The 57,671-nt window shown below is 51.1% G+C and carries 43 protein-coding genes, 1 other RNA gene and 1 riboswitch (2 of these 45 only partly in view); of the genes, 26 read left to right on the top strand and 18 right to left on the bottom strand.

The features are described from left to right. The 6 genes from KDM87_RS10175 to KDM87_RS10150 form a co-directional block, all read left to right on the top strand. A protein-coding gene (locus KDM87_RS10175) for a CmpA/NrtA family ABC transporter substrate-binding protein (protein WP_212678966.1) crosses the window boundary here: on the top strand, positions 1 to 1,139 show its 3' portion. 145 nt of this gene lie to the left of the window's left edge; the window shows 1,139 of its 1,284 coding nt (coding positions 146-1,284); its start codon lies beyond the left edge, outside the window; it ends in the stop codon at positions 1,137 to 1,139. A 22-nt stretch (positions 1,140 to 1,161) separates the two neighbouring features. Further along, positions 1,162 to 2,115 carry a nitrate ABC transporter permease gene (gene ntrB, locus KDM87_RS10170; protein WP_212678965.1) on the top strand — a complete coding sequence of 318 codons (954 nt, stop codon included), beginning with the start codon at positions 1,162 to 1,164 and terminating at the stop codon, positions 2,113 to 2,115. 2 nt (positions 2,116 to 2,117) lie between these two features. Continuing rightward, on the top strand, positions 2,118 to 2,963 hold the full coding sequence (locus KDM87_RS10165) for an ABC transporter ATP-binding protein (protein ID WP_230407692.1): 846 nt from the start codon (positions 2,118 to 2,120) through the stop codon (positions 2,961 to 2,963). Positions 2,964 to 2,995: 32 nt separating this feature from the next. After that, a complete protein-coding gene (gene nirB, locus KDM87_RS10160) occupies positions 2,996 to 5,425 on the top strand; it encodes a nitrite reductase large subunit NirB (protein ID WP_212678964.1) in 2,430 nt (809 codons plus the stop codon). Positions 5,426 to 5,465: 40 nt separating this feature from the next. After that, positions 5,466 to 5,795, top strand: a complete 330-nt coding sequence (nirD, locus tag KDM87_RS10155) for a nitrite reductase small subunit NirD (protein ID WP_212678963.1) — start codon at positions 5,466 to 5,468, stop codon at positions 5,793 to 5,795. A gap of 131 nt (positions 5,796 to 5,926) precedes the next feature. After that, positions 5,927 to 8,698 carry a nitrate reductase gene (locus tag KDM87_RS10150; protein ID WP_212678962.1) on the top strand — a complete coding sequence of 924 codons (2,772 nt, stop codon included), beginning with the start codon at positions 5,927 to 5,929 and terminating at the stop codon, positions 8,696 to 8,698. A gap of 58 nt (positions 8,699 to 8,756) precedes the next feature. Here the strand turns inward: KDM87_RS10150 and KDM87_RS10145 are convergent, their stop codons facing one another. Together KDM87_RS10145 and KDM87_RS10140 are read right to left on the bottom strand one after the other, a co-directional pair. Further along, complete coding sequence (locus KDM87_RS10145; RefSeq protein ID WP_329604920.1) at positions 8,757 to 9,776, bottom strand: LacI family DNA-binding transcriptional regulator; 1,020 nt, start codon at positions 9,774 to 9,776, stop codon at positions 8,757 to 8,759. A gap of 229 nt (positions 9,777 to 10,005) precedes the next feature. Continuing rightward, on the bottom strand, positions 10,006 to 11,577 hold the full coding sequence (locus tag KDM87_RS10140) for a tryptophan halogenase family protein (protein ID WP_212678960.1): 1,572 nt from the start codon (positions 11,575 to 11,577) through the stop codon (positions 10,006 to 10,008). 236 nt (positions 11,578 to 11,813) lie between these two features. Between KDM87_RS10140 and KDM87_RS10135 the strand changes: the two genes are divergently transcribed. Both KDM87_RS10135 and KDM87_RS10130 read left to right on the top strand, forming a co-directional pair. Next, positions 11,814 to 14,219 carry a TonB-dependent receptor gene (locus tag KDM87_RS10135; protein WP_230407691.1) on the top strand — a complete coding sequence of 802 codons (2,406 nt, stop codon included), beginning with the start codon at positions 11,814 to 11,816 and terminating at the stop codon, positions 14,217 to 14,219. A gap of 210 nt (positions 14,220 to 14,429) precedes the next feature. Then, positions 14,430 to 15,596 (top strand): MFS transporter, encoded by a 1,167-nt coding sequence (locus tag KDM87_RS10130; protein WP_212678959.1) that lies wholly within the window; start codon positions 14,430 to 14,432, stop codon positions 15,594 to 15,596. Positions 15,597 to 15,767: 171 nt separating this feature from the next. Here KDM87_RS10130 and KDM87_RS10125 read toward each other — a convergent pair whose 3' ends face one another. Further along, positions 15,768 to 17,090, bottom strand: a complete 1,323-nt coding sequence (locus KDM87_RS10125) for a GH1 family beta-glucosidase (RefSeq protein ID WP_212678958.1) — start codon at positions 17,088 to 17,090, stop codon at positions 15,768 to 15,770. Between the two features lie 670 nt (positions 17,091 to 17,760). Here KDM87_RS10125 and KDM87_RS10120 point away from each other — a divergent pair. Then, a complete protein-coding gene (locus tag KDM87_RS10120) occupies positions 17,761 to 19,068 on the top strand; it encodes an MFS transporter (protein ID WP_212678957.1) in 1,308 nt (435 codons plus the stop codon). Positions 19,069 to 19,245: 177 nt separating this feature from the next. Here the strand turns inward: KDM87_RS10120 and KDM87_RS10115 are convergent, their stop codons facing one another. The 5 genes from KDM87_RS10115 to ompA all read right to left on the bottom strand — a co-directional run bounded on the left by KDM87_RS10115 (position 19,246) and on the right by ompA (position 23,537). After that, positions 19,246 to 20,454: a cation:proton antiporter gene (locus KDM87_RS10115; protein WP_230407690.1), complete on the bottom strand. Its 1,209-nt coding sequence runs from the start codon at positions 20,452 to 20,454 to the stop codon at positions 19,246 to 19,248. 311 nt (positions 20,455 to 20,765) lie between these two features. Further along, positions 20,766 to 21,125: a transfer-messenger RNA gene (gene ssrA, locus KDM87_RS10110) on the bottom strand. A gap of 44 nt (positions 21,126 to 21,169) precedes the next feature. Further along, complete coding sequence (locus KDM87_RS10105) at positions 21,170 to 21,847, bottom strand: HAD family hydrolase (RefSeq protein WP_212678956.1); 678 nt, start codon at positions 21,845 to 21,847, stop codon at positions 21,170 to 21,172. 56 nt (positions 21,848 to 21,903) lie between these two features. Continuing rightward, positions 21,904 to 22,608 carry a bifunctional 2-polyprenyl-6-hydroxyphenol methylase/3-demethylubiquinol 3-O-methyltransferase UbiG gene (gene ubiG / locus KDM87_RS10100; RefSeq protein WP_212678955.1) on the bottom strand — a complete coding sequence of 235 codons (705 nt, stop codon included), beginning with the start codon at positions 22,606 to 22,608 and terminating at the stop codon, positions 21,904 to 21,906. Between the two features lie 275 nt (positions 22,609 to 22,883). Next, positions 22,884 to 23,537 (bottom strand): outer membrane protein OmpA, encoded by a 654-nt coding sequence (gene ompA, locus KDM87_RS10095; protein WP_212678954.1) that lies wholly within the window; start codon positions 23,535 to 23,537, stop codon positions 22,884 to 22,886. Positions 23,538 to 24,196: 659 nt separating this feature from the next. Between ompA and gyrA the strand changes: the two genes are divergently transcribed. The 14 genes from gyrA (at position 24,197) to cysM (ending at position 40,587) form a co-directional block, all read left to right on the top strand. Then, the gene (gyrA, locus tag KDM87_RS10090; protein ID WP_212678953.1) at positions 24,197 to 26,839 is read left to right on the top strand and encodes a DNA gyrase subunit A; all 2,643 of its coding nucleotides are present in this window, start codon (positions 24,197 to 24,199) and stop codon (positions 26,837 to 26,839) included. Positions 26,840 to 26,843: 4 nt separating this feature from the next. Next, entirely contained in the window at positions 26,844 to 27,944 is a 1,101-nt protein-coding gene (gene serC, locus KDM87_RS10085; RefSeq protein WP_212678952.1) for a 3-phosphoserine/phosphohydroxythreonine transaminase, read from the top strand. A gap of 198 nt (positions 27,945 to 28,142) precedes the next feature. Continuing rightward, positions 28,143 to 29,216: a prephenate dehydratase gene (pheA, locus tag KDM87_RS10080; protein WP_212678951.1), complete on the top strand. Its 1,074-nt coding sequence runs from the start codon at positions 28,143 to 28,145 to the stop codon at positions 29,214 to 29,216. A 7-nt stretch (positions 29,217 to 29,223) separates the two neighbouring features. Next, positions 29,224 to 30,141, top strand: coding sequence for a prephenate dehydrogenase (locus tag KDM87_RS10075; RefSeq protein ID WP_212678950.1), 918 nt, complete (start codon positions 29,224 to 29,226; stop codon positions 30,139 to 30,141). 162 nt (positions 30,142 to 30,303) lie between these two features. Next, on the top strand, positions 30,304 to 31,641 hold the full coding sequence (gene aroA, locus KDM87_RS10070) for a 3-phosphoshikimate 1-carboxyvinyltransferase (protein ID WP_212679254.1): 1,338 nt from the start codon (positions 30,304 to 30,306) through the stop codon (positions 31,639 to 31,641). Between the two features lie 75 nt (positions 31,642 to 31,716). Further along, on the top strand, positions 31,717 to 32,397 hold the full coding sequence (cmk, locus tag KDM87_RS10065) for a (d)CMP kinase (RefSeq protein WP_212678949.1): 681 nt from the start codon (positions 31,717 to 31,719) through the stop codon (positions 32,395 to 32,397). A gap of 138 nt (positions 32,398 to 32,535) precedes the next feature. Beyond that, positions 32,536 to 34,242: a 30S ribosomal protein S1 gene (rpsA, locus tag KDM87_RS10060; RefSeq protein WP_186883051.1), complete on the top strand. Its 1,707-nt coding sequence runs from the start codon at positions 32,536 to 32,538 to the stop codon at positions 34,240 to 34,242. Between the two features lie 30 nt (positions 34,243 to 34,272). Continuing rightward, positions 34,273 to 34,578 (top strand): integration host factor subunit beta, encoded by a 306-nt coding sequence (locus KDM87_RS10055; protein WP_186883052.1) that lies wholly within the window; start codon positions 34,273 to 34,275, stop codon positions 34,576 to 34,578. A gap of 151 nt (positions 34,579 to 34,729) precedes the next feature. Beyond that, positions 34,730 to 35,044, top strand: coding sequence for a LapA family protein (locus KDM87_RS10050; protein WP_190479294.1), 315 nt, complete (start codon positions 34,730 to 34,732; stop codon positions 35,042 to 35,044). A gap of 119 nt (positions 35,045 to 35,163) precedes the next feature. Further along, complete coding sequence (gene lapB / locus KDM87_RS10045; RefSeq protein ID WP_212678948.1) at positions 35,164 to 36,339, top strand: lipopolysaccharide assembly protein LapB; 1,176 nt, start codon at positions 35,164 to 35,166, stop codon at positions 36,337 to 36,339. Positions 36,340 to 36,432: 93 nt separating this feature from the next. Then, entirely contained in the window at positions 36,433 to 37,806 is a 1,374-nt protein-coding gene (locus KDM87_RS10040; RefSeq protein ID WP_212678947.1) for a UDP-glucose dehydrogenase family protein, read from the top strand. A gap of 11 nt (positions 37,807 to 37,817) precedes the next feature. Further along, positions 37,818 to 38,741, top strand: a complete 924-nt coding sequence (gene rfaE1, locus KDM87_RS10035) for a D-glycero-beta-D-manno-heptose-7-phosphate kinase (RefSeq protein WP_212678946.1) — start codon at positions 37,818 to 37,820, stop codon at positions 38,739 to 38,741. A 131-nt stretch (positions 38,742 to 38,872) separates the two neighbouring features. After that, positions 38,873 to 39,406: a ComEA family DNA-binding protein gene (locus tag KDM87_RS10030; protein ID WP_212678945.1), complete on the top strand. Its 534-nt coding sequence runs from the start codon at positions 38,873 to 38,875 to the stop codon at positions 39,404 to 39,406. A gap of 278 nt (positions 39,407 to 39,684) precedes the next feature. Continuing rightward, the gene (gene cysM / locus KDM87_RS10025; protein ID WP_212678944.1) at positions 39,685 to 40,587 is read left to right on the top strand and encodes a cysteine synthase CysM; all 903 of its coding nucleotides are present in this window, start codon (positions 39,685 to 39,687) and stop codon (positions 40,585 to 40,587) included. A gap of 123 nt (positions 40,588 to 40,710) precedes the next feature. Here the strand turns inward: cysM and KDM87_RS10020 are convergent, their stop codons facing one another. The 5 genes from KDM87_RS10020 to KDM87_RS10000 form a co-directional block, all read right to left on the bottom strand. Then, positions 40,711 to 41,010 (bottom strand): hypothetical protein, encoded by a 300-nt coding sequence (locus KDM87_RS10020; protein ID WP_186883059.1) that lies wholly within the window; start codon positions 41,008 to 41,010, stop codon positions 40,711 to 40,713. A 359-nt stretch (positions 41,011 to 41,369) separates the two neighbouring features. Next, positions 41,370 to 42,488 (bottom strand): lytic murein transglycosylase B, encoded by a 1,119-nt coding sequence (gene mltB / locus KDM87_RS10015; protein ID WP_212678943.1) that lies wholly within the window; start codon positions 42,486 to 42,488, stop codon positions 41,370 to 41,372. Positions 42,489 to 42,517: 29 nt separating this feature from the next. Next, a complete protein-coding gene (locus KDM87_RS10010) occupies positions 42,518 to 44,512 on the bottom strand; it encodes a transglutaminase TgpA family protein (RefSeq protein ID WP_212678942.1) in 1,995 nt (664 codons plus the stop codon). 10 nt (positions 44,513 to 44,522) lie between these two features. Further along, positions 44,523 to 45,506 (bottom strand): DUF58 domain-containing protein, encoded by a 984-nt coding sequence (locus tag KDM87_RS10005; protein WP_212678941.1) that lies wholly within the window; start codon positions 45,504 to 45,506, stop codon positions 44,523 to 44,525. 34 nt (positions 45,507 to 45,540) lie between these two features. Next, positions 45,541 to 46,461 (bottom strand): AAA family ATPase, encoded by a 921-nt coding sequence (locus KDM87_RS10000; protein ID WP_212678940.1) that lies wholly within the window; start codon positions 46,459 to 46,461, stop codon positions 45,541 to 45,543. Positions 46,462 to 46,603: 142 nt separating this feature from the next. Here KDM87_RS10000 and KDM87_RS09995 point away from each other — a divergent pair, with 142 nt between their 5' ends. Further along, positions 46,604 to 47,542: a histone deacetylase family protein gene (locus KDM87_RS09995; protein ID WP_212678939.1), complete on the top strand. Its 939-nt coding sequence runs from the start codon at positions 46,604 to 46,606 to the stop codon at positions 47,540 to 47,542. Positions 47,543 to 47,916: 374 nt separating this feature from the next. Further along, positions 47,917 to 48,003: riboswitch (cyclic di-GMP riboswitch) on the top strand. Beyond that, positions 47,977 to 50,439, top strand: a complete 2,463-nt coding sequence (locus KDM87_RS09990; RefSeq protein WP_230407689.1) for a S53 family peptidase — start codon at positions 47,977 to 47,979, stop codon at positions 50,437 to 50,439. (Overlaps the previous riboswitch by 27 nt.) Positions 50,440 to 50,510: 71 nt before the next feature. On the opposite strand, the gene KDM87_RS09985 is transcribed toward KDM87_RS09990, so the two are convergent. After that, positions 50,511 to 50,780 (bottom strand): DUF2798 domain-containing protein, encoded by a 270-nt coding sequence (locus KDM87_RS09985; RefSeq protein WP_212678938.1) that lies wholly within the window; start codon positions 50,778 to 50,780, stop codon positions 50,511 to 50,513. A gap of 151 nt (positions 50,781 to 50,931) precedes the next feature. Further along, positions 50,932 to 51,369, bottom strand: coding sequence for a hypothetical protein (locus KDM87_RS09980; protein ID WP_212678937.1), 438 nt, complete (start codon positions 51,367 to 51,369; stop codon positions 50,932 to 50,934). A 353-nt stretch (positions 51,370 to 51,722) separates the two neighbouring features. Between KDM87_RS09980 and ylqF the strand changes: the two genes are divergently transcribed. Continuing rightward, entirely contained in the window at positions 51,723 to 52,655 is a 933-nt protein-coding gene (ylqF, locus tag KDM87_RS09975) for a ribosome biogenesis GTPase YlqF (RefSeq protein WP_212678936.1), read from the top strand. Between the two features lie 61 nt (positions 52,656 to 52,716). Here ylqF and KDM87_RS09970 read toward each other — a convergent pair whose 3' ends face one another. From KDM87_RS09970 to KDM87_RS09960, 3 genes are all read right to left on the bottom strand, one after another. Beyond that, positions 52,717 to 54,294: a methyl-accepting chemotaxis protein gene (locus tag KDM87_RS09970; RefSeq protein WP_212678935.1), complete on the bottom strand. Its 1,578-nt coding sequence runs from the start codon at positions 54,292 to 54,294 to the stop codon at positions 52,717 to 52,719. 71 nt (positions 54,295 to 54,365) lie between these two features. Then, positions 54,366 to 56,513: a sensor domain-containing protein gene (locus tag KDM87_RS09965; protein WP_212678934.1), complete on the bottom strand. Its 2,148-nt coding sequence runs from the start codon at positions 56,511 to 56,513 to the stop codon at positions 54,366 to 54,368. Between the two features lie 176 nt (positions 56,514 to 56,689). Further along, a protein-coding gene (locus KDM87_RS09960) for a methyl-accepting chemotaxis protein (protein ID WP_212678933.1) crosses the window boundary here: on the bottom strand, positions 56,690 to 57,671 show its 3' portion. Its footprint extends 683 nt past the window's final position; only the last 982 of its 1,665 coding nucleotides appear in the window; its start codon lies off the right edge, out of view — the gene reads right to left on this strand; the stop codon is at positions 56,690 to 56,692.

The following is a 57,671-nucleotide window of genomic DNA, read 5'->3' as shown; positions in this document are numbered from 1 at the left end:
CGGGCTCAGATAAACCAGAAAAAACAGAAGTCCGCATCGGCTTTATTCCACTCACGGATTGCGCTTCCGTGGTGATGGCATCGGTGCTGGGCTTTGATAAAAAATATGGCATCAAGATCGTTCCGACCAAAGAATCATCCTGGGCAAGTGTGCGCGATAAGCTGGTCAATGGCGAGCTGGATGCGGCGCATGTTTTGTACGGTTTGCTGTATGGCGTGCAGATGGGCATCGGCGGCGCGAAAAAAGATATGGCTGTGCTGATGACGCTGAATAACAATGGTCAGGCGATCACCTTGTCAAAGAAACTTGCCGAACAAGGTGCAGTCGACGGTGCCGGTCTGGCCAAACTGATGGCACGTGAAAAACGTGAATACACGTTTGCCCAGACTTTCCCGACAGGCACGCACGCGATGTGGCTGTATTACTGGATGGCAGCCAATGGCATTCACCCGTTGAAAGACGCAAAAGTCATTACCGTACCGCCACCGCAGATGGTCGCGAATATGCGGGTTGGCAATATGGACGGCTATTGTGTCGGTGAACCGTGGAACCACCGCGCGATTGCCGATGGCATCGGCATTACGGCAGCGACGACGCAGGATATCTGGAAAGACCATCCGGAAAAAGTGCTCGGTACCACCGATGAGTTCACCAAAAAATATCCGAACACTGCGCGCGCGATGACGGCGGCGATACTGGAAGCGAGCCGATGGATCGATGCATCGTTGTCGAATAAAACAAAGATGGCAGAAACGATCGCCGACAAATCGTATGTAAATACCTCGGTCGATGTGATTAATCAGCGCATTTTAGGCCGCTATCAGAATGGTCTGGGTAAAACCTGGGACGACCCGAATTACATGAAATTCTTTAACGATGGTGCGGTGAATTTCCCGTATCTGTCGGATGCGATGTGGTTCATGACCCAGCATAAACGCTGGGGCTTGCTGAAGACAGATCCGGATTATCTGGCGGTGGCAAAAGCAGTGAACCGGATTGATATCTACAAAGATGCAGCAGCGATGGCGAAGGTGAATGTGCCTAAAGACGCGATGCGCAGCAGCAAACTGATGGATGGCACGGTGTGGGATGGTAAGAACCCTGCAGCGTATGCCGCCTCGTTCAAAATCAAAGCCTGACACGCGGTTTCGGGAGGAAAGTATGACGACCCTAGTACATGATGCAATCGGCGCCACAGAAAAACTGACTACTGCAGAGATCAGCAACGGCACTTCAGCAAGCGCAGTAACCGCGGTAACTGCCACATCAACGGTAGCAGCGGTAACTGCAGGCGCAGTCGCAAACACAGCAGCACCGGTAAAACAGGTGCAGCGTTCATTCCGGCCTTTGTTGCTGAAAGTATTGCCGCCCTTGTTTGGTATCGCGCTGATGGTGCTGATCTGGTCGATTATCGCGGTGAAAGACTCTTCTTTCCCCTCGCCATGGGTGACTTTGCAGGAAGCGATCAAAGTTTTTTCTGATCCGTTTTATCAGAACGGGCCGAATGATCAGGGCATAGGCTGGAATATTTATGCCTCGCTGAAACGCGTTGCGGTCGGTTTCGGGCTGGCTGCGGTTGTCGGTATCCCGCTGGGTTTTCTGATTGGACGTTTTTCATTTTTATCCGGCATGTTCAACCCTGTCATCAGCCTGCTGAAACCTGTGTCGCCACTGGCATGGTTGCCTATCGGTCTGCTGGTTTTCAAGTCGGCGCATCCGGCAGCGATCTGGTCGATTTTTATTTGCTCGATCTGGCCTATGGTGATCAACACCGCGATCGGTGTGCAACGGGTGCCGCAGGATTATATGAATGTGGCGCGGGTACTGAATTTGTCGGAATGGAAAATCGTCACCCGCATTTTATTGCCCAGTGTGTTGCCTTATATGCTGACCGGCGTGCGCCTCGCGATCGGTACTGCCTGGTTAGTGATCGTGGCGGCAGAAATGCTGACTGGCGGCGTCGGTATTGGCTTCTGGGTCTGGGATGAATGGAATAACCTGAATGTACCGCACATCATTATCGCCATCATCGTCATCGGCCTGGTTGGTCTGATACTCGAACAGATACTGGTTGCTGCTGCACGCGCATTCACCTATGAAGATACGGGAGCATGAACATGGAAACGATGAGCAATGCCGCAGATAAAAAAATCCGTGAAATCGATCAGAAGTACATAGAAATCAATCAGGTCGAGATGCGTTTCGATACGCGCAAAGGCAGCTTTCATGCGCTGCGCGAGATTAACCTGAATGTGGCGAAAGGCGAATTTGTGACGCTGATTGGTCACTCCGGCTGTGGCAAATCGACCTTGCTGAATCTGATTGCCGGCCTGACCAAAGCCAGCTCCGGCACCTTGCTGTGCGCGCACCGCGAGATCGCAGGGCCATCACCGGAGCGCGGCGTGGTGTTTCAGAATCATTCGCTGCTGCCGTGGCTGACCTGTTTTGAAAATATTTATCTGGCGGTCGAACGTGTATTCGGTGCATCAGAAAATAAGACCAAGCTGATCAAGCGCACCATGCATGCGTTATCGCTGGTCGGGTTAACGCATGCAGAGAAAAAACGTCCGAATGAAATTTCCGGCGGCATGAAGCAGCGCGTCGGCATTGCCCGCGCACTGGCCATCGAGCCGAAAGTCTTACTGATGGACGAGCCTTTCGGTGCGCTTGATGCGCTGACCCGTGCGCACTTGCAGGATGAATTGCTGAAGATCGTCGCCAAGACAGAATCCACGGTTGTCATGGTGACGCACGATGTGGATGAGGCGGTGTTGCTGTCAGATCGCATCGTCATGCTGACCAACGGCCCGGCGGCAACGATAGGTGAGATTTTGCATGTCGATCTGCCGTGTCCACGTGATCGTGTGGCGCTGTCGCAGAATCCTCAGTACGCCGCGTATCGCAGCGAAGTGCTGGAATTTTTGTATCACCGTCAGTCGCATCCGGCAAAGGATGTGGCGTAAGCCCGGCAATCAAAACAGAACAGGGACATACAATGAAAAAGCTCAAACTGGTGATGGTCGGGAATGGCATGGCGGGCGTACGCACGCTCGAAGAACTGCTGAAGATCGCCCCCGATCTGTATGACATTACGGTCTTCGGCGCCGAACCTTACGCGAATTACAACCGGATTTTATTGTCGCCGGTACTCGCTGGCGAACAAACCATCAAAGACATTATGCTCAATGATGTGGACTGGTATGAGGAAAACCATATCACACTGCATCTGGGGAAAAAAATCGTTCGCATCGATCGTGTGAAACGGCTGGTAATTGCAGACGATGGCACGCAGACCGAATACGACAGACTCTTGCTGGCAACCGGCTCCACGCCGTTCATGCTGCCGGTGCCGGGCAAAGATCTGAGTGGCGTGATTGCCTATCGAGATATCCACGACACGAATGCGATGATCGCTGCTGCCGAACAGCATACGCATGCCGTGGTGATCGGCGGCGGATTGCTCGGGCTGGAAGCGGCGAATGGCCTGAAAATGCGCGGCATGCAGGTCTCGGTCGTGCATTTGCCTGGCTGGCTGATGGAAAGGCAGCTCGACCCGGTAGCAGGCAAGATGCTGCAAAAATCACTGGAAGACCGCGGCCTGAATTTTTTACTCGAAAAAAATACCGAAGCCATACTCGGCGATGAACAAGGCCAGGTCAAGGCAATCCGTTTTACCGACGGGCTGGAAATTCCCGCGCAACTGATCGTGATGGCGGTGGGGATACGACCTAATACCGCACTGGCCGAATCTGCCGGCTTGTACTGCAATCGCGGCATCATCGTCAACGACACCATGCAAACCTATGACCCGCGTATTTATGCCGTTGGCGAATGCGTGAATCATCGAGGCACGGTATATGGTCTGGTTGCGCCTTTGTTTGAAATGGCCAAAGTCTGCGCCAATCATCTGGCGAATTTCGGCATCGGGCGTTATCAGGGATCAGTGACATCGACCAAACTTAAAGTGACCGGCATCGATCTGTTTTCTGCCGGTGAATTTATGGGCGGTAACGATACCGAAGAAATCATTTTGTCCGACCCGATAGGCGGCGTTTACAAAAAGCTGGTGCTCAAAGATGACAAGCTGATCGGCGCTTGTCTGTATGGCGATACGGTGGACGGCAGCTGGTATTTCAAACTGCTGCGCGAAGGAAAAAATATCGCAGAGATTCGCGATACGCTGATGTTTGGCGAATCGAATACCGGCGATGTCGGCCACGAAGGACATACCAAAGCAGCGGCGATGCCGGACAGCGCCGAGGTATGCGGTTGCAATGGCGTGTGCAAAGGCACCATCGTCAAAGCGATCAAAGAAAAAGGTTTATTCACGCTGGAAGATGTACGCAAACACACGAAAGCCTCGGCTTCCTGCGGTTCGTGCACCGGGCTGGTCGAGCAGATCATTATGTTCACGGTGGGCGGCGATTACTCTGCAACGCCGAAATCCAAGGCGATGTGCAGTTGCACCGACCATTCGCACGCGGCAGTAAGACAAACGATTAAAGAGCAGCATTTGCTGACGGTGGCCGCCGTGCAGCAATTCATGAACTGGCGCACGCCGAATGGTTGTGCGAGCTGTCGCCCGGCGCTGAATTACTACCTGATTTCCACCTGGCCGCGCGAAGCGATTGATGATCCGCAATCACGATTCATCAACGAACGTTCACATGCAAATATTCAGAAAGACGGCACTTATTCCGTGATTCCGCGCATGTGGGGCGGCGAAACCAATGCGTCGGAACTGCGCCGGATTGCCGACGTGGTCGATAAATACCAGATACCGACAGTCAAGGTCACCGGCGGTCAGCGTATCGATTTACTTGGTGTCAAAAAGCAGGATTTACCGGCGGTGTGGAGCGATCTTGGTATGCCGTGTGGCCTTGCGTATGCCAAAGGTTTGCGCACAGTGAAGACCTGCGTCGGCAGCGAATGGTGTCGCTTCGGCACGCAGAATTCCACTCTCATGGGACAACAACTGGAACGCGAATTAGCGCGCATGTATGCACCGCATAAGGTCAAGCTGGCGGTATCCGGCTGCCCGCGTAATTGCGCAGAGGCGGGGATTAAAGACGTTGGTGTGATCGGCGTCGATTCCGGTTGGGAGGTGTATGTCGGCGGTAATGGCGGCATTAAAACCGAAGTTGCGCAGTTCTTCGTCAAGCTGAAAACACATGAAGAAGTGATGGAATACACCGGCGCGTTTTTGCAGTTATACCGCGAAGAGGGCTGGTATCTGGAACGCACTGTGCATTACCTCGCGCGCGTCGGTCTGGATTATGTGAAGAAAATTATTCTGGAAGATGAAAGCAGACGTCAGGAGCTGTATCAGCGCTTGCTGTTTTCGCTGGAAGGCGAGAGCGATCCGTGGCATGCACCTGAAAAAGCGCAAGTCGATACGCGCCAGTTCACTGCATTGACGGTGTGATTTTTTCGTCGCTGCCAGCAAAAAATGTAAAGGAAACAGCATGTCAGAACAATGGAAAATGGTGTGCCGGGTTGAGGATATTCCTGTGCTTGGTGCGCGCGTGGTTGAGCGCCAGATCAAACCGGATGTGGCGATTTTCAGAAACAGCGAAAACAAGATTTTCGCGCTGCTGGATCAGTGTCCGCACAAAGGCGGGCCCTTATCGCAGGGGATCGTTTTCGGCGAACGCGTCGCCTGTCCTTTGCATAACTGGAATATCGAATTGCCGACCGGTTGCGCCGTGACACCGGACGAAGGTTGCACCCGACGCTTTAATTTGAAGGTCGAAGACGATCAGGTTTTTCTGGATGCGGAAGAATTACAAAGCTAGGTATCCGTATCCAGAAATACAGATACTCCCCCCTATTTTTAAATATTTATGCTTAATGTCCTTATAAATAAAGGGCGTTAAAAAATACTCCGGGGGAGTATATTTAATAGTGCAGGCAGCAAGGGGCAAGTATGACGGAAATAAAATCGACCTGTTGCTATTGTGGCGTCGGCTGCGGCGTACTGATTGCGACCGATGGTGCGCAGATCACTGGTGTTCGCGGCGACCCCGAACATCTGGCAAATGCAGGAAAATTATGCAGCAAGGGCAGTACTTTGCACTTGTCGGCACAGCCTGTGATTCAGCGGCAAGTGCGGGCGTTGTATCCTGAAATCCGCACACAAAAAAATCTTCCGCGCGTGCGTAGCGACTGGGACAGCACGCTGAATCTGATGGCAGAAAAATTTGCTGAAACCATACGTTCGCATGGGCCGGACAGCGTGGGCTTTTATATCTCAGGCCAGCTGCTGACGGAAGATTATTACGTCTTCAATAAACTCGCCAAAGGACTGATTGGCACGAATAACATCGACAGTAATTCGCGTCTGTGTATGTCGAGCGCCGTTGCCGGATACAAGCAGACGCTGGGTGCCGATGCACCGCCATGCAGTTACGAAGATATCGATCATGCCGAAGTGATTTTTATCGCCGGTTCTAACACGGCGTTTGCGCATCCGGTCTTGTACCGTCGCATCGAAGAAGCACGTAAAAATAATCCGCAGCTCAAAGTTATCGTGGCTGATCCGCGCCGCACCGATACCGCGCGCGATGCCGATCTGCATCTGGCGATTTTGCCGGGCACCGATGTGGCGCTGTTCAACGGCATGCTGCATCTGTGTTTGTGGGAAGAGTTGACCGACGCTGCGTTTATCGCTGCGCATACCGAAGGCTTTGCCGAGCTGCGGCAAACTGTGCGCGATTACACGCCAGCGATGGTGGCACAGACCTGCGGTATTAAGGAAGCTGATTTACTGCAGGCGGCACGCTGGTTTGGCGGTTCTGCGGCGACTTTGTCTTTGTATTGTCAGGGCTTGAATCAGTCTTCATCCGGTACCGCAAAAAATGCCGCGCTGATTAATTTGCATCTGGCGACGCATCAGATAGGCAAGCCGGGTGCCGGGCCGTTTTCTCTGACCGGGCAGCCGAATGCGATGGGCGGGCGTGAAGTCGGCGGCATGGCGAATCTGATGTCGGCGCATCGCGATCTGGCGAATGCGGCTGATCGCGCCGAGGTCGCACAATACTGGGGTGTGGATGAGGTGCCGGCCATGCCGGGGAAAACGGCCGTTGAATTATTTGAAGCTGTACGGGCAGGGCAGATTCGCCTGCTCTGGATCGTGTGCACCAATCCCGCGCAATCGATGCCAGAACAAAATCTGATTCGTGAGGCGCTGCAAAAAGCCGACATGGTGATTGTGCAGGAAGCCTATACAACGACGGCGACAGTGCCGTACGCCGATGTGTTGTTACCAGCGACCACCTGGGGTGAAAAATCCGGCACAGTGACGAATTCGGAACGGCGCATTTCGCGTGTCAATGCGGCACTCGCGGCACCGGCAGAAACTAAACACGACTGGCAGATTGCTGCCTTGTTTGCGCAAAAGCTGGCTTTGTTACTAAACAAAACTAAGCCGGATTTTGCCTATGAAACGCCGGAACAAATCTGGAATGAACACCGCGACAGCACGCGTGGCCGCGACCTCGATATCACGGGCTTATCGTATGCCTTGTTAGAAGAACAGGGGCCGCAGCAGTGGCCGTATCCACAAGGTGCCAGCGCGGGTAAAGCACGACTGTATGAAGATCATATTTTCGCAACGCCCAACGGCCGCGCACGCTTTGTGAATACGACGTATCAGGTGACGGCGGATAAAGTCGACCCTCGCCATCCGTTTGCCCTGACAACCGGGCGGCTGCGCGATCAATGGCATGGCATGAGCCGCACTGGCACCGTGCCGCAACTGTTTGCACACGCTGCTGAACCGGTCATCAATATGCATCCGCAGGATATGCAGCGGCGCTTTTTGAAGAATGGCGATCTGGTCCATGTCAGTAATCGTCGAGGTACGCAGATTTTCGCCGTCAGCGCGAGCGATGATCTGCGCGTCGGGCAGACTTTTATCGGCATGCATTGGGGCGAGGAGTTTCTTTCTGGTCGCGGCCACGGGCAGCATGTGGCGTATGGCGTGAATGCCCTGATGTCGCCAGCGACAGATCCTGTGTCGCGCCAGCCGGAACTCAAACATGCTGCAGTCAAAATAGTGAAAGCCGAAATGCCGTGGCGCTTTGTCGTGTTTGGCTGGATGGATGCGACACAGATATACGTGCTACAACAAGCGCTGCGCCCATACCTGCGGCAATTCACTTATGCGAGTTGCGTGCCTTTCGGTCGTGACAAAAGCGGCTTGCTGTTCCGCGCGGCCGATGATGTCGCACCTGCTGCTGAACTGCTACAGGAAATCGAAAAATTATTCGGTATTGCTGGCGCTGCCGTGTTGCGTTACGACGATCAGCGGCGCGGCACCGGGCGGCATATAGCAATTCGTGATGGGCAGTTGCAGGCAGTTGCGCTGACTGGCGATGTCTCTGCCGAAAGCTGGCTGAAACCGTATCTGATTGAACAGCAGCCGGTGGCAAAACTGGGGCGTTTGTTGCTGATGCCAGGCGCGAATACACCGCAGGGTTTTCAGGCAAAAGGCAAGGTGATCTGCAGTTGTCTGAATGTCGCAGAAAGCCAGATTGAGGATGCGCTGAGCGGCGAGTTGATACAGACTGACGCAACGCCTGCCGACGTCTTGGTTGGCCTGCAAAGCCGCTTACGCTGCGGCACCAGTTGCGGCTCATGCGTACCAGAAATTCGCCGCATGATTGCATTAAAAAAATCGGAAGTGCTTAGCGTATAAAAAAACACCGCGTGACGATGCTGCGTCAGGCGGTGTTTTGACAACAGAGATATATTTTTTAACGGAAACGGCGTGTCGTTTCGCGCACCACTAATTCCACCGGTGGCAGTTCGACATCAACGGGTTTGCCGCCGATCAGACCCAGCAGGGCGGTGGTGGCGATCAGACCCATATCGTACAAAGGCTGGCGTATCGTTGTCAGTGGTGGTGTGGTGTAGAGCGAGCCGGGTAAATCATCGAAACCAATTAAGGAAATATCTTCCGGTACGCGTATGCCTTTGCGATACAAACTTAGTCGCACACCGTAAGCGATCAGATCGTTACCGGCGAAAATTGCGCTGAATTGTTGTTGCGTATCAAACAGGCGATTGACCGCCATCAGACCGCTGGCTTCATGGAAATCGCCTTCCACTACGAGACCGGGGTCAAATGGAATATCGGCACTTTCCAGCGCCTGTTTGTAACCGGCCAGACGTTCATTCGCATCGGTATTATTCGATGGGCCGGTCACAAAAGCGATGCGACGATGACCCAGTTCGATCAGATGGCGTACTGCCTGATACGCGCCGTTCTGGTTATCGAGTTTAAAACCAATGGCAGTCGGGCTTTTCAGGGAGCGCCCGGTCGCGACGATGGGGCGTTGGGTGGCAAACTGCAACACAGCTTTATCTTCGATGCGACCGGATAACAGGATCAGGCCATCGACTTTGCGTGCCAGCAGCAATTTGATCCGTGCCGCCTCCTCACTCGCATTCCAGTGTCCGCTGACGATCACAGAGGCATAGCCTGTGCTGTTCAGACCATCATCAACACCACGCAGAATTTCAGAGAAGAACGGGCTGGAAATATCCTGCACCACAATGCCGACGGTCATGGAGCGGCCGCTTTTCAGACTTTGTGCGAGAGGGTTAGGTTCAAAGCCCATTTTTTTGATCGCATCTTCGACCGCTTTACGTTTCACGGCAGAAACCGTTGCGGTGCCATTTAAAATGCGGGATACCGTACTTGGCGAGACGCCAGCTTCGCGCGCAACGTCGAGCAGGGTAACGGGATTGCTGCTAGTTTCATTCTCAGGCACTACTGATTTCTCCATCCAAAAAGACGACAACTGAAACGACTACTGAAACGATCGCTTAACGATCAGCTGAAATGCTATGTTGAAACTGCACACTGAACGATGATCACAAGTGTATCAGCGCAGTACAGGCTGATCTGAATGCAGCTCAGAAACAGCCTTGATCAGTCACATTATCATCTGAAATGCGCCGCAGATAGTGAAGTTTTCTGCCGTCACTGTCAATGCGGTTTCAGGCAACTTTGCTGTGCGGTGTTGCCATCGCATTCTTGTTGCACAAATGCTCGACCAGCATGCGATGGTCTGGCAGGTTACCCAATGCCCGTTCTGCCATTTGGGCGATAGTATGAAACTCCCTGCGCGCTTCTTCAAAGCGCGGATGCGAGACCGGATTCGCATGTGTCTGCGTCTGAAATTCCATGCCGTACAACACATATTGCCAGCTCGAAGGCGGGTACATTTCCAGATCTGTGATGAAATCCATTCTGCCAGGCGGACGGCATTTCCACATCGCCAGTTTTTCCTGCAGGCTTTCCGGTATCGATGCTGCGGCAGCATTGTCACGCCAGAACGCGTGATCCTGCCGTTGTGTCAGGCAGTAATGCATTTTGATGAAGTCGATGATGCGCTCGTAGCGGGCTTTCATATGTGCGTTAAACGTCTTGGCGACCGGCGCGAGATCGCCGTTAAACGGAAACAGATAGCCGATCAGATAAGCGGCGGTTTCTATCAGCCCGACACCGGATGATTCCAGTGGCTCCAGAAAACCGCCGGACAAACCAACGGCAACGCAATTTTTTATCCAGTGCGTTTCACGATAACCGACATTCAGCTTTAACAGGCGCGGCTCCAGCTTCTCGGAAGCAGGTCCTAAATAATTGCGCAGGATGTGTTCCGCCCGCTCTTCGCTGGTGTGGCGGCTGGAAAAAACATAGCCGGTGCCACGTCTTTGTTGCAGGCCGATATCCCAGGTCCAGCCCGCTTCATGCGCGGTGGATATGGTGTAGGAAGGAATGGGCGTCGTTTCTGTTGCATACGGAATCTGCATCGCAAGTGCGCGGTCAACAAACAGCACGTCACTGAGTGAGCGGAATGGGGAACCCAGCGCTTCACCGATCAGGCTGGCACTGAAGCCGGTGCAGTCGATATACAGATCTGCGCTCAGACGTTGATGATCGGTGGTGACGATGGCGGCGATCGCACCATCTGCATCGAGCTCGGTATTCTTGACGGTTGCCAGCACATGCCTGACGCCAAGTGAGCGGGCGTGTTCCCCGAGCAAACGGGCAAAGCTGCTTGCGTCGAAATGATAGGCGTAATTCATGGGGCCGAGAAAATCTTCATCGCTGAAACGCTTTGGCGCGCGGAAGGCATCGGCAACCCGTTTTTGCATGCTGACCGCCTGTGCAAACGGTATGTCGGTACCGGCGGCTCCTTGCAACCAGTAGCTTAATAATTCAGGCCCGCCCGGGCGCTGACTCGGACTGTTAAAAGGATGAAAATAATGATCGTGCCCGGGAGTTCCGTGCGGGCGTACCCAGTCTACGAATTTGACACCTTGCTTGAAGGTCGCATTACATTCGCGCACAAAACGCGCTTCATCGATACCGATGGCGGCAAGCGTACCGCGTATCGAAGGAAAACTGCCTTCACCGACACCGATGATGCCGATTTCTCTGGACTCGATCAGTGTGATCTGTATGCCGTTCTGCGCCTGACTACCCAGTGTTCGCGCGAGAAATGCTGCAGTCAGCCAGCCTGCAGTACCACCGCCGACGATGAGGACATTTTTGATCGGTTTCATCCCTGTCTCCTGTAAATTTATTTTCGTACTGTCGCGCACGATTGTTGTAATAACGTCATACTGAATTGATTTTACGGTATTTTTGAAAACGTTACCATTTTTGATTTGACATGGATTTAAAACGATAGGTATTATGAAAACGATTTCAAATTAATTCAGCTTAACTAGAAATCACGGCCGGATAAATTACATCGATCGACGAGTTCATCGCGACAAACATTAATATCAGGAGACATATGAAAAACCGCATCCATCAAGCCCCGATGCCCGTGGGCAGTCCTATCCAATTGGCGATCCTTACCCTGATAGCGAGCATAGGCTCGGCACAGGCGCAAGAGCAAACACCAAGCGCTGCAGAAAAAAAGGCAACCAGCGACAGTACGGCAATTTCTGAAGTGATCGTAACAGGCACCAAGCGCGCCACATCCTTGCAGCGCACACCAGTGGCAATTACTGCCATCGGTGCGGCAGCGCTGGATGATGCGCACGTACAGACGATTCAGGACGTGGTCAACCTGGTGCCTGGCTTTCAGGCAACTTCGCAGGGTGACCATGGCGTGATTACGATGACTTTGCGTGGCGTCGGTAACGACAGCGCAAAGACCGAATATGCTGATCCTGAAGTTGCCTCCTTCGTCAATGGCGTGTATTCACCACGTCCGGAAGGCGCGACTTCTTTGTTGTTTGATCTGGAAGGTATCGAAGTGTTGCGCGGCCCACAAGGTACATTGTGGGGACGGAATGCGACGGTTGGTGCGGTCAATATGCAAACAGCAAAGCCGGTTATCGGTCAGTCTTCCGGGACTTTTGAAGGCGGTCTGGGTAGCTACAAACGCACAGGTGTGCGTGGCGCATTCAATGTGCCGGTCAGCGATACGATGGCGTTACGCTTTGCTTTCGTGAATGAAAAACACGATGGCTATGTCGATTATCAAGGTGTACCAAATATTCCGCTGGCAAGTCAGCAGGCCGCTTTTCTGGCGGGTGGCGGTAAATTAGCCGATTTCAAACCTATCGATCCTAACCTGTTTGTCCAGGATGGCGCTAAATACGGCGCGCAGGATCAGAGTGCTGCGCGGGTCAGCGTATTGTGGAAACCGACGCCAGCGCTGAGAATCGATGCGTCCTACGAGAAATTTATGGATCGCGGCACACCATCCATGAATCTGTTGCAAACGCCACGCGCAGGTTATTCATTGTGGTCGGCGTTGATCGACACAGCCCCAGCGCTGAAACGTGATACCGACGCGGTGCGCGGCCGTATCGAATATGCGCTGAATGATTCTATGAATGTGGTCTATGTCGGCGGCTATTCTAAATTCAGCGGCTCATCCAAATTCGATCAGGATGGCGGCGCAAAAGTACCGACCAGCTTCACCACGAACGGCGTGTATCAGGCGAATAACACGGTGTCGTCCAACTACACCAATTACAGCCATGAACTGAATCTGCAGTCGGTAGGCAAACGTGATATCGATTGGCAGCTTGGTTTGTACTATGGTTCAGAAACGAACGACATGCGCTTCGACATTCCTATCATGAACGGTACGCAACAGGGTACGGTCAGCTGGCAAGGTTCTTTCATCCAACCAAAAGAAACCGTGGAATCGTCTGCTGCATTTGGGCAGGCAACATGGAATGCTTCCGATGCGCTGCATCTGACAGGCGGATTGCGTTACACCTCTGATAAGCGTGCCAACATTGGCGGTCGTGGTTATGGCTGGACTGGTAATGCGGCGTTGACACAAGCGGCGATCACACCGAATGTTGATCCACGTGATCCTAACAGCAACTTCGCTGTCAGCTCTATGAACGACGGTAATTACAGCAGCAACAAAGTCACTGGTTTGTTACGTGCAGCTTACGATGTTAATCAGGATCACATGATTTACGGCAGCGTTTCGACTGGCTATAAATCTGGTGGCCTGCAAGACGGCGGCAAACCTTACGGCCCAGAGACGCTGACGAGCTATGAATTCGGTAGTAAGAGTTCGTTCCTGGGTGGCAGCGTGAAATGGAATAACGCGCTTTACTATCAGGATTTCAAAGACTTCCAGTTCAGCGCACCGATCACGAATCCGGATGGTTCGCACGGTCTGGCAACCAGCAATGCCGAAGGCGCGAAGATTTACGGTTTCGAATCTGAATTGGCTGCCAAGCTGACGAAAGAAGATAAGCTGCAGATTTCGCTGGCTATCACCAAGGCAAAACTGGGTAATCTGATCGGTGGTTCTAACGACTACTCTTTGCCAGTGTGTAAAGTACCCGGTATCAGTAACTGTCTGGACGTCAGCAACAACACCATGCCGCATGCGCCAACGTTTTCAGCGCAGGTCATGTATCAGCACACATTTAATCTGAGTCATGGTACCTTGACGCCACGCATCAGCCTGCACTATGAAACCAGCAGTTGGCTCAGCGTGTTTAATCTGGGTGAAGGCGACAAGCAAAATGCTTACACGCGTACCGATCTCGGATTGCGCTACGCCGCTTCTGGCAAAACCGCATGGTATGTCGACGCGTTTGTTCGCAATGCTGGCGACGGCAACGTCAAAACCAGTGCATTGAATGGCTTTGGCCCGTGGATGGCACAATATCTGCCACCACGTACTTATGGCATCAATGTCGGGCTTGATTTCTGATTGATTTCTGATCAGTGAAAACCTGAGAAAACCTCGCAAGTACTGGCGAGGTTTTCTTTTTTTATTTATGTAAAAATAGCGCTCTTTGTCGTATTGAACGGCATTTTTTATCGGAAGTACTTCCCGCCCGCAGTAGCACAACGCTGGGATAAGGAATGAAACCCGGTCAGACTTTAAATTAAGCCCGCCATAGCAAAGATAATTTCGCAGATGACTTCGCAGATCACATCACCAACCCCATCGTCTTTCCCAGCTTCATCCTCAGCAGAAAAATCAACCCGCATAGCATTTTTTATCGCCGGCTTCGGCACTTCCGCATGGGCACCGATGGTGCCCTTTGTGAAAGAGCGTCTGGTGATGCAGGAAGGATATCTGGGGCTGTTATTGTTGTGCCTGGGTGCAGGTTCTATCCTGACGATGCCAATCGCAGGGGCACTGACATCCCGTATCGGCTGTCGCAAGGTACTACTATTCGCGACACTGGTGATGTGTGCGGCCTTGCCTATGCTGACGCAGATGTCATCCGCCATCGGTTTGGGCTTGACCTTGTTTATTTTCGGCGCCGGTGTCGGTGCTCTCGATTGTGCGGTGAATATTCAGGCGACGATACTTGAACGTGGCAGCAGTCGCCCGCTGATGTCCGGCTTTCATGGTTTATTCAGTCTTGGCGGCCTGATCGGGGCGGGCAGTGTCAGCGCTTTGTTGAGCCTGGGCTGGTTTTTGTTCAACGTGACCGTGGCCGTTGTTGTCGTGATGGTGGTGTTGTTGAGCATCAGCATTAGTCACTGCTTGCCGTATGGCGGAACAAAAAGCGGCGCCGCATTTGGGCTGCCGAAAGGCGTCGTGTTTTATATCGGTGTTGTCTGCTTCATTTTATTTTTGACTGAGGGCGCAGTGCTGGATTGGAGCGCTGTGTTTCTGACCGATGTCCGGGAAATGTCACCAGCGCACGCCGGACTTGGGTACGCGGCGTTCGCTGCAACGATGACGATAGGGCGCCTGACCGGTGATAGGCTGGTCCAATTTCTGGGGGCACGGTTTACTGTGATCGCTGGCGCTTTACTCGCTGCGGCAGGCTTGATCTGCGCCATAGTATTGCCATCGTGGGAGTTTGCTTTATTGGGTTATGCCTTGCTGGGAATAGGTTGTGCCAATATTGTTCCGGTGATGTTTTCTCTTGCTGGCAAACAGAGTGTGATGCCTGAGAGCGTCGCTGTACCGGCTGTCTCGAGCATGGGCTATGCCGGTATATTAATGGGGCCAGCCTTTATCGGTTTCGTTGCACAAGCGATCAGCCTGTCGATTGCCTTGCTGGCCTTGTCGGTGTTACTCATTGGTGTTGCTGCAGGCATCCGTATGATGCGCATGTTGTCGTAACGGTTTTTTATAACGGCAGAGAAAAACAGTGTGTCGGAATTGTGTGCAGTGCAGATGTTCAGGGTAAAAAAAAGCATCAGATACCAATTTTCCGGGGCGGTATCTGATGCTAAAAGTCAGCATGGTTGCAGTGAGTAATTTGCTGCGACTGGAGTGCTCGCTCAGGTAAGCTTACTCAGTTTTCCGCAACTGTTGACTTACAAAATTCCTATACCAGTGGGCGCTGGCTTTAAGTGTGCGTTGCTGTGTCGCGTAATCGACATAGACCAGCCCGAAGCGTTTCGCGTAACCGGAATTCCACTCGAAATTATCCAGCAGACTCCAATAGAAATAGCCTTTGACGTTAACACCTTGTTCTATTGCTGCATGAATTGCATCCAGATGCGCATGAACATAGGCGATACGAGGCTGATCATCGATCTCGCCATTGATGAGTTTGTCTGCGACGGCCATACCATTTTCAGTGATATAGATCGGTGGCAAATTCGTATATTCAGTCTTGTGGCGTAGCAGTATATCGGTCAGACCTAAAGGATAAATCTCCCAACCCATATCCGTGACACCCATCGCTGCTTGGGGCTTTTTGGGTGGTGAATCGGTGCTGATAAATTCCCGCGTGTAGTAATTCACCCCCAGAAAATCGATAGGCTGGTGAATGATATTCATATCGTCTGCTTCGGTATGAAATTGCGACATATCCATGCGATCCAGCGCTTTTTGCGGATAGCGACCTTTAAATATCGGATCCATAAACCATTGGACTGAGCGTGCGTATTCCCATTCCGCCTCAGCCACATCGCATGCAGAATCGGTCGCAGGCATGGCAGGCCATTGATTCAGCACGATGCCCAGTTTTGAAGAGCAAGCGACGCGTCGCATGGCTTTGATCGCTAAACCGTGTGACAGTAATAGGTGATGCGATACCTGTATCGATAGGGCTTTATCCGCAACACCCGGCGCAAATTGAGCATTGCCAAATCCCAGATTTGCAGTACACCACGGTTCATTATGTGTGGCAATCGAAGCGACTCTGTTGCCGAAACGACGTGCGATTTCTGCAGCATAGTCAGCAAAATGAGCGGTCGTATCGCGGTTCAGCCAGCCGCCCTGATCTTGCAATGCTTGTGGTAAATCCCAGTGATACAAAGTCAGATGGGGCGTGATGTTTTTTTCGGCCAGTTTATCTAATAAATTGGAATAGAACTCAAAGCCCTTTTCATTCCATGCGCCATAACCCAGGGGCTGCACACGAGACCAGGATACCGAGAATCGGTAGGCTTTCACTCCGAGCGAAGCGATGATCTCCACATCTTCGGGATAGCGATGATAGTGATCACAGGCGATGTCACCATTGCTGCCATCAATAATTTTTCCGGGAGTATGCGAAAACGTGTCCCAGATCGATGGGCCGCGCCCATCTTCGGCTGCTGCACCTTCAATCTGGTAAGCGCTGGTGGCCACGCCCCATTCAAAGTTATGGGGAAATTGATTCATTGGATGGGCGTTTGTCATATAAGAGTGTAGATAGATCGGTTATTTGAAAACGTTTTCTTTTACTTGTCCGCATGGGTGAAACGTAAAACCTGCATGCGTTTTTCATCGTAAAACCGGAAAAATGTAGTGATATGCGGTGTATTTACCGTCGGGTGATTGTAATTGAAAACGATTTCAAGTCAAATAATTTTTTCGTAAAGCGACATTGATCTTAGTGTGCACTGCGGCGAAGAGCCACTGAACGGATAAAGGAAGGCGTTAGAGTTGAAACAGGGATCTGTGTGGCTTATTTTTGAAAAAATGATCAACTGAGTTTTTGCGCAGAAGCCAGCTTCAGGCATGTGGATATGCAGCATTTTTGATCAGAATATCTACGAAATAGCTGTGTTACGGGACGTATGAACAATTTTTCGTCTGCAATGAGAGGGCGTTGATTATTTCGTGCTGTTGTCAGCCCTTAGACAAACATGAATGATGCAGCGAGCTAAAAATGGTTTTAAAAATAAAAAATTATGTTATTCTGTTTATGAAAAGGTTTTCATGAAATTGAATTTCCTTTTTAAAATATAAGAAAACTGCAGCAATTTCTCGTTCCACGCGGCTGTCTGACAGAGCTACCGCACGGTAACAGACGAAATTGGTGACAAGTGAATAAAATGAGAAAGCAGACATGCTAGAGACAAAGTCAAAAAAATCCCCTTTATTGTGGGTGCCAACAACCTATTTCACGATGGCACTGACATACATGACGCTGACCAGCGTGACCGCCATCATGTTCAAGAACATGGGCATGGATAACGGCAGAGCGGCTGAATATGCGAGTTACCTGATTCTTGCTTACACCATCAAGCCGCTGTTTGCCTCATTCGTTGAGATGTACCGTACCAAAAAGGCTTTCGTCATTCTGACTGAAATTGCGATATTTTTTGGCTTTCTGGCGGTGGCACTCGCGATGGCATTACCGAACTATATGGTGTTGCTGATGGGCTTGTTCTGGGTCATCTCATTTCTTGGTGCGACTCAGGATATTGCTGCTGACGGCGTTTATGTCACGTCTCTCGATAGCAAAGCCCAGTCTTTGTATTGCGGCGTGCAGAGCCTCAGTTGGAATCTTGGTCCTATTATTGCATCTGGCGGCCTGGTGTATCTCAGTGGCAAATTGCATGCAGAATATTTTCATCATGACCCTGCGATTTTTGGTGCCGATTGGGTTGATGCCTGGCGTGTGATTTTCTTTATCGTTGCCGCGATCACGGTGTTGATGGCGCTGTGGCACTGGCGGGTGATGCCGGATGGTGCACGGGCAGAAAATACTCCCACCAATTTTTCTGCCGCAATCAATATCTTAAAAGATTCTTTCGTCAGTTTCTTTCAGAAAAAAGATGTCTGGCTGATGATTGCCTTCGCTTTTCTATTTCGCCTCAGCATAGGTTTTCTGGAAAAAATCGGGCCTTTTTTCATGGTTGATCCCATTGCCAAAGGAGGGCTGGGTCTTAGTAACGAGCTGCTTGGCATCATCTATGGTACGTATGGCTTACTCGCGGTATTGTTGGGATCTTTGTTAGGTGGCTGGTTTGTTGCACGCCGAGGTTTGCAGCCGACCTTGTTCCTATTGTGTTGTGCGGTGAATATTCCGAACGTGACTTTCCTGCTCATGAGTATTTATCAACCAGAGAGCTTACTGGTCGTTACTGCAGGTGTCGCGATAGAAAAATTCTTTTTTGGCTTTGGCTCTGTCGGCTTCATGATTTATCTGATGCAGCAATTAGCACCAGGAAAATACACCACAACGCACTACGCATTCGGCACCGGCCTGATGGGGCTTTGCATGATGTTTACCGGTGTGATCAGCGGTCATTTGCAGCAAATGCTTGGATACAAAAGTTACTTTGTTTTTGTCATGCTGGCGACGATTCCTTCATTTATTGTCTGCTGGTTGGCTCCTTTTCATCAGAAGGAGAGTGGTACAACTGAATGAATAAAGTGGCGTATGTGGCTTGTTCGTCGCTGCTGATCAAGTTTCAGAGATTATAAAAAATGAAAAACGTCTCGTCCCAACCGGGTCGTTTTAACGCTTCAATATCCCCTCTTTAAGCCGCCTCTGAGCGGCTATTTTTTTTAGTCGACCTACTACGCCTGCCAGGCGAAGATCATTTCACTCTTTAAAGATCACTGATTTAAATTGTTTCAGCTTCGGGTGAACCATTGGTACAGTCAGCATCGTACTGCCTATGGCCATCAGTAACAGCGCGGTAAATGTTTCATTGGTGATGATATGTTTATCCAGCAGGATATTGGCGAAGATAATCATGATCAGTGCTTTGGTTTGCAGCAGCCAGCCAATAATGGACGCTTCTCCCTTTTCCCAGTGCAGTATTTTTCCTGCAAGGTGAATGCCAGCTAATTTACCGCCTACAGAGGCCAGCAATAACAATGCCGCCGCAATGAAGACCGCTGTTCCGCCAAGATCCCAATTGGTGCGTAAGCCCGTACTCAGGAAAAATACTGGCATGACGGTCAGTAACACATGCTCACGCAACAGATCCATCTTACTTTGCTCAAACCAGTGGGCGTCCATGACAGCACCAGAAAGAAATGCACCGACCATGAAATGCAAACCCGCCCAATCCGCGGCAAAACTACAAGCGGCGAGCCAAATCAGGCTGACATACCAGCGATCACGTTCAGATAACTTCACCATCAATTTGCGGAAGCCGATCGTGGCCAAGGCAAACAGCAATAGAAACCCTGCTTGGCGACCGACGCGTGTCCAGTCCATGAGAATAATGGCGAGTACAGCCCAGATCGCAATATCGTCCAGACTGGCGTAACGCAAGATGCGCTGACCGATCGCTTGCCGCAAAATAGTCAATTTTTCCATGAGCAGAATTAGTATCGGAAGTGCAGTCACTGCGCAAGCCATTCCGATACCCAGAACAAATTGCCATGAACGTGCATTGGTACCTTGCCAACCATCAAACTTGAGTAAGCAGATGGCTGCAATGCTGCCAAATAAGAGTGGCATACCGAGCGCCAGACTGCCGGTAATAAAGCTTTCCCTTCTGTGCTCCCAGACTTTCTTCAGATCGAGTTCGATACCGGCGATCATGACAAAAATCATCACCGCCCACCACGCAATTCCGTTCAGCGACTGAATGATTTGTGCATTAAAAACGAATTGATAATAGTCGGGAAAAATCCGACCAAGAACACCCGGCCCCATCAGTATGCCGGCGATGATTTGTATGACGACCAGCGGCGCATAGTAATCTGTTTTACCAAGACGCCAGATTAAATATGGAAGGCTGACAATGAGCAATATCGCGATTAAGAAAATCTCTGTCATGCTCATAGGTATATTCATTTTTATCCTGAGATTGAACGGTGTTGGATATGTGATGTAGCGTATTTTAATCGTGGAAAAATATTAATAGATTGTAATGGAGAAAACAAAAAAGCCGCTGTCTCATAGAGAGAACTGCGACTTTCTATATTTTTTTTATTACTTAAAAGAGTTTGTTGGTGGACTTGGCAAAGTCCACCATTCTGGCTGGCGAATGCACTGACAGCCTCGCCGCATGAAACTGGAAATCCCGTTCTCTCTGTACCGAACGAATTTCTACCTTTGCAAAAATAAAAAAACCACCCGATGAGGCTGGGTGGTTTTGCATATTCTGGTGGAGACGGCGGGAATCGAACCCGCGTCCAGAAGCACTCTACAGACAGTTCTACATACTTAGTGCTGCCATTTGATTTAACCACATTGACGCGGACGCACACGCTGCAATGAGGCGAGTTACCTTAAATTTAATCTTGCGCCAAGTAACCCGGTTCAAGACGATTTCCTATGAATGTCCTTACTGCTGTTGCCAGCCCACCCTAGGGAAGAGGTGGTGTAAGGTTAGCCGGTATTAAGCGGCTAATGCGTACGAGTTATCGTTTGCAGTTATATAGTTCAGATTGTATTTACGAGGTAGTCTGGCCTCGGTATGCCCTGCGCTGCTTTGCAACCCCTGTCGAAACCAGGTCGTCCCCAAAGCTTCGTTAGTATAACCTATATGCGGTGTTGCACGAAGAATTCAAGAGGGGGCAACCTGTAAATGTTTAGCTCTGATTAATTCCAGTAATTCCAGCGGGCTGTCGATGATGGCATCTGCTTTCCATTGCCTCGGTTCGGTGGCGCCACAATATCCCCACGCGGCGGCGATGCTTGTCATGCCAGCTGCTTCTGCGGCCTGAATATCGCGCAAATCATCACCGATGTACCAGCAATGTTCTGAGCGTATACCTAATCGTCTCGCGCCTTCCAGTAAAGGGGCCGGATGTGGTTTTGCATGAGGTGTGGTATCACCGGAAATCACGCAGCGTGCTTCCTGAAGGTCAAGCAAAGAGATCAACGGTTTGGTAAATCGCGTCGCTTTATTTGTCACTATGCCCCATGTCAGACTCAGGGCATTCAACCCATGCAGCAGCGTTGTAACATGTTCAAATAAGCGGCTGTGTACCGCCATTGCAGATTCATATTGATTCAGAAATTCAATGCGCATGGATTCATAATTCACGTCTTCAGGCGTGATATTAAAACCTGCTGCCAATAAACCACGAGCACCGGCAGAAGCAAATGGGCGCAGGCTGAGATAATGTACGGGAGCTAAGCTACGACGTACGCGCATAGCATTAATGGCAGCCGCCAGATCTGGTGCTGTATCGGCTAGGGTACCATCGAGATCGAATAAAATTGCTTGAGGATTATGCATAGACGAATTGGTAAATGTACAAATGGAACTGAGTCTCCGTTTGTACATGATCAGATTTAGGCTGGCTTGGTGCAGGCAATCATGTAGTTGACGCTGGTATCGTTATTCAATGAATAGATTTTTGTCAGCGGATTGTAGCTCAAACCCTTCATCGCATTTAATTCAAGACCTGCATTACGAACATCCTGAGAAAGTTCTGCTGGGGTGATGAATTTGGCATAGTCATGCGTGCCTTTTGGCAATAATTGTAAAACGTACTCAGCACCAAGAATTGCAAACAGGTACGATTTAACATTGCGGTTCAGGGTGGAGAAAAAGACATGTCCACCTGGTTTCAATAGTTTTGTGCAGGCGCGAATGATGGACGATGGATCGGGAACGTGTTCCAGCATTTCCATGCAAGTAACAACGTCGTACTGAGCAGCTTCCGCTTCAGCCATTTCTTCGGCCGGAATATTTTTATAGCGTACGCTGACGCCGGATTCTAAGCCGTGTAAGTCGGCCACTTTCAGCGCTTTTTCTGAAAGATCGATGCCAGTAACGACGGCCCCTTTTTTTGCCATCGATTCGGCGAGTATGCCACCACCACAGCCAACATCAATGACGTTTTTGCCTGATAGTGGAACCCGTTGATTAATCCATTCCAGACGCAGCGGGTTGATTTCATGTAAAGGGCGGAACTCTGAACTTGGATCCCACCAGCGATGGGCTAGGTCACTGAATTTCTGAATTTCTGCTGGATCTGCATTGAGTGTCGACATGATGTGTGCGGATATTTCTGGGTTATGAGGGGATAGATTAAAGGCGTATTGTAGGTATTGTAGGCGATCCGTATATTTACCGCACTTAGTCATATCAAGACTAAGTCAGTTTCAGAAGCATCTTCGGCAACTGTTGTCGTTACAGGTGCATTACGTTTTTATTAAATCGATTCTTATGACGTATTTTTGCGGACCAAATACAAATCTGGTGTCTGAAGCAAAAAGTAAAAAACCCCGCCTTAGCGGGGTTTTTGCATAATTAAAACGGAGTTTAATTATTTGTTGCGTGTACCAACAACTTCGATCTCTACGCGGCGGTTTTTAGCGCGGCCTTCTGCTGTTTTGTTATCAGCAACTGGTTGTTTTTCGCCTTTGCCTTCAGTGTAAACACGGTTAGCTTCGATACCTTTGCTTACCAGATAAGCTTTAACTGCTTCTGCGCGGCGGATAGACAGTTTTTGGTTGTATGCATCTGTACCAACGGAGTCAGTATGACCAACAGCGATAACAACTTCCAGATTGATCGATTTCAATTTAGAAACCATATCGTCGAGCTGAGTTTTACCTTCAGCTTTCAATACTGATTTGTCGAAGTCAAACAGTGCGCTGGCAGCGAAAGTAACTTTTTCAGATGTTGGAGCAACAGGAGCAACAACTTTAGCTGGAGCTGGTGCAGCTACTGGAGCTGGAGCAGCAACTGGAGCTGGAGCAGCTTCTTTTACCAGCGGAGCGTCGCAACCTGGCACTGCATCAGCAGGTGTCCAGTAGCCAGTACGCCAGCACAGACCAAATGCATCACGAACAATCACGCCACGACCATCTTGTACATAAGCACTGTGTGGTGTGTTCGCTTTGATGTCTTGTTGTGCGGATGCAGAAAAGGAAGCAACTGCGGACGCTGCGATAACGAGCTTAACTAGAATTTTCATATTTATCCTCTCGACTGAGATTTAATTATCGCAGATAAACTGCGCAAATTACTGCTTAAAACCTGATGATACCACGCGCTTGATGACATTACTATTTCGTCAAACGAACAACGCTGTTATTAATCGATATTTTGCCATAGATAACGTCAATCCGGCATGACTTGTTAAATCGCTAAAGTAACACTTCGTTAAATATGTCGTGCATGGGCAACAATTGCACAGCGGTATTCAGGCGGAATTTGCTTAAGAAATTTCAAAAAAATAACTTTTTTTGATGAAGTTAGTTATTGAATTTATCGATTTGGGGATGTTTTTGATTGCCTGAGCAGCTTACCTTGTGTTGCTGTCAGCTTGTTTGTTAGCAATAAATCGTTAATCTCATGCGAATATTTTCTCGGACACGATCTGTTGCCAGGGTTTGGGCTCCGCTATTGCTTACGGGTATTTGTGTTTTGCTATTTTGTGACGTTTGGCCTCTTGAGCATGGTAAAATCAAGAGCTAAACATTCGAAAAAACGTTGCCTCTGACTTCGTATTGCTTCTGTGAAAGCGCTATTTTGCTGACAGGTTGCACTATTGGTGCATTACGGCACTAAGAATAGTAGCAACTGTTTTCGCGATGTTATCATTTAACCAAGCTCTAATTTGCCGGCATGCCAATGGATCAATTCGCAAAAGAAACACTCCCGATCTCCCTTGAAGAAGAAATGCGCAAGAGCTACCTCGATTACGCGATGAGCGTGATTGTTGGTCGAGCCTTGCCGGATGTGCGTGATGGCTTGAAGCCTGTGCATCGACGCGTTTTATTCGCGATGCATGAGATGAACAATGTCTATAACCGTCCATTCGTCAAATGCGCGCGTGTTGTCGGTGAGGTCATGGGTAAATACCATCCGCACGGCGATGCTTCTATCTATGACACATTGGTACGTATGGCGCAGGATTTTTCGTTGCGCTACACGTTGGTCGATGGTCAGGGTAACTTCGGTTCTATTGATGGCGACAGTGCTGCGGCGATGCGTTACACCGAATGTCGCTTAGATAAAATTGCTAACGAAATTCTGGCGGATATCGAAAAAGAAACAGTCGATTTCGTACCGAACTATGACGGTAAAGAAAAAGAACCGTCGGTTCTGCCTACCCGCATCCCCAACCTACTGATCAACGGTGCCTCCGGTATCGCGGTTGGTATGGCGACGAATATCCCGCCACACAACATTACCGAAATTATCAACGGTGCTCTGCACTTGTTGCGGAACGACGATTGCACGCTCGATGAGCTGATAGAGATTATCCCAGCGCCGGATTTTCCGACCGGCGGCATTATCTACGGTGTTTCCGGTGTGCGTGATGGTTACCGCACTGGTCGCGGTCGCGTTGTGATGCGTGCGAAGACGCATTTTGAAGAATTTGGTAAAGATAACCGTACTGCGCTGATCATTGATGAGCTTCCATATCAGGTCAATAAAAAATCCTTGCTTGAGCGTATCGCAGAATTAGTCCGCGATAAAAAGCTGGACGGCATTTCTGATATCCGCGATGAATCCGATAAATCCGGCATGCGCGTGGTGATTGAGCTTAAACGCGGTGAAGTGCCGGATGTGGTACTGAATAATCTGTATAAGCAGACGCAATTACAGGACACGTTCGGTATGAACATGGTGGCGCTGGTCAATGGCCAGCCTAAGCTGCTGAACCTGAAAGAAATGTTGTCGTGTTTCTTGTCACATCGCCGCGAAGTTGTTACGCGTCGTACCGTGTTTGAATTGCGCAAAGCGCGCGAACGCGGTCATGTGCTTGAAGGTCTGGCAGTGGCATTGGCGAACATCGACGATTTTATCGCCATCATCAAAGCAGCGCCGACACCGCCATTGGCGAAACAGGAATTGATGACACGTGCCTGGGACAGTTCCATGGTGCGCGAGATGCTGATGCGTACTGCGGCCGATAATCCTGGTGGCATTGACGCTTTCCGTCCTGAGAGCTTACCTAAGCATTATGGTATTCAGCCGGATGGTTTGTACAAATTATCCGATGATCAGGCGCAGGAAATCCTGCAAATGCGTTTGCAACGACTGACTGGGTTGGAGCAGGACAAGATCGTCAATGAATACAAAGACGTGATGGCAGAAATTGCCGACTTGCTCGATATTTTGTCTAAGCCTGAACGTGTCACAACGATTATCACGGATGAACTGACACTCGCCAGAAATGAGTATGGCGAAGGAAATAAAGATGTTCGCCGTTCTGAGATTACACACAATGCGACCGATCTGGAAACCGAAGACCTGATTACACCAGTCGATATGGTCGTGACGCTGTCGCACACCGGTTATATGAAGTCGCAGCCGTTATCCGAGTATCGTGCACAGAAACGCGGTGGCCGTGGCAAGCAAGCAACCGCTACCAAAGACGACGACTGGATTGAGCAATTATTTGTCGCTAATACTCACGATTACATCCTGTGCTTCAGTAATCGCGGCCGTCTGTATTGGCTCAAAGTGTGGGAAGTGCCACAAGGTTCGCGCACGTCGCGCGGCAAGCCTATCGTGAATATGTTCCCGCTGCAGGATGGTGAAAAAATCACCGTGATTCTGCCTTTGTCGGGCGACAACCGCAGCTTCCCTGATGATCGTTATATTTTCATGGCAACCAGCCTTGGTACCGTGAAGAAAACACCATTGGCCGATTTCAGTAATCCACGTAAAGCCGGCATTATCGCGGTTGATCTGGATGAGGGCGACTTCCTGATCGGTGCTGCACTGACCGATGGTAAGCATGATGTGATGCTGTTCTCTGACGCCGGTAAGGCGGTTCGTTTCGACGAAAATGATGTGCGCCCGATGGGACGTACCGCACGTGGTGTACGTGGCATGAATCTGGATGAAACTCAGCAAGTTATTGCCTTGCTGGTGGCTGAGAATGAACAGCAATCGGTATTGACCGCCACCGAAAACGGCTTTGGTAAGCGTACGCCGATTACCGAATACACTCGTCATGGCCGCGGCACCAAAGGCATGATCGCAATTCAGACTTCTGAGCGTAACGGCAAGGTCGTTGCTGCGACTCTGGTTGAAACGACCGATGAAATCATGCTGATCACGACCGGTGGCGTTTTGATCCGTACCCGCGTCTCTGAGATTCGTGAAATGGGTCGCGCAACGCAAGGCGTCACACTGATTGCGGTTGAGGATGGCACGACTTTGTCTGGTTTGCAGCGTATCGTTGAGACCGACGCAGATCAGGATGACACTGAAGCGGGCACAGTGGCTGATGATGCGGCTGGCGATGTAGCGGAGTAAAACGATGACCACCATCTACAATTTTTCGGCGGGGCCGGCAGTTTTGCCTAAAGAAGTTTTGCAGCAGGCTGCTGCAGAAATGCTGGATTGGCATGGTAGCGGCATGTCAGTCATGGAGATGAGTCATCGCGGTGCGGAATTCATGTCCATCATGGATGCCGCCCAGCGTGATTTGCGCGATTTACTGGCGATTCCGGAAAATTACAAAATCTTGTTTTTACAAGGTGGTGGTCTCGGTGAAAATGCGATCGTTCCCATGAATCTGATGGGGCGTCGTCCCGATGCGCCGGTGGATTTTATTCATACCGGTTCATGGAGCGGTAAGTCAATTAAAGAAGCACAAAAATACGCCACAGTGAATGTGGCGGCATCCGCTGCCAGTAACGGTTTTACCGCGATTCCGGCAAGAGAGAGTTGGCAGTTGTCGAAAGACGCGGCCTATGTCCATCTTTGCACCAATGAAACGATAGACGGTGTTGAATATCATTTCGTACCGGACGTAGCAGAACAAACCGGTGGTGCGCCGATAGTGGCAGATATGTCTTCCCATATTTTGTCGCGCGTGATTGATGTGTCTGCCTACGGTGTGATTTTTGGTGGTGCGCAGAAAAATATCGGGCCAGCTGGCTTGACGCTGGTCATCGTACGCGAAGATTTGCTTGGACACGCTTTACCGGTATGCCCATCCGCTTTTGACTGGAAAATTGTGGCCGACAATGGCTCCATGTACAACACACCACCAACCTATGCGATCTATATCGCTGGCTTGGTATTTCAGTGGTTGAAACGTCAGGGCGGCGTGGCGGCGATGGAAGCGCAAAACATCGCGAAAGCATCGCTGTTGTACGACTATCTTGATTCCACCGATTTTTATGAAAATCGTGTGGCGAAAGAATGTCGTTCGCGTATGAACGTACCATTTTTCCTGAAAGACGAATCCCTGAATGCAGAATTTCTGGCAAGTGCAAAAGCGCAGGGTTTGTTGCAATTGAAGGGGCATAAATCGGTCGGTGGTATGCGCGCCTCTATTTACAATGCGATGCCGCTCGCCGGTGTGCAGGCGCTGGTTCATTTCATGCGCGAGTTTGCCAGCACGCATTCCTGAGCGTAACAGTAATAGCGTGTAGTCTTATCCTCAAGCGGCAGTCCTTTCTGAACATGGCATAACCCATCACCTGGAAACCGTGGCGCTGTCGAACCAGATCAAAAGCCTGGAGAGGAATCAAATAATACATAGCGGCAGGCAGGTTATTGATGTCGTGCGCCGCTGTCACAGTGTTCAAAAACGGTTTTTAGGTTAGTTATGAGCGACAACAAATTACTCCCTCTGCGCATCAAGATTGATACGATCGATGCCCAGATTCTCGATTTGCTGAATCAGCGTGCCCGTGTGGCCGAAGAAGTCGGCCACGTCAAAGCAGAAACCAATGCGCCGGTGTTTCGCCCAGAGCGCGAGGCGCAGGTATTGCGCGGAGTCGCTGAGCGTAATCCCGGCCCTTTGCTGAACGAAGATATTCAGCTGATTTTCCGCGAAATCATGTCCGCCTGCCGCGCTTTAGAGCGACGTGTCGTGGTGGCGTTTCTCGGTCCGGTTGGTACATTCAGCGAGCAAGCCGTCTACAAGCAGTTTGGTCACGCGATTCAGGCGTTGCCCTGCGTCTCGATAGATGAAGTTTTCCGCGCCACAGAAGCAGGTACCGCGGATTTCGGCGTTGTGCCGATTGAAAATTCTTCGGAAGGTGCGATCAACCGTACATTGGATTTATTGCTGCAAACCAGTCTGGCAATCAGCGGTGAGCTGGCGATTCCTGTGCAGCACAGTCTGATGAGCAAGTCCGGCAACATGGAAGGTGTGAGTCGCATCTGCGCTCATTCGCAGGCATTAGCGCAATGTCAGGCGTGGCTGAATCAGCATTTCCCACATATTGAACGACAAGCAGTCGCATCCAATGCCGAAGCCGCGCGCATGGCCAGTGGTGACTACACCGTTGCTGCGATTGCCAGTGAAATCGCTGGCACCCAATATAACCTCGGCATTGTCAGCGCCCATATTCAGGATGATCCGCACAACCGCACGCGCTTTGCCGTGATAGGCCGTTTGCACACCACCCCAAGCGGCAAAGACCAGACCTCGATTGTGTTGGCAACGCCGAACAAAGCCGGTGCTGTTTATGATCTGCTGGCACCCTTATCCAAACATGGCGTTTCGATGACCCGTTTTGAGTCGCGTCCCGCGCGTACTGGTAACTGGGAATACTATTTCTATGTCGATGTGGAAGGGCACGTCATGGATGAAAAAGTTGCAGCGGCGATGGCTGAGCTTGATGCAAAAGCGGCTTTCTTCAAAGTCCTGGGTTCTTATCCTTGTACGCTGTGAGATCCTGATGGCTAACGTATCGAATGTTTTTCAGCGCGTTGTGATTTTTGGCGTTGGTCTGATCGGTGGCTCATTTGCGCTGGCATTGAAAAAAGCTGGCGCTGTGCAGCACATCGTTGGCGTCGGGCGCAGTCATGCGTCGCTGGAGCGGGCATTGCAGCTCGGTATTATCGACAGCATCGCGACCTCGCCGGAAGCGGCCGTTAAGGATACCGATCTGGTGCTGATTGCCGCGCCGGTCGCGCAAACCAAAGCAATTCTGGATTCCATACAGCCGTATTTGTCGCCAACAACGATTGTTACCGACGCTGGCAGTACCAAATCCGATGTCGTTGAGGCGGCAAAACAAGCGCTGGGTGCGAAGCTGCGCCAGTTTGTGCCAGCGCATCCGATTGCTGGTCGCGAGTTGAATGGGCCAGAAGCAGCGCTCGTTGATTTATATGTTGGTAAAAAAGCCGTGATCACACGTCTGCCGGAAAACAGTGACGCCGATGTTGCGCGCGTTGCGTGGGCCTGGCAGCAGTGCGGTGCGATTATTCATTATCTTGATCCCGCCGGGCATGACGCGGTGTTTGCGGCAGTCAGCCATTTGCCGCATCTGCTTGCATATGCGCTGGTGGATGATATCGCCCGTAAACAGCATGCGGACACGCTGTTTCAATACGCGGCGAGCGGCTTTCGCGATTTCACACGGATTGCCGGTTCTTCGCCGGAAATGTGGCGCGATATCACGCTGGCAAACCGGCATGCAATGTTGCAGGAACTCGATTCGTATACCGCGCGTCTGGCAGTGTTGCGTCAGCATTTAGTGAACGCGGATGCGACCGGTATCGAAGGCATTTATGCGAACGCGCAACGTGCCCGCCATAACTGGATTTCCGCGATTGAAGCCGCAGAAAAGCAGCAGCGCGAAGGTGGAGATTAAGCTCGGCCTTTACTCCGGTTGATGCAGGGTAACGAAGGATAAATTTTGATCGCTGGTGATCTGCGCCTCGTCTGTTCAGTATCCCGTCTGTTATTCTTTGTCGACAATAAATTATCAGCACCGGGACAAGGTTCCGGTTGCTATCCGAATAAGTTCATCACTATGACTCAACAAAGCAAACACTATCCGCCATACATTGATTTGCAGCCAATAATGCAGGTGCAGGGCACGGTGCGCTTACCCGGCTCCAAGAGCATTTCCAACCGCACCTTGCTGCTCGCAGCATTGGCGCAGGGAACGACGGCAATCAAAGATTTACTCGCATCCGATGATACGCTGGTGATGCTGAACGCCTTGCAGCAACTCGGTGTGCACTGGGAGCAGGAGGGTGACAGTCAGAACTACACGGTTCGCGGTGTCAACGGGCAATTGCCGCACCATCAGGCCGATCTGTTTATGGGAAATGCGGGGACGGCGATTCGTCCGCTGGTTGCAACGCTGGCGGTGCTGGGCGGTGATTACACTGTGCATGGCGTGGCGCGTATGCATGAGCGTCCCATCGGCGATCTGGTCGATGCGTTGAACGCGGCCGGTGCGCAGATTGAGTACACCGGCAATCCCGGTTACCCACCTTTACACATCCGCCGCGGTCACATTCATGCGCAGCGTTTGCAAGTCAAAGGCAATGTCTCCAGCCAGTTTCTGACGGCCTTGCTGATGGCCGCGCCATTGATGGCGAAAGAACATGACATCGTGATTGATGTCGTCGGCGAATTAATTTCTAAACCGTATATTGAAATCACGCTGAATCTGATGCAGCGTTTTGGTGTTGCCGTCGAACGCGACGGCTGGCAGGCGTTCACCGTCAAACGTGGGCAGCATTACGTGTCACCGGGCGTGGTGCATGTTGAAGGCGACGCGTCGTCTGCGTCCTATTTTCTGGCGGCTGGCGCGATTGCTGGTGGGCCAGTCAGAGTGGAAGGCGTCGGGCGCGACAGCATACAGGGCGATGTCCGTTTTGCAGAAGCGCTGGAAAAAATGGGAGCGACGATCACCCGTGGCGATAACTGGATAGAAGCCAAATCGAATGGCGTATTGCAGGCGATCGATATGGATTTCAATCATATCCCTGACGCCGCAATGACGATCGCGATGGCGGCCTTGTATGCAAATGGCACCACAACGTTGCGTAATATTGCGAGCTGGCGCGTCAAAGAAACTGATCGTTTGTCGGCAATGGCGACGGAATTAAGAAAACTGGGTGCAACCGTGGAAGAGGGCGCGGATTACATGCGCGTCACGCCACCGGCGCAGATATTGCCGGCGACCATCGATACCTATGATGATCATCGTATGGCGATGTGTTTTTCGCTTGCCAGTCTGGACGGGAAAGCGCGGCGCGGCGCAGCGATGCGGATAAACGAACCGCATTGCGTCGCCAAGACTTTTCCAGATTATTTTGAGGTGTTTGCCAAAATTAACCATCAGGAGCTGTTTTAATACTCCCCCCCAGTATATTAAAACAGCCTTTGTTTATGCGGACAATTGAGCAAAATTGAAGGATACTCCCCCAAAATGACAAATAAATATGCCGTAATCACGATTGATGGGCCGACTGCTTCCGGCAAAGGAACCGTTGCCCATCGCGTTGCCAAACATCTGGGTTTTCATTATCTCGATTCTGGCGCGCTCTACCGCCTGACCGCCCTGATGGCGCAACGCAAAAATATCTCGCTCGACGACGAGGCAAGCATTGCGGTTCTGGCACGTGCCTTGCCATGCCGTTTCGTTCACGGCCACGTCATGCTGGAAGACGACGATGTGACTGATGATGTGCGCGCCGAAGCGATCGGCGTCGCCGCATCACGCATCGCGGTGTTGCCTGAAGTCCGCAAAGCGTTGGTGGACCTGCAATTGTCGTTCCGCAATGCGCCCGGCCTGGTTGCCGATGGGCGCGACATGGGCAGCGTGATTTTTCCTGATGCCAGCCTTAAAATTTTCCTGACAGCAAGTGCAGAGGCGCGCGCAAGCCGTCGATATAAGCAATTGATTGAAAAGGGAATTTCTGCTAATATGGAAGACTTGGTAAAAGATTTGATGGAACGTGATGCGAGAGACAGTACCCGCGCAGCCGCCCCACTCAAGCCTGCATCAGGTGCAATTATTCTGGATACCTCAGAAATTACTGCTGAACAAGCGGTGAATCAGGTGCTGGAATGGTATGCAGAAGCACAGGAAAGTAAGCCGTCGCAATAGTCGGGCGGTTTGATTGCTGAATGTGCGAGTAAGTCCCTTTGATAAAGCAAGTTTATTAAAGGGTTGTTCAACCTAACCCGGTAAACAGCGCCTTTGTTCTGTTCCGGCTAACTCAAAAATATTATGTCTACTGTATTCATGTCCCAAGATTTCGCAACCGGTGCAGACAGCTTCGCAGCTTTGTTCGAAGAGTCCCTGTCACGTCAGGATATGCGTTCCGGTGAAGTGATTTCTGCTGAAGTCGTTCGTATCGACCACAACTTCGTGATCGTGAACGCAGGCTTGAAGTCTGAAGCCTTCATTCCTGTTGAAGAATTCAAAAACGACCAGGGCGACCTGGAAGTTAATATCGGCGATTTCGTTTCCGTAGCGATTGATTCGCTGGAAAACGGTTTCGGCGACACTATCCTGTCCCGTGACAAAGCAAAACGTCTGGCCTCCTGGCTCGCGCTCGAAAAAGCGCTGGAGTCTGGCGAGATCGTTACTGGTACAGTTAACGGTAAAGTTAAAGGTGGTCTGACTGTTCTGACGAACGGCATCCGCGCTTTCTTGCCAGGTTCTTTGGTTGACACACGCCCAGTGAAGGATACAACTCCTTACGAAGGCAAAACCATGGAATTCAAAGTTATCAAGCTCGACCGCAAGCGTAACAACGTTGTGCTGTCCCGCCGCGCTGTTGTTGAAGCATCGATGGGCGAAGAGCGTCAAAAACTGATGGAAACCCTGAAAGAAGGCACAGTGGTTACTGGTATCGTTAAAAATATCACTGACTACGGCGCGTTCGTTGATCTGGGCGGCATCGATGGCTTGTTGCACATCACTGATCTGGCATGGCGTCGTGTACGTCACCCTTCCGAGGTGTTGACAGTTGGTCAGGAAATCACTGCAAAAGTATTGAAATTCGACCAAGAGAAAAACCGTGTGTCCCTGGGCGTAAAACAATTGGGCGACGACCCATGGACAGGTTTGTCCCGTCGTTACCCAGCGAACACACGTCTGTTCGGTAAAGTAACTAACCTGACCGACTACGGTGCGTTCGTTGAAGTCGAACAAGGTATCGAAGGTCTGGTTCACGTTTCCGAAATGGACTGGACGAACAAAAACGTTGCACCAAACAAAGTTGTTCAATTGGGCGACGAAGTTGAAGTTATGGTTCTGGAAATCGACGAAGAGCGTCGTCGTATCAGCCTGGGCATGAAACAGTGCAAAGCTAATCCTTGGGATGATTTCGCGATCAACCACAAGAAAGGTGACAAAGTTCGCGGCGCGATCAAGTCCATCACTGACTTCGGCGTATTCATTGGTTTGTCTGGCAATATCGACGGTCTGGTACATTTGTCTGATCTGTCCTGGAATGAAACAGGCGAAGAAGCTGTTCGTCGCTTCAAGAAAGGTGATGAACTGGAAGCCATCGTTCTGGCAATCGACGTTGAACGTGAGCGCGTTTCTCTGGGTGTTAAACAACTCGAAGGCGACCCATTCAATAACTACTGTGCAATGAACGACAAAGGCGCAATCGTTACTGGTACAGTGAAATCTGTTGAGCCAAAAGGCGCAGTGATCCAACTGGCTGACGACGTTGAGGGCTACCTGCGTGCATCCGAAATCTCCCGCGATCGCGTGGAAGATGCTGGTACACACCTGAAAGTTGGCGACAGTGTTGAAGCGTTGGTATTGAATATCGACCGCAAAGCACGTGGCATTCAGTTGTCCATCAAAGCAAAAGACAGCGCTGAAACACAAGAAGCAATGCAAAAAATGTCTACAGCAGTAGATTCCAATGCAGCTTCTGGTACTACCAGCCTGGGCGCGTTGTTGAAAGCTAAACTCGACAACAAAAACTAAGCTCAATCTCAGTCATAAGGTTTTATAAATATGACGAAGTCGGAGCTGATAGCTCGTCTGGCGGAGCGATATCCACAACTGGTTGCAAAAGATGTGGATGTCGCTGTCAAAACTATCTTAGATGCAATGACCGATGCACTGGCGACAGGGCAGCGGATAGAGATCAGGGGTTTTGGCAGTTTTTCTCTGAACAGTCGTCCTCCACGGATAGGTCGTAATCCTAAATCTGGTGACAAAGTGATGGTGCCCGAAAAACGGGTGCCGCATTTCAAACCAGGTAAAGAATTGCGCGAACGTGTCGATGCCATGGTTGGGCAGCCGATACACGATGACTAGACGGGTCATCGGGCCTCGCGATTGATGCAAATTAAAAAACGGTATATCGGTTTTTCCGGTATGCCGTTTTTTTTCAGTACAATGGTCGCTTTGCAGACACAGTAAAGCAACAGCGTTCGTTAATGCCGCTTTTACTCATTAGGATGTAACCATGAAATATATTTCCAGATTGCTTGCTGCGATACTTTTCATTATCTTTTTCGGCTTTGCCTTAAAGAATGATCAGATCGTTACGCTTCAGTATTTCTTCGGTTATCAACAATCAGCACCTCTGGTGATTATGCTGTTGGTTTTTTTCGTAGCGGGTGCCGTGTTGGGTGCTCTGGCGATGGTTCCTATGGTGTTCAGACACCGTCGTGATCTCTCTCGTCACAAGAAAACGCTGGCGGAAATTGAGAAAGAGCGTTTGCTTGCCGAGCAGGCAAGTATGCAGGCACCACAACCAGATAGTGTGCGGAACGATTAGTCTTCACGCGCCGGCTTTGCCCTGAAATGTGAATGTAGAGATGAAGGAAGCTTGTCTCTTGCTGACATCATTCAGGCAGATACTGACTATCTTGAAAAACATTACAGAAAATAAGAAAAATGGAATTTGAAATTTGGTGGTTGCTTGGCATCCCCTTGTTTTTTACTCTTGGCTGGCTGGCTGCCCGGATTGATATCCGCCAGCTGCTCTCTGAGTCGCGCAGTCTGCCGCGTGGCTATTTCAAAGGGCTTAATTTTTTACTCAACGAACAGCCGGATAAAGCAATTGATGCGTTTATCGATATTGTTCGTCTTGATCCCGAAGCGGTTGAATTACATTTTGCGTTGGGTAATTTATTTCGCCGCCGTGGTGAAACCGAGCGCGCTATCCGGGTGCATCAAAACCTTGTCCAACGCCCAGATTTGCCGTCTGATCAAAAGACGCAGGCCATGTTTGAACTGGGGCAGGATTACCTAAAAGCAGGCTTATTAGACCGTGCTGAGGAAACGTTTAATCAGCTTGTCTCCGGACCGTTTGAAGTTCAGGCACGCCGCGCTCTGCTCGAAATTTATCAGCGTGAAAAAGAATGGGCGCGTGCGATAGACGCAGCATATGCATTGCAAGAGGCTGGTGCCGGTGAGCGGCAAAAAGAGATCGCGCAGTTTTATTGCGAAATTGCTCAGGATGAGCTGGCGCGCTGTAATACTGAGGCAGCGCTTACTGTATTAGAAAAAGCGCTGGCGATAGACCGTTTAAGTGTCCGTGCCGTGATCCTGATGGGCGACGTGTATCAGTCAATCGGTGAAACAGACAAAGCCGTTACTGCATGGTTGCGTGTGGAGCAGCAAAGTGTGCCGCATGTGGCGCTGGTTGCGCAACGTCTGATGGACGCATATCGCAAACTGGAGCGTCCGCAGGAAGGCCTGAATCTGTTGAAAAACTACCTTGAAGAAGCGCCATCGGTGGATCTGCTCGAGGTAGTATTTAAGGCGACAATAGAACTTGATACGGTAGCGGCCGCAAATCAGCTGGTGAGCGATGAATTACGCAGGACGCCAACTTTGCTCGGGCTGGAAAAATTACTGGACGCCCGTTTGATTGAGGTTTCGCCAGAGTTCCGGCCAGAACTGTCGCTGGTCAAAAATCTGGTGCATGGTTATGCACAGAAATTATCACGCTATCAGTGTTCTCATTGTGGCTTTAAGACGAGACAGTTTTACTGGCACTGTCCAGGTTGCAGTCGCTGGGAGACTTATCCGCCACGACGTACAGAAGAGTTAAATGTAATGAATTAATTGTATTCCTCTGCATGTGGCATCTTGTTCGGATCAAGGAACGATGGCTTTGGCAGGGATACGGCACTATTTATTTGGGACTGAGATCGCAAAATGAAAATTACTATTATTGGTACTGGTTATGTTGGCCTCGTGACGGGTGCCTGTCTCGCGGAATTGGGAAACGATGTATTTTGTCTGGATGTCGATCAGCGCAAAATCGACATCCTGAACAATGGGGAAATTCCTATCCATGAACCCGGACTGGAGGAAGTGGTAGCACGTAACCGCGCGGCTGGTCGCATTCGTTTTTCCACCGATGTTGAGGCGAGCGTGGCGCATGGCGATATCCAGTTTATTGCGGTTGGTACACCTCCCGATGAAGATGGTTCCGCTGATTTGCAATATGTGCTGGCAGCGGCACGTAATATCGGTAAATACATGACCGGCTTTAAAGTCATCGTCGATAAATCGACCGTTCCTGTTGGTACCGCTGACCGCGTCAGCGTTGCCGTACAAGAGGAGTTGGCTGCGCGCGCAGCAACCGCAACTTTCTCAGTGGTGTCCAATCCTGAGTTTCTGAAAGAAGGCGCTGCGGTTGAGGACTTTATGCGTCCTGATCGTATTGTGATAGGTTGCGACGCGACGCCTCAGGGCGAAAAAGCGCGCGACATGATGAAAAAGTTGTACACACCATTTAATCGCAATCGCGAACGTACTTACTGGATGGATGTTCGTTCTGCCGAATTCACGAAATATGCAGCAAATGCGATGCTGGCAACGCGCATTTCGTTTATGAATGAACTTGCTAATCTGGCGGATCATGTCGGTGCTGATATCGAAGCGGTACGCCACGGAATCGGTTCGGATCCCCGCATTGGGCATAGCTTTTTATATGCAGGCTGTGGCTACGGCGGGTCCTGTTTTCCAAAAGACGTACAGGCGCTGGAACGTACCGCGCAGGACTATGGCCTGAACCTGTTGATTTTACAGGCGGTTGAAGAAGTGAATGCGCGCCAGAAACAGATTCTCGGCGCCAAAATTATGCAGCGCTTTGACAAGCGGATTGTCGGTAAACATTTTGCAATCTGGGGTCTCGCATTTAAGCCCAACACGGATGATATGCGGGCAGCATCATCGCGTGTGTTAATTGGGGAATTGCTGCGGAATGGTGCCACAGTGGCCGTTTACGATCCGGTTTCTATGGAAGAAGCCAAACGTGTGTTTGAACTCGATTTTTATGACGCACCGGAATTGCTCGCATCTATCCGTTATGCTGAAAACCCTATGGATGCATTGAATGATGCAGATGCTCTGGCGATCGTCACGGAATGGAAGGCTTTCCGAAGTCCCGATTTTGATCAGGTGAAACAGCGTTTAAAACAGACCGTGATTTTTGATGGCAGAAACCTGTTTGAACCAGCTGTGATGACTGAACTGGGTATTGAATATCACGGCATTGGCCGTTCCGTACTCACGCGTAAGTGAGGTCGGTTTTAATGAATGAGCAAGTGAAAAAGCAAATTTTGATCGCTGGCGATGTCATGCTCGATCGTTACTGGTTTGGTGAGGTGAACCGGATATCTCCTGAAGCGCCGGTTCCTATCGTTCGCGTCGAGCGTCGCGAAGAACGACTGGGCGGGGCGGCAAATGTGGCGCTGAATGCAATTGCGCTTGGCGTGAATGCAGGATTGATGGGTATCATTGGTGATGACGAGGCTGGTAACAGTATTGAAAATCTGCTGAAAAAAGCTGGTATTTCTAGTTATCTCAGCCGCGACAAACAAATATCAACGATCATCAAGTTACGTGTCATTGGTCGCCAGCAACAACTGATACGTATTGATTTTGAGGAAAAACCAACAGAAATTGTTCTCAGAGACAAACTGAATCGTTTCAATGCCTTGCTGAGTGCATACGACGTCGTCATTTTTTCCGATTATGCCAAAGGCGGTCTGATGAATGTGACGGCGATGATACAAGCCGCAAAAGACGCTGGTAAGCCTGTTCTGGTGGATCCCAAAGGCAGTGATTTCGCCCGCTATGCAGGAGCAACATTATTAACGCCGAATAAATCAGAACTGAAACTGATTATCGGCGAATGGGCGAACGAGGCCGAGCTGACTGAAAAAGCACAAAATTTACGACGCGAATTAAATCTGCAAGGTTTGTTATTGACGCGTTCTGAAGAGGGAATGACCCTATTTACCGAAGAAGATGTCACGCATGTACCCGCAATGGCGCGCGAAGTGTTTGACGTTTCCGGTGCTGGCGATACTGTTATCGCGACAATGGCGGTGATGATGGCGAATGGTATGCGTATGCAGGATGCTGTTGCGATAGCAAACCGCGCCGGTGGCATTGTGGTTGGCAAGCTGGGTACGGCGACGGTGACAAAAGAAGAATTATTTTCGCAAATGTAGTTTTCTTTTAATCTGGTGAAAATAAGTCAACCCTTATGTGCTTTTACCGTTAATAATCATGTTTCGTTTTCTGGCATTTTAGAAAATGAAACATGATCATTAAAGTTCATCACTTTTTGGGGAGTCTTCATATGTTCAAGAAATTATTATTAGCAGTGGCTGCAATGGTTGCCACCATGGGTTTTGCGTTTGCTGACGTTGATGTTAATAAGGGCGATCAGGCTGCTCTGGATGGAATTAAAGGCATAGGCCCTGCCAAATCCAAGGCGATTATCGAAGAGCGCACAAAAAATGGCAGTTTCAAAGACTGGGCTGATTTCGAAGCACGTGTGAAGGGAATTGGCGATAAAAATTCCACCAAACTGTCTGAAGCAGGTTTGACCGTGAATGGACAGGCAAAGCCAGGCGCACCAGCTAAACCAGCTGCCGCAGACAAGTCAGCAAGCAAACCTGCAAAAGCGGCAAAAGAACCAAAAGAATCTAAAGCGGATGCTAAGCCAGCAGATGCACCTGCTAAAGCCGCAAAAGCCGATGATAAGTCGACAGAAAAAACACCCGAAAAACCAGTAAAAGCATCAAAAGCAGAGAAAAAAGCGGCGAAAGCAGAAAAAGCGGATGCTTCTGAGAAAGCAGCTGCCAGTGCAAAAGAAGGCAAAGCAAAATAATCTGATTAAATAGTCTTATTTTCAGGCGTCGATCTTTATCGTCACCGCCTGTGTTTTACGTAAAAGCCTCCGGTTTTAAAACATCGGAGGCTTTTTTATTAGCTTATGCGAATTATGTATAAGGAATGTATCTGTTTCTGAAAGCCGTCAGCTGCGATATTTACCTGTGAAAACAGTGAGATAGCGCAGTTTTGTGATCTGACACGCCGCAATAAGTGCCATGCGGCAGAATTCAAGTGCGTTTAGAATAAGCCTGTGTTTCACGACTATTGATAACTATGTCTTACCTGACGATCGAAGACACGATTGGCAACACCCCTTTAGTGCGTTTGCAAAGAATACCGGGTGAGGAAAATCGGCGTCGCAACAACATTATATTAGGCAAGCTGGAAGGGAATAATCCAGCAGGCTCAGTCAAAGACAGACCTGCATTGATGATGATCAGGCGCGCTGAAGAGCGGGGTCAACTGAAACCTGGTGATACCCTGATTGAGGCGACCAGCGGCAATACTGGCATTGCACTGGCGATGGTGGCAGCCATGCGTGGTTACAAAATGATTTTACTGATGCCGGAAAATCTGAGTATCGAGCGTCGTCAGAGTATGGCTGCGTACGGTGCGGAGATTATACTGACACCCAAAACCGGCGGCATGGAGTATGCGCGGGATCTGGCCGAACAAATGCAAAAAGAAGGCAAGGGTTTGATTCTGGATCAGTTCGCGAATCCGGATAATCCTCTTGCTCATGTTGAAGGTACCGGACCGGAAATCTGGCGGGATACGAACGGGAAAGTCACTCATTTTGTCAGCGCAATGGGAACGACCGGAACGATCATGGGCGTTTCCGCCTATCTGAAGCAGCAAAATCCGCAGATTCAGATTATTGGTGCGCAGCCAGAAGAGGGCTCGCAAATCCCCGGCATTCGCAAATGGCCGGAAGCGTACATGCCTAAAATTTTCGATAAAGCCAAAGTTGACCAGGTAGAATCAGTAAGCCAGGGGGATGCCGAGCACATGGCGCGCAGACTTGCTGCGGAAGAGGGCATTTTTTGCGGTATTTCAGCGGCGGGTGCTTGTGAAATTGCACTGAGAATCGCGGAGACAGTAGAAAACGCAACGATCGTGTTTATCGTATGTGACCGCGGCGATCGTTATTTATCGACGGGCGTCTTTCCAGCCTGAGTTTCCTGTAAGTCTGGGCGCAGATCTGCCCAGTTAATTTTTCCCAAAAAAATACCGAAATTACTCTCACAAGTAGTTTCGGTATTTTGCTTTATCTGTCACCGGGTATTGCCCGGAAAGCATTTAAGCTGCGTCTTTTGGCTTGAATTGCTTGTCACTGATGCGGAATTTCGCGCGACGGTCGCCCATCAGTTCGCGTAATTCTTTGATGCTGATATCGCTGATTTCATGCATGCGGATCAACAATGAAGCGCCTACAGGCAGACGACGATGTCTGATTTTGCTGATGACCGGTGGTGCAACTTCTAACGCTCTTGAGAGTGCTGCGTCATTTTTTAAATGCAATTGCTTGATCAGAGTATCTAAAAGATTGTTGGGATCGTAGTCGATCTCATCCGATTCAAGCTGGGTTAAATTTGCCATAATTACCTCGCTGTCTAGTCTATTGATGCTGGATTTAATTGCTTCAATGAGAATTAATCAAACGGTAACATTGTAACTTTAAAATAGAATTTGCTTTTAGCAAGAATAGCAAACCATTGTTAAATCCCTATTCACACTTAGCATCAAACATGCATTAGTATTAATAAGACAATGTCACTGTAGTTTAATTTGCAATTAATCGCAACGCTTGTTTTTAAAAAAACATGCAATGGATGGTTATTACCGTCTTTTGCATGCTAGCAATTACTTACGAATATAGTATTGGGTAAAAAGTACCTTAAATCAATTGGTGAAAACGAAACATATTGTTAAAAAGTTTTGTTCAAGCTGACATATACCTATTTTTCTTTTGCCGCACTGATGATTCGCCCGAGATCAAACACCGACATGGCATAAAAATAACTACGGTTATATTGCGTAATCGCGAAGAAATTATCGGTCGCCAGCCAGTATTCGGTAGCTTCGTCGCCATTCTGTAAGTCGATAACGCCATACTGTATGTTGCTTGGCGCATCGCTGCTCGCTGTGCTGATAAAGGTTTTTAATTCCGCCAGAGAATAGCTCGCACGCAAGCCCTGGCTCAGCGCCGTCTGCAATAACGCCGGGTTTGCTTCGCTTGAAATCAGGGTCGCCGGAAAGGTGACTGGGAGATTTCTTTTCCAGCCATGCATCGCCAGGTAGTGAGCGACGCTGCCGATGGCATCGATCGGTGAATCGGTCAGATTGATGCTGCCATCACCGTCGAAGTCGACGGCAAATTTACGTATGCTGCCTGGCATGAATTGCGGCCAGCCTATCGCGCCTGCGTAAGAGCCTTTAAATGCAAATGGATCGACGCCAGATTCTCTTGCCATCAGCAGCATGTTTTCCAGCTCATTGCGGAAGTACTGCATACGGGCATCTCTGGTCGGCGTGTCCGGGTAGTCGAAGGCCAGTGTTGTCAGCGCATCCATGACCCGGAATTTTCCGGTGTTTTTTCCAAAAATAGTTTCGACACCAATCAGACCGACGATAATCTCCGGTGGCACACCGTATTGCTGGCGTGCGCGCTCCAGCGCATCTGCATATTTATTCCAGAATGCGACGCCGGCTTCTATCCTGTAAGGTTCCACAAAGCGGGCACGATAGGCTTTCCAGTTTTTTGGTTTCCCGGGCGGTGCAGGCTTCATCAGTTGCCTTGCGCTTTCAACGTAACGCACTTGTTCAAACACGGTTTGCAACTGCACTTTGTCAAACTGATGCTTATCCACCATTTCCGTAATGAAGGCAGAGACTTCTTTCCATTCATTGAAACGCACATTTTCTTGCGTCACTGGAGTTGCAGAGGTCGTCAGATTGCTGCGTTTGACCGGTGCTTTATTTGTGGAAGACGTTGCGCTGAATGCGGGCAGCGCAATGCTGCCGACGAGCGCAGCGCAAAAGCAACTGCGAACGAGGTATTGAATAGATTTCACCATAGTCGATGTCAAAATGCGTGTTCAGTCAATTAGCGACAGGCTGCTAACAGGGTTTTCAGGCGGCGTATTCGCTGGCTTTCCGTAGCGGTGGTTTGTCCATATTTCGCATTGATATAGGTGCGCAGGAATTTTTCCACCGGGGGAATATCTTTTGCTGGCAATGTGTTTTTCAATCTTTGCAGATATGCATAAGGCCCTTCGTCCACTGCGCGGGGCGGTGTTTTCTTTGCCATTTTTTTGCAGAACGACAAGTATACTCTATCCGTTGCCGGGATCGAAGGTTTGTTCAGCATCAACGGCAGGGCAATCGCACCGATAATCAGGCTGCCAGTGATAAAAAACAGCAGACTGATGCGTGACCAGTCGAGGTCTTTAAAGCCGAAGGAACTGAGAAAGTTTTTCTGTGTTTGCTGGTTGTAATTGAGCACCCACTGATTCCAGGAGTTATTGATCGCGTCAAGGCGCATCCGCATCGACTGGCTCCATGAATTGCCAGACAAGGCAAAATTCATCAGCCCCGCAAAGCCGCGTTTGGGAATCGCCTGATTTAGATTTTGCATAACCCGTTCCGGAGCGACTGCGGCCGTCGGGTCGACGCGTACCCAGCCCCGGCCTTCGAGCCATACTTCTGTCCATGCGTGGGCATCGGATTGGCGAACTTCAAAATAGCCATCGACTTCATTCAGTGTACCGCCCTGATAACCCGTCACGATTCTTGCCGGAATACCGGCCAGCCGCATCAGATTCACAAACGCGCTCGCATAATGTTCGCAAAACCCCGCTCTACTCTTGAACAAGAAATCATCAATACTGTTGATGCCGAGCAGAGGTGGCTCCAGCGTGTAAGTAAATGCTTCCTTGCGAAAGTACTTTAAAACCGCATTGATCAGCGCGCGGTCATCGCTGTATTGACGCCTTAGCGAGTCCGCGAAGGCGGCGCTGCGCGGGTTGTAACCGGCGGGTATTTCCAGCGCTCGGTGTAACTCGCGCAGATTGTTTTCGACGAGGTAACGATACTGCGGATAAGACGTCACCTGATAGCGCAGACGCTGGCTGATGATATCGTTGCTGCGCAGCTCCATTTGCCGGTTGATCGTGGCGATATTGTTGCCATCTGTCTGCGGTGCCGCTGCCGGTAAATCCAGAGCAAATAACCAGCGCTGGCTTTGCGGTTCCAGAATGATTTCCTGCGTGATCGGTGTTCCTGCGTACTGTGCAATATCGCCGTTATTTATTTGCAAAAAACGGGATGGCGACCAGGTTTTGCCATCGAATTCTGTCATCACGATACCGCGCCAGTACAGCAGTGATTTATCCGGTACCGGTTGATAAAATTTCACCCTGAACGCAATCTCTTCTGACAAGACCAGATCACTGATGCCGCCCGGTGACATCGTTTCCGACAAGCCTGAGCGTCCGCTGTGCGCATCACCCGGCAACCCCCAAAGCGGCCCCTGTATTCTTGGGAAAAGAAAGAACGCACACAAGGTCAGCGGAATCGCCAGTGCCATCATGCCGAAGGCCAATTTCAGGCGTTGTTTCAGCGAGGGGAAAAGACCGGTGTAATGAAATGACAATTGCGCCGTCAGCAGCAGACTCACCGAAATCAGCGTCATGAACGCAGCCGCAATGGTTTGCTGATAAAAAAAACTGGTCAGTAGTAAAAAGAAACTCAGAAAAAGTACGACAAACAGATCCCGCTTGGCGTGCATCTCTAATAATTTACAGGTCAGCAGCAGCACCAGCATGTTGACGCCCGCCTCACGCCCAAAGAAGGTTTTATGCGTCAGATAGACGCCCAGCATCATCAGCGCCGACACCGGAACCAGTATCCATCCCGGTGGCAGGCGGCGTCCGGTCAGCGTCAGCCAGCCACGCCAGATCAGCAAGGCAACACAGCTGATACTGACCCATATTCCCAGGTGCGAAAAATGCGGTAGTAATACACTCAGGCAGGCAATGATTAACAGCAGCGTATCTGCTTTATCGCGGCTGAAGACGGGCAGGGAAAGAGTCCGGCGCATAGTCACACTATCACAATTCGTAAAGCGCTAAGGCGCGCAGGCAGGCGTCGCGATGTGCAGGCCCCTGCGCAGGAGCGTAATCTTCCTGCCCCAGCTTAAAACCATACTGCAGCCCGGCCTGATCTGCTTCCAGCACCCATCGGGTCATGCGCGAAAGTTTGAGTTCCAGATTCATCGTTCTAGGCAGGGCAGAAAAATCCAGCAGAATATCGTTGCCTGCACCACCGGTAAATTGCTTAGTCACCAGTTGTCCACCGAGTGCAGGATCGACGCGGGCGATTTGTTTCCATGCCAGATGTTTGAGTACATCGCCCGGTTGATATGCCCGCACACCGGAAAAATCCTCGTTACCGCCCTGACCTTCAAGTTCATGCGATGGTGCCCCAGAAGTTGGTAGCGGCGGCGCATGTTCTTCCGGCTCTGGATACACCAGCGCCCGTGCGTCTGGCAGCCAGGTGCTCCAGGCGCGTAATAAACCAAGTGGGAACCAGGTTTGCAGGCGCACCCGTGGAATTGCCTGCCAGCCGCGGCTGCGCGTTGGATAGCTCAGATGTATGCTGGCTCGGCTTTCCGGGGCAATATCCAGCGCTTTTTCCGGTGCATTTTTTTCGTTGAAGCCGACCCAGATCGCGTAGCGTTGATATTGACGCCGATTGATCAGGAAAATGGTGAAGTGCGTTTCTTCGCCGGCAAACACGGCTTGCGCCGGGCCGGTATCGAGATGCAGGTAGGCTAGATTTCTGAAGCAGAAAAAGACATTCACCAGCGCGACGCTGCCGAGCACAAACGTCAAGGCAAAACCCAGACTGAGACTGTAATTAGTCGCAGAAATAAACAGGATCAGCAGCATCAGCAAAAACATCCAGCCTGCTTTGCTTGGCAACGTGAAGACGCGGCGCTGTTTCAGAAAAACTTCACCACTCTCAGGTTGATGCTCAAGAAAAATGATCTTGTGCAGGCGAGTTTTCCAGCGTTCAGATAAAGCGGTCAGCATGACATCCGTTTTCCGGTCTCCGGTTCAGCGCCCATCAGACGGCAACGCGCTTGATCAGTTGTGCCAGTAAATCTGCGCTGGCGCTGGCTTTACCATTGACCGATTTGAGTGGCCGCAGGCGGTGCGCAATCACCGGAATCATGATGGCCTGCACATCTTCCGGTAGCACATGATCGCGTCCCTCAAGTGCCGCCCAGGCGCGTGCTGCCTGTAACAAAGCGAGCGATGCGCGCGGGCTCATGCCTTCGGCAAAAACATCACCCTGGCGGGTTGCCTGCGCCAGCGCCTGGACATAATCAACCAACGCAGGTGAGGTGTGTATTTGTTTGAGTTGCTGCTGCGCCTGTAATAACTCACTGGCCTGCATCAACGCAGGCAGCTTTGACAGCAAGGCGCGGCGGTCTTCACCCAATAACAGCGCACGTTCTGCCGCCGCATCAGGATAGCCGAGTGACAGGCACATCAGGAAACGGTCGAGTTGTGATTCTGGCAGCGGAAAAGTGCCGACCTGATGCGCCGGATTTTGCGTTGCGATCACGAAAAACGGCGCAGGCAGTTTGCGCGTCTGGCCTTCGGCTGAAACCTGATGCTCTTCCATCGCTTCCAGCAGCGACGACTGTGTTTTGGGAGTGGCACGGTTAATCTCATCGGCCAGCAAGACCTGGGTGAATACCGGGCCGGGGTGAAAAATAAACTGATTTTTTTCGCGATCAAAAATCGACACGCCGACGACATCGGCGGGCAGTAAATCGCTGGTGAATTGCAGACGGTTAAATTTCAGACCCAGCGAAATCGCCAGCGCGTGCGCAAGGGTGGTTTTACCAACGCCTGGCAAATCTTCGATTAACAAATGACCGCCAGCGAGCAAACAGGCGAGTGCCTGACGAATTTGCAGCTCTTTACCGATAATGACGTTATTGACTTGTTTTGCAACTTTATGCAATTGGGAAAACATGTATTTCCTCGCGTAAAAATCAGCGCACAGTGTAGCCGAATTAAACCGGCTTGTTGTAATCCCTGCACCGGCCGGGCAGGTGCATTTGCAAAAGCCGCTAAATAAGGTGAAACTGATAGCTAAATCTACAAAAATCCGAGACATGACAACCGCGTATTACACCCATGCAGATTGCAAACGCCATGAAATGGGATCATGGCATCCGGAATCACCCGAACGTTTGCAGGCGATAGAAGACCAACTGATCGCCAGCCGCATCAGCACTTTGCTGGATCATCGCGATGCACCATCAGCAGAAGAAAGCGATCTGGCGCGCGTGCACACGGCGGATGCGATTTACCGGATACGCGAAAATTGTCCGTCCGAACATTCCGAATACGATCACTTTCCACTCGATGCCGATACGGCCCTAAATAGCTATACCTGGCGCGCCTGTCTGCGCGCGGCAGGGGCGGCGATTGCCGCAACCGATGCCGTGATCGATGCTGAAATCGAAAATGCTTTCTGCGCGGTGCGCCCACCGGGGCACCATGCCAGCCGCAAGGAATCGATGGGATTCTGCATGTTTAACAACGTTGCGATTGCTGCCCGTCATGCTATCGACGTGCGTGGTTTGCAGCGTGTTGCTATCGTTGATTTTGATGTGCATCACGGCAATGGCACCGAAGATATTTTCCGTGACGACCCGCACGTGTTGATGGTGAGTTTTTTTCAGCATCCTTTTTATCCATATTCCGGCGATGGCGAGCCGGCCAGCAATATGGTCAACGTGCCAGTGCCTGCACACAGCTATGGCGATGTGATCCGCACGCTGGTCACGGAAAAATGGTTACCAGCCTTACGTGCGTTTCAGCCGGAAATGATTTTTATCTCGGCCGGATTTGATGCGCACCGCGAAGACGACATGGGTCAACTGGGGCTGACCGAAGCCGATTTTGCCTGGCTCACCAGACAGGTGATGGCGGTCGCGAAAGACTATTCCAAAGGCCGCATTGTCAGTTGTCTGGAAGGTGGTTACAACCTGTCAGCACTGGCCCGCAGCGTGACGGCGCATCTGAAAGTGCTGGCCGATCTGGAGTAAATGCCTGCGTCCGGCTCTGCATATCCGTCAATTTGCCGCAAATTACCCTCAAATATACTGGGGGGGAGTATTTTTAATAGCCCTTTGTTTCTGCGGACATATAAGCAGAAATTGGCGATACTCCCCCTGTTTTCTTCCGTGTCGTGCCAAATATCCCGTTTTCTGCAAATATGCCGACTGCTGGCTGACGGTGGATATGCCGGCTCTTTGGTCTGAAAATAAATGTCGTTGCTGGCTGGCGACAAAATGATGTCAATGACGATATCGTTTCAATCTTCTTTAACATTTGTACGCTGTTCTTACCACGACATACTCCTTACACTCAGCATCGTTTACTTTATTTCATAAGTAGTCGTAGCGCATTTGCGCTGTGACGATTCTGAGGGCAAATCTGTCGAAAGGCAGAGACGCAAAGCCTCCGGCCTACAGCGCGCATGCGCCACGGTAGCGGGGTTGCTGACTATCCTGTGATGTCATCAGGTATTTCGCGTGGCCCTCGCCAACAACAGAGAGCTGAGCCCATGCCTGTCACCCGTCCCGCCACCAAACCTGTCCCCCGGATTCTTTCTGCCAGTCTGCTTGTCTTGCTGAGTGCCTGTGGCAGTAATTCAGATAATGCTTCGCTGAATCAGACGCCCGCCGCGATTGCGACTGCGACGACGACACTCAGTGCAGATGTTGCCCAATTGCCGGAAACGGTAGCGGCGCAGATTGCACAACCGACATTTCACGTCGCTCCGGTGTTGCTCGATACGCCAGCTGATATCGATGCGTTCAACAGCAGCGCATCGGCACTGATGGGGCCGCGTCAGCAGGCGATACCCGAAGAGTTTCAGCAATTATCGGAACGCGGTCTGACCGTGACGGCGATGCAGGAAGTGCAGGCGGCGCAGGGGGCACGCGTGCGCGCCTTACCCGGTAACAGCGTAATACAACCGCAAGCCACTTCCAGCGTGGTATCTACTTACACACCGGCGCAAATCCGCGCCGCATACGGTCTGGCTGCTCTGCCTGCGAGCATGAGCGGTCTGACAGCCGCGCAGGCGGCGCAACTCGGCGCAGGTCAGACGATTTATATCGTCGATGCATATCACGATCCGAATGTGGCAGCAGAACTGGCGGCATTCAATCAGAAATTCGGTTTGCCTGGCTGTACCGCGAAAACCCTGGCGGCTGCCAGCGCCTTGCCGCTGGCAGCACCGGCGACCAACGCTTGTGAATTAGTGGTCGCCTACAATACCGCAAGCGGCACACTGACTGGCACTGCGCCGGCCTACAACTCAGGCTGGGCGACTGAAATCACCCTCGATGTACAGTGGGCACACGCGACCGCACCGCTGGCGCGCATCGTTCTGATCGAAGCGGCTGATGCCTCATTGAATAGTTTGCTCGGCGCGGTCAAGCTCGCGAATGCGATGGGGCCGGGTGTGGTATCCATGAGTTTTGGTGCGGCAGAAGGTAACTGGACGGCATCGGTCGATGCTGCTTTCAGCGCCGCCAAAATGACGTATCTGGCAGCAACCGGTGACTCCGGCGCGGCCGTCAGCTGGCCTTCGGTGTCACCCTATGTGGTGGCGGTCGGCGGCACTTCGCTGACGTATTCCGGCAGCGGCTCGCGGAGTGAAAGCGGCTGGTCTGGCACCGGTGGCGGCACCAGTGCTTACACCGCTTTGCCTACCTATCAGAACAGCAGCGTTCCCGGCATGGGCACGCTCGCACGCCGCACTGTTGCTGACGTGGCATTCAACGCAGATCCTTCAACCGGGCAGTATGTGGCGGTGATCAATCCGGGCAGCGCAACGGTTAACTGGATCAGTGCCGGTGGCACCAGCTTATCGACACCTCAATGGGCAGGGATCGTCGCAGTGGCAAATGCAACGCGTGCACAACTGGCAAAAGCTCCGCTGGGGCAGCCTCACAGTATCTTGTATGGACAGATTTCTACTGTACCCGGCACGTACGCCAGCACGTTTGCTGACATCGTCAAAGGTTCAGACGGAACTTGTGCGACATGTTACGCGAAGACCGGTTACGACCAGTTGACAGGATTGGGTACGCCGAACATCGCCAATCTGATCAGCACGCTGGCGGGCACCACCATTGCGCCGACGGCACCCGTGGTGACTGGCGCTGCGATCAGCGGGCAGGTCGGGACTGCGCTGACTTTCACCGTTTCGGCAACAGCGACGAATCCGCTGACGTATGCACTGAGCGGCGCACCGTCAGGTATGACGATTGCCAGCACAGGTATTGTGACTTGGACGACACCGGTTGCCGGAAGCTATGCGGTCACAGTGACTGCAACTGATACAAAAACCGGGCTGAGTGGCAAAGCGGTGTACAACATCACGATTGCTGCGGCGAAGGCACCGGTGGTGACGGGCGGCACAATCAGCGCGAAAGCTGGCACCGCTTTATCATTCTCTGTCGTTGTGACTGCGGCTAATCCTGTGACGTACAGCCTGAGCGGCGCACCGGCGGGTATGGCGGTTAGCACCAGTGGTGTCGTCAGCTGGGCAGCACCAGTGGTCGGAACGTATAACGTGACAGCCATCGCCAAAGATACAAAAACCGGACTCAGCGGTCAGGCGATTTATACCGTTGTTGTATCGACTGCGACGGTCAGTGGTCCGGTGATTACCGCACCAGCGATGACGGGCGTTGCCGGTAAAGCACTGACCGGACAAATCAGTATCTCTGATCCCGGTGTCAGCTGGGTATCCGTATCGATTTCCGGTGTGCCGCTGGGAATGAGTTTTTCCATGAGCAGCAGTCTGGCGATCACCGCCAGCTGGGCATCACCTGTTACCGGCAGCTATACCCTGAAAGTGGTGGTGACGGATTCCGCCGGACGCACAGCGCAGGCATCGGTACCGGTCACGATTACGGCGAAATAAACGAGAATCAGATTGAAAAAAACGCCCATGCACTGCCTGCATGGGCGTTTTTTTTCGCGGTCTTTGATGCGTCAGGGATGTGGTGCGACCACCATCGCCGTCATTTTTCTGACCACAGGCAGTATCAGCAGTAACACGGGAAATGCCACCAGCCATGAAATTCCCCATGAGCCCATCCACATCACGACGAAATTATTTGCCAGACCGACGCTGCGCAAAGTGCTGATAGCGGAGACGATGCAGGTCATGATGACGGACAAAAAGAAGGGCATGACGATACCGGCATAACGTGCTGGCAGTTTTGGAAAAGTGTAGGGTCTGCGCAATGGTGTCGAGGGCATAAAAATCCAAAAATGCGATTGATGATCTGTCGGTAAAGCCAGATCATCGCAGGTTTTCTTGTTATGGATGTGACGACGACAGAACGGCAGACAACCTCGCCAAAGTATCTCGTGTGCTGCAACTGCTCACGTCGTGGAAACAAAGGACGATTTACTTCTCGCCGCTGCCTTCCTGCTGACAGCGACTATCAACCGGTATCGGGCCGAATACTTTTCGCAGACCGCCGATACCACCAACTTGTTTGATGAATACTTGCTGGCGAGACTGATGCAAGGCCAGCGTGTAATGGTAACTGTCTGAAATTTTCGGGCCTGTCACCGGCATCGCAGTCACGACGACGAGTTCGCTATCCGGCGGTAAAGCGGTTGCTTGCGGAAAAGCATGAGCCGCAGCCTGTGTCACGCCGACCGTCTGAAAGCAGGGCGATAACTGACGGATGATTTTTTCTGTCAGCTGGCGATCGCTGGAATTCGCAGGTTCTTTGATCATGGTCTCGGCGTAGCTTGTGGTGGATAGCAGCGCGCTGCACAGTACAGCCGCAAGGCCTTGCGGCAGGCGTGTCAGCAGATTGGTGGTGGACGGCATCATTTTTCCTGGCGATGTGGAGAAGACAGGTGCTGCCGGATGTTGACCGGCACCATCACAATATAAACGAAAAACTGCCAGCGCATTGTCGCATCATTGCCTCATAACAGCGATCAGCATATCGGTTGCGCTCAGTGGCGCAGAATGAGGTTTTCCGGCTGTATCAGGCCAAAAAATACTGGGGGGAGTATATTTAAAAGCCCTTTATTTACGTAGAGATTAGGGCGAAAATCGCATATACCCCCTTATTTATGCAGATTCCCGGGGTAAAACACAAACTTCTGCGCAGAATCTGCGTGGAGCAGGGCAGAGTTCCGTACAATATCGCTTTGTTTTTGCTCATAAGAAGAATACGCATGTCGATACAATGGTTCCCCGGCCACATGAACGCTGCCCGCAAGAAGGCGGCGGAAACCATGGAAAACACCGATCTGGTGATAGAAGTGCTGGATGCCCGCATTCCGCAAGCGAGTTGCAATCCCATGGTGGAGCAACTGCGCGTTTTCCGCCAACGCCCTTGCCTGAAAATTTTAAATAAAGCCGATCTGGCCGACCCGAATGCCACTAAATTCTGGCTGGATTATTACAACGCCCAGAAAGACGTGTTTGCGGTCGCGATGAGTTGTAAAAAGCCGACCGATGTCGCTAAGGTGCCGGGTTTTGCGCTGAAGCTGGCACCGCATCGCGGCGTACCAACCAAGCCTTTGCGCATGATGATCATGGGCATTCCTAACGTCGGTAAATCGACGCTGATGAATGCCTTGCTGAAAAAACGTGTTGCCAACGTTGGCGATGAACCAGCGGTGACGAAGACCCAGCAACGCCTGTATCTCGGTAAAAATATGATCCTGACCGATACGCCGGGCATGTTGTGGCCGAAGATCGAACATCCTACCGATGGCCTGATGCTGGCGGCCAGCCATGCGATCGGTATCAATGCGCTGATCGAAGAAGAGATCGCCACTTTCCTCGCCGAGCAATTGCTGATTCACTATCCGAAGTCGCTGGTGACACGCTACGGCTTCAATCTGGAAGGCATGGATGCGGTGGCGGTGATCGAAGGCATCGCACAAAAACGCGGCTACAAACTTAAAGGTGGCGACTGGGATTTTGAAAAAGCCTCGCATACCTTGCTGCTCGATTACCGCAGCGGCGCTTTGGGTCGTATCAGCCTCGAAACGCCCGCCAGCCGTGAACATTTACTGGCGACTTATGTGCCGCCGGTATTGCTCGGTCAGGGTAAGAGTGTGCAAACCGGTATGGAGCCGGAAGCCGACGAGCAAGAGTAATCCGTGCCATCGTTGAGATTAACGATGGCAGATCATTCAGACTACGCCGCGTCCGCAAGTGTCAGCGGCGTATTTTTTTATCCAGCTTAAACACCGCCAGTGCCTGTACGACTTTGATGGTTTGCTCTTGCAAACTGTTGGCGGCAGCAGCAGCTTCTTCCACCAGCGCGGCATTTTGTATGGTCACATCATCCATGTGACGGACGGCGGCATTCACCTTGGAAATACCGGCACTCTGTTCGCGTGATGCCGAGGCAATTTCACCCATGACATTGCGGACATTTTGTACTGAGCTGATGATGTCGCGCATGGTGTCGCCAGCGGCTCCGGCCAAAGACGTGCCCGCATCAATTTTTTCGGCAGAGAGCTGAATCAGATCTTTGATTTCTTTTGCGGCGTTTGCACTGCGTTGTGCCAGATGCCGCACTTCGGTGGCAACCACGGCGAAGCCTCGCCCTTGTTCGCCAGCGCGCGCCGCTTCAACGGCCGCATTGAGCGCCAGAATATTCGTCTGGAATGCGATACCTTCTATCAGGCTGATGATATCGACCACTTTTTTCGATGAAGTATTGATGTCATTCATCGTCGAGACCACCTGCGACACGATGGCGCCGCCTTTGTCCGCGACGACCGAGGCATCGCCTGCCATCTGGTTTGCTTGCACTGCATGCGCCGTATTGTGATCGACGGTGGCAGCCAGTTGGTTCATGCTGGAGGCGGTTTCTTCCAGCGCAGCCGCCTGCGACTCGGTACGTTCTGATAAATCCATATTACCGGCGGCGATTTCGCTGGTGGCGATGCTGGTCTGGTCAGAGCTGCGGCGGACATCACCGACTATCGAATACAGATTGATATTCAACTGGCGCAAGGCACGCAGCAGTTGACCCATATCATCTTTACCGTGACTGTCGATCTCTTGCGTCAGATCGCCGCCCGCCATGATCTGACTGGCTTTCAGCGCCTGATGCAAAGGTACGATCACGGCGCGATGCAAGGCGTGCCAGAAATTGAGTGCGATCACAATACCGGTGGCGCACAAGGTCGTCAGCCAGCCGGAAGAATCTGAACTAAAAAACAGATTCTGCACCAGCATGGCACTCATCAGCAGGATCAGAATACCGAGATTCCAGTTGGCGCGCTGCTGCAGTGACAGATAACGCAAAGCATTCCACACACCGGCGATGCCGGTCAGTTTGACACTGCCACGGCTGATTTTAACTTTACGCGGATTCCCCGCTTTGATTTCTTTGTACAAGGCCGCGGTTTGCTGCACCAGTTCACGTCCCGGTTTCGTCCGCACCGACATATAGCCGACCGGACGACCATTTTCGACGACAGGCGTGACATTCGCCAGCACCCAGTAAAAATCACCGTTCTTGCAGCGATTTTTGACCATGCCGGTCCACGGCTGTCCGCTTTTGATGGTGGCCCATAAATCGGCAAATGCTTCGGCTGGCATATCCGGATGGCGCAGAATATTTTGCGGCTGACCGATTAATTCATCTTCGGTATAACCGCTCACCTGAACGAAATAAGGGTTTGCATAAGTGATGTTACCTTGCAGATCGGTGGTGGATACAATGGTTTCTGTATCGCTGAGGACATACTCGTGATTGGTGACTGGCGTGTTAAGACGCATAGTAATTTCTATTCTGCTTGTGAAGAGAGAGGCGGATAACCGGATACATAGTCCGGCTGACTTTTTTTATTTCACGCGATGCCGCTTGAACATCGCAGCCACTGCGCGGCAAATATCTGCGCAGGTTCCGGGCGTCCAAAGTAATATCCCTGCGCGTGATCGCAATCGAGTTTGAGCAAGCTGCTTGCCTGCTCCAGAGTTTCTACTCCTTCGGCGATCGCTTTGAGGCCGAGGTTACGCGCCATACCAATGATGGTGGTAACGATGGTATGGTCGTGATGCTCATTGAGCATGTCACGAATAAAAGAGATATCAATTTTTAATGTATCCACAGGGAAACATTTTAAATAGGAAAGAGAAGAATAGCCAGTACCAAAATCATCAATCGACAATGCAAATCCCATTTTTTTCAGGGATTGCATAATATCGATAGACTGCGCGACGTTATGCATCAGGCTGCTTTCGGTCAGTTCCAGTTCTATGCATGCCGGACTGAGACCTGCATTCAGCACGGTTTGCAGGATTTTGTCAGCCAGTTCCGGATCGCTGAGTTGCTGGGCTGACAGATTGATCGCCAGTCGGCCATGAAAATGGTAGCCCGCTGCTTGCCACGTGCAAATCTGACGACAGGCTTGTTCGAGTACCCACAAGCCTAACTGCGCCATCATGCCGCGCGCTTCGGCAATCGGAATAAACTGTGCCGGGCTGATCCAGCCACGCTCTGCATCGTTCCAGCGCAACAAGGCTTCCGCGCCGTCAATCTCGCCTGTCTTCAGATTGATTTTGGGCTGGTAATACAATTCTAATTTGTCCGCGTTCATTGCCTGATTCAGATTTCTGGCAATGTGCATCTGTTCATTCAGATCGGCACTCATTTTCGCCTGATAAGCGATATAACCTGCGCCGGTCGTTTTTGCTTTATACATGGCGATGTCAGCGCACTTCATCAGGTCATCGGCATTGTCACCGTCTTCAGGATAAAACGATAAACCTATGCTGACGCCGACTGAAAAATGATCATTACCGAGGCGCAGCGGTGCCAGCAACGTCTGTTGCAGACGCTCTGCTATCATCGCTGCGGCAACCTGATCTTCAACTTCGGTCACGACGATGAATTCATCACCGCCCAGCCGCGCCAGTGTTTTTTCGCCGCGTAGGGTTGCTTCAAAACGCTGCGCGACTTGTATCAAGACCTGATCACCGACATCGTGGCCTTGCGTATCATTGATTTCTTTAAAGCGATTCAGATCCAGGAACAGGATTGCCAATCGTCGTTGATAACGGCTGGCATTGCTGATCGCTTGCCGCAGCCTGTCCATGAACAGCGTGCGGTTTGGCAGTCTGGTCAGGCTGTCGTATAAAGCCAGATGACGGATTTTTTCTTCTGTCGCTTTGCGCTCGGTGATATCGGTATTGATGATGAGTATCGATTTTGGCCGCTTGTTTTCATCCCTGACCAGCGTGCGCTGGCTCTCCACAACGAATGGTGTGCCATCTTTATGTCGCTGTGAAATCTCACCGCGCCATTCCCCGTTTTCTATCGTTAGACGTGTTACTTCATTAAACGCGGCTTCATCATCCCATAATAAATTTTCCGGTGAATTACCAAGCGCTTCGTCGCATGTCCAGCCATACAGTTTTTCTGCTGCTTTATTCCAGTACGAAATATGATGATTAATACCAATGACGATAATCGCATCGCTGGCTTTATCTAGCAACGAGGCCTGATTGCGGTAGTGTGCGGCATTGGCCAGCGTCTCTTCGCGTAAGCGATGCTCTTCGGTGATGTCTTCGACGGTGATCAGTGCGTGTTGTTGCGCATGGTCGCCAACGATATCCGTGAGCGTGATGCGCAACTGGCTCTTTTCGTGAGGAATACTCAGATAACGTTTCCCTGTTTTACCCGACAGAAACGGATGTAAAACCTGCGGAGATTCGAGTGCCGGTAACAATGTGCGCAAATGCTGACCTGCCATCGGATTGGCATGATCCAGCCCGAGAATTTTGCAGACGCAATCATTCACGCTCAGCACCAGCAGCGCTTCGTCGATAACGATGAGCCCCACATTCAGGCTGGCGACGATACTGTCTGCATACGGTTGCAGCAAACTGCCAGACCCGGTATTTTCCGGTGTGTTGATGGCGTGCGAGGACAGTGATGCTGGCGCTGATGATGTCGTATCGGCCTCAGGTGTTTTCTTGAGCAGTCTGGCTATCATGATCAGCTTCTGTTCTGTCCGGCCATCACATTCACCTCGTATAGTTTATTTCTTCATGCAATACGATTGAACCGGAGAGGGCGCTGTCATGCCGCGTTTCTCCGGAATCCCGTTACGATCAGTCGCAGGGCATCGCGTGTGAAATGCGAGTGAAGCGCGAGCCCCGGCCAGGATAATTAAGTGTTAGTCAGACGTTTTGCCGGATTCTGCATAGGCGAACGCCGTACGGCTGCAGTGGCTTTTTGCGTGTGCGATGCCGCCGTGCTGGCTGTACTGGCTGGGGTTGCCACGATCTGTGTGCTGTCTATCCGGAATACGTCAACCAGTTCCGACAGATTGCTTGCCTGATCTTCGAGGCTAGCCGCTGCCGCAGCCGCTTCTTCAACCAGCGCAGCATTTTGTTGCGTCACTTCATCCATCTGCGCGATGGCCTGATTGACCTGTTCTATTCCTGTGCTTTGTTCATGGCTCGCTGCGGTAATTTCCGCCATGATGTCGGTGACGCGGCGAACGCTGTTGACGACTTCACTCATCGTCGTGCCAGCCTTGTTGACCAGCAGCGTACCTGCCGACACCTGATCGACAGAATCGCCGATCAACACCGTAATTTCTTTTGCGGCAGCCGCACTGCGCTGCGCCAGATTACGCACTTCGCTGGCAACGACGGCGAAACCGCGGCCTTGTTCGCCGGCACGCGCTGCTTCGACAGCGGCATTGAGTGCCAGAATATTGGTCTGGAATGCGATGCCATCAATGACGCTGATGATATCAACGATCTTTTTCGAAGAATTATTGATAGATGACATAGTGCTGACCACTTCAGAGACCACATCACCACCTTTGATCGCCACATCAGACGCTTCTGCTGCGAGTTGATTCGCCTGACGTGCATTGTCTGCATTCTGCTTGACGGTACTGGTCAACTCTTCCATCGATGCAGCGGTTTCTTCTAATGAACTGGCCTGCTCCTCGGTGCGTGACGACAGATCGAGATTACCAGCGGCAATCTGTGTTGACGCGGAAGCGATGGTGTCAGTGCCTGTTCTGACCTGCGACACGATTCTGACCAGGCTGTTATTCATATCTTTCAGCGCTTGCAGCAACTGCCCGGTTTCATCGCTGGATTCGACTTGAATCTTGCTGGTGAGATCGCCATCG

The sequence above is a fragment of the Cognatundibacterium rivi genome, from assembly GCF_018139565.1.
GTDB classification, from domain to species: domain Bacteria; phylum Pseudomonadota; class Gammaproteobacteria; order Burkholderiales; family Burkholderiaceae_D; genus Undibacterium; species Undibacterium rivi.
The sequence above is the reverse complement of the archived record's forward strand: the minus strand, read 5'-3'. Positions and strand labels throughout refer to the sequence as shown.

Excerpts from the sequence above, each read along its gene's own strand:
- ntrB (WP_212678965.1), top strand. The coding sequence starts at position 1,162 with ATGACGACCCTAGTACATGATGCAATCGGCGCCACAGAAAAACTGACT.
- KDM87_RS10165 (WP_230407692.1), top strand. The coding sequence starts at position 2,118 with ATGGAAACGATGAGCAATGCCGCAGATAAAAAAATCCGTGAAATCGAT.
- nirB (WP_212678964.1), top strand. The coding sequence starts at position 2,996 with ATGAAAAAGCTCAAACTGGTGATGGTCGGGAATGGCATGGCGGGCGTA.
- nirD (WP_212678963.1), top strand. The coding sequence starts at position 5,466 with ATGTCAGAACAATGGAAAATGGTGTGCCGGGTTGAGGATATTCCTGTG.
- KDM87_RS10150 (WP_212678962.1), top strand. The coding sequence starts at position 5,927 with ATGACGGAAATAAAATCGACCTGTTGCTATTGTGGCGTCGGCTGCGGC.
- KDM87_RS10140 (WP_212678960.1), bottom strand. The coding sequence starts at position 11,577 with ATGAAACCGATCAAAAATGTCCTCATCGTCGGCGGTGGTACTGCAGGC.
- KDM87_RS10135 (WP_230407691.1), top strand. The coding sequence starts at position 11,814 with ATGAAAAACCGCATCCATCAAGCCCCGATGCCCGTGGGCAGTCCTATC.
- KDM87_RS10130 (WP_212678959.1), top strand. The coding sequence starts at position 14,430 with ATGACTTCGCAGATCACATCACCAACCCCATCGTCTTTCCCAGCTTCA.
- KDM87_RS10125 (WP_212678958.1), bottom strand. The coding sequence starts at position 17,090 with ATGAATCAATTTCCCCATAACTTTGAATGGGGCGTGGCCACCAGCGCT.
- KDM87_RS10120 (WP_212678957.1), top strand. The coding sequence starts at position 17,761 with ATGCTAGAGACAAAGTCAAAAAAATCCCCTTTATTGTGGGTGCCAACA.
- KDM87_RS10115 (WP_230407690.1), bottom strand. The coding sequence starts at position 20,454 with ATGAATATACCTATGAGCATGACAGAGATTTTCTTAATCGCGATATTG.
- KDM87_RS10105 (WP_212678956.1), bottom strand. The coding sequence starts at position 21,847 with ATGCATAATCCTCAAGCAATTTTATTCGATCTCGATGGTACCCTAGCC.
- ubiG (WP_212678955.1), bottom strand. The coding sequence starts at position 22,608 with ATGTCGACACTCAATGCAGATCCAGCAGAAATTCAGAAATTCAGTGAC.
- ompA (WP_212678954.1), bottom strand. The coding sequence starts at position 23,537 with ATGAAAATTCTAGTTAAGCTCGTTATCGCAGCGTCCGCAGTTGCTTCC.
- gyrA (WP_212678953.1), top strand. The coding sequence starts at position 24,197 with ATGGATCAATTCGCAAAAGAAACACTCCCGATCTCCCTTGAAGAAGAA.
- serC (WP_212678952.1), top strand. The coding sequence starts at position 26,844 with ATGACCACCATCTACAATTTTTCGGCGGGGCCGGCAGTTTTGCCTAAA.
- pheA (WP_212678951.1), top strand. The coding sequence starts at position 28,143 with ATGAGCGACAACAAATTACTCCCTCTGCGCATCAAGATTGATACGATC.
- KDM87_RS10075 (WP_212678950.1), top strand. The coding sequence starts at position 29,224 with ATGGCTAACGTATCGAATGTTTTTCAGCGCGTTGTGATTTTTGGCGTT.
- aroA (WP_212679254.1), top strand. The coding sequence starts at position 30,304 with ATGACTCAACAAAGCAAACACTATCCGCCATACATTGATTTGCAGCCA.
- cmk (WP_212678949.1), top strand. The coding sequence starts at position 31,717 with ATGACAAATAAATATGCCGTAATCACGATTGATGGGCCGACTGCTTCC.
- rpsA (WP_186883051.1), top strand. The coding sequence starts at position 32,536 with ATGTCCCAAGATTTCGCAACCGGTGCAGACAGCTTCGCAGCTTTGTTC.
- KDM87_RS10055 (WP_186883052.1), top strand. The coding sequence starts at position 34,273 with ATGACGAAGTCGGAGCTGATAGCTCGTCTGGCGGAGCGATATCCACAA.
- KDM87_RS10050 (WP_190479294.1), top strand. The coding sequence starts at position 34,730 with ATGAAATATATTTCCAGATTGCTTGCTGCGATACTTTTCATTATCTTT.
- lapB (WP_212678948.1), top strand. The coding sequence starts at position 35,164 with ATGGAATTTGAAATTTGGTGGTTGCTTGGCATCCCCTTGTTTTTTACT.
- KDM87_RS10040 (WP_212678947.1), top strand. The coding sequence starts at position 36,433 with ATGAAAATTACTATTATTGGTACTGGTTATGTTGGCCTCGTGACGGGT.
- rfaE1 (WP_212678946.1), top strand. The coding sequence starts at position 37,818 with ATGAATGAGCAAGTGAAAAAGCAAATTTTGATCGCTGGCGATGTCATG.
- KDM87_RS10030 (WP_212678945.1), top strand. The coding sequence starts at position 38,873 with ATGTTCAAGAAATTATTATTAGCAGTGGCTGCAATGGTTGCCACCATG.
- cysM (WP_212678944.1), top strand. The coding sequence starts at position 39,685 with ATGTCTTACCTGACGATCGAAGACACGATTGGCAACACCCCTTTAGTG.
- KDM87_RS10020 (WP_186883059.1), bottom strand. The coding sequence starts at position 41,010 with ATGGCAAATTTAACCCAGCTTGAATCGGATGAGATCGACTACGATCCC.
- mltB (WP_212678943.1), bottom strand. The coding sequence starts at position 42,488 with ATGGTGAAATCTATTCAATACCTCGTTCGCAGTTGCTTTTGCGCTGCG.
- KDM87_RS10010 (WP_212678942.1), bottom strand. The coding sequence starts at position 44,512 with ATGCGCCGGACTCTTTCCCTGCCCGTCTTCAGCCGCGATAAAGCAGAT.
- KDM87_RS10005 (WP_212678941.1), bottom strand. The coding sequence starts at position 45,506 with ATGCTGACCGCTTTATCTGAACGCTGGAAAACTCGCCTGCACAAGATC.
- KDM87_RS10000 (WP_212678940.1), bottom strand. The coding sequence starts at position 46,461 with ATGTTTTCCCAATTGCATAAAGTTGCAAAACAAGTCAATAACGTCATT.
- KDM87_RS09995 (WP_212678939.1), top strand. The coding sequence starts at position 46,604 with ATGACAACCGCGTATTACACCCATGCAGATTGCAAACGCCATGAAATG.
- KDM87_RS09990 (WP_230407689.1), top strand. The coding sequence starts at position 47,977 with ATGCGCCACGGTAGCGGGGTTGCTGACTATCCTGTGATGTCATCAGGT.
- KDM87_RS09985 (WP_212678938.1), bottom strand. The coding sequence starts at position 50,780 with ATGCCCTCGACACCATTGCGCAGACCCTACACTTTTCCAAAACTGCCA.
- KDM87_RS09980 (WP_212678937.1), bottom strand. The coding sequence starts at position 51,369 with ATGATGCCGTCCACCACCAATCTGCTGACACGCCTGCCGCAAGGCCTT.
- ylqF (WP_212678936.1), top strand. The coding sequence starts at position 51,723 with ATGTCGATACAATGGTTCCCCGGCCACATGAACGCTGCCCGCAAGAAG.
- KDM87_RS09970 (WP_212678935.1), bottom strand. The coding sequence starts at position 54,294 with ATGCGTCTTAACACGCCAGTCACCAATCACGAGTATGTCCTCAGCGAT.
- KDM87_RS09965 (WP_212678934.1), bottom strand. The coding sequence starts at position 56,513 with ATGATAGCCAGACTGCTCAAGAAAACACCTGAGGCCGATACGACATCA.